The organism is Mycobacterium sp. GA-0227b (assembly GCF_001499855.1).
Classification (GTDB): Bacteria; Actinomycetota; Actinomycetes; order Mycobacteriales; family Mycobacteriaceae; genus Mycobacterium.
This window is the reverse complement of sequence record NZ_LQIK01000001.1, coordinates 1-57,109: the sequence shown is the minus strand read 5'-3', so window position 1 is coordinate 57,109 and position 57,109 is coordinate 1. Positions and strand designations below refer to the sequence as shown.

Sequence of the window (57,109 nt, the reverse complement as noted above, 5' to 3'; positions counted from 1 at the left end):
GACACCGAAATCACCAATTCGACCGCGAAGGGTGCGCATGTTCATCGTCGTTCTCGGCGCGGTGCTCGCGGTCATGCACCTCTATTTGTGGAAGAGGTTGATCAAGGACACCACCAGGCCGGGCCGGGCGCGTCGCGCGCTGACCGCCATCCTGCTCGCGCTGGCGGGTGTGCTGCTCGCCGCGCTGGTGCTGCCCCGGGTGATCGGCCCGGCCGAGTCGGGTTGGTTCGCCTGGCCCGGCTACCTGTGGTTCGGAGTGGCCGCGTACCTGTTGCTGGTCCTGTTGGTATTCGAACCCGTGCGCCTGGTGCTGCGCCGATGGGTGCGCGCCGAGACGGCGCCGACCGACCCAGAAAACCCGACGGCGCCAGCAGATCTGACTCGACGCCTGTTCCTCGCCCGGGCGGGCGCCGTCACCGCCGGCGCAGCATCTGTGGGCCTCGTCGGTTTCGGGGCGGCCACGGCGACCGGTCCACCCGACCTGCTGCGCGTACCGGTGCGGCTGCGCAACCTCGATCCGGCGTTTCACGACTTTCGCATCGCGGTGGTGAGCGACATCCATCTCGGACCGCTGGCCGGGCGGAGACACACCGAGCGGATCGTCGAGATGATCAACGGCACCTCGCCGGATCTCGTCGCGATCGTCGGCGACGTGGTGGACGGCACCGTCGGCGAACTCGGTTCGGCCGCAGCCCCGTTGGGGGACCTGGCGTCCCGGGAAGGCACGTTCTTCGTCACCGGCAACCACGAATACTTCGTCGACGACACGCTCGAGTGGCTTCGAGAGCTGGAGCGGTTGGGCATCCGGCCGCTACGCAACGAGAACACGCTGATCCGCCGCGGGGGTGCGGTATTCAACCTGGCCGGCGTCAACGACCTGGCCGGGGCATCGCGATCCGACGGTCCGGACTTCGACCGAGCATTGTCTGGACGGAGTCCGGCGGGCCCGACGGTGCTGCTCGCGCACCAGCCCGTGCTGGTCGACGAGGCCGCCGAGCGCGGAGTGGACCTGCAGCTGTCCGGGCACACCCACGGCGGGCAGATGTGGCCGTTCCACTACGTCGTCGGCAGCGTGCAACCGTCCCTCGCGGGGCTTTCGGCCGTCGACGGCACCCAGTTGTACGTCACGCGGGGGGTCGGGTTCTGGGGCCCGCCGGTACGCATCGGTGCGCCACCGGACATCACGGTCCTCTCACTCCAACGCGAGGCGTAACCGGCTCTGGTACGGACGTACCAGGACCGAGGCAGCGGTACCTAGACTGCGCTCATGGGTGAACGGACCGTGACCCACGATGGACTGTTGCGGATCGAGGACTGCCTGGACGCCGACGGCCACGTCGCGGTGCCCGCCGGCGTGAACCTGATCTCGCTCATCGACCGCAACATCGCCAACGTCGGCGATGCGCCGGCCTACCGCTACCTGGACTACACCGGCAACACCGACGGCCGGGTCACAGAACTCACCTGGAGGCAACTCGGCGCGCGCCTACGGGCGGTCGCCGCGCACCTGCAACGGGTCGCGCAGCGAGGAGACCGGGTGGCCATCCTGGCGCCGCAGGGCCTCGACTACGTCACCGGGTTCTTCGCCGCGATCAAGGCGGGCGCCATCGCGGTCCCGTTGTTCGCACCCGAATTACAGGGCCACGCCCAACGACTCGGCACCGCGCTACGCGACTCCGAGCCTTCGGTGGTGGTGACCACCGCGGCCGCGGCCGCGAACGTGCACGACTTTCTCGCCGGCCTCGACGGCGTGCCCGCTCCACGGGTGGTACTGCTCGACGACATCACCGACTCCGGTGACGATTTCGAACCGGTGCCGCTGCGTCTCGACGACATCTCGCATCTGCAGTACACCTCTGGTGCGACCCGGCCGCCGGTCGGTGTCGAGATCACGCACCGCGCGGTCGGTACCAACCTCATCCAGATGATCCTGTCCATCGACCTGCTCGACCGAAGAGTGCATGGCGTTAGCTGGTTACCCCTGTTTCACGACATGGGCTTGTCGATGATCGGGTTCCCGGCGGTGTACGGCGGGCATTCGACGCTGATGTCGCCCACCGCGTTCATCCGCCGTCCACAGCGGTGGATCAAGGCGCTGTCGGACGGTGCGCGTGAGGGCCGGGTGGTCACGGCGGCACCGAACTTCGCCTACGAGTACGCGGCGCAGCGGGGTCTGCCCGCACCCGGCGACCACCTCGACCTGAGCAAGGCGGTGCTGATCGTCGGCTCCGAACCCGTCAGCATCGAGGCGATCGAAACGTTCAACGCCGCGTTCACACCATACGGATTGCCGCTCAATGCGTTTCGACCGTCATACGGTATCGCGGAGGCAACGCTTTTCGTCTCGACCATCGCACCGGACGCCCACGCCGGCGCAGTGTATTTCGACCGCGAGCAACTCGCCGAGGGCCACGCCGTGCCCGTCGCGGCAGGTTGTCCCGGCGCGGTGGCGCACGTGTCCTGCGGACAGGTGGCGCGCAGCCAGTGGGCCGTCGTCGCCGACCCCGACACCGGCGCGGAATTGCCGGACGGCCGGATCGGCGAGATCTGGCTGCACGGCGACAATCTCGGGAAAGGCTATTGGGGCCGGCCCGACGAGACACGTCGCGCCTTCGGGGCCCGGCTCACGTCCCGATTGCCATCCGGCAGTCACGCCGAAGGCGTTGCACTGCAGGCAAACTGGTTGCGCACCGGCGATCTGGGCGTTCACCGAGAAGGCGAGCTGTACGTCACCGGCCGGCGCGCCGACATGATCGTCATCGACGGCAAACAGCACTACCCGCAGGACGTCGAGGCCACCGCCGAAGACGCCTCGGCGATGGCGCGACCGGGGCACGTCACCGCGTTCACGGTGCCGGGACCCGATGGCGAGGGCGCCCTCGTGATCGTCGCCGAACGCGCGAGCGGCACGGCACGACTCGATCCGGCGCCGGCGATCGAGGCGATTGGCAACGCTGTCGTGCTGCGACACGGCATCGCGGCCGCCGATATCCGTTTCGTCGCGGCAGGGGCCATTCCGCGCACGACGAGCGGCAAGCTCGCCCGCGGCGCCTGTCGTGCCGAATACATCGGCGGAAAGCTGCGCCGTTAGTCTCGACGACCGCTAGCGCACGCCGAGTTTCTCCCGGACCGTGTCTGTCAGGAAGCGGACGGTCGACACCGGCCGGAACGCCCGGGCCGCCGCGGTGAGCGCTGCTTGAGCGTCCGCGCTGAGTTCGATGTCGGCGGCGGCCACGTTGAACTCGAGTTGTTCGACGCTCGATGCGCCCGGTATGGCGACGACGTTGGGCAGGCCGATCAGCCACGCCAGCGCCACCTGCGCGGGTTTGGCGCCGACGTCGGCGGCGATATCGCGCAGCGTCTGCAGCAGTGGTTCGGCGCGGCGCAGGTTCTCCGTGCCGAACAGCGGGTTCATTGCCCGGGCGCCGCCGCTGGGCCGGTGCTCGGGTCCGTACTTGCCGCCGAGCAACCCCTGAGCGAGCGGGCTGTAGGCGATCACGATGCGGTTCTCCCGTTCGGCGAACGGCACGAGATGCTCGAGCGCCTGCGGATGAGCCAGCGAGAAGTGCACCTGATTGCTGATCACCGGCCGGCCCAGCGCCTCGTCGGCCTTGCGCCAGCGGTCCAGCGAATAGTTGGACACGCCGGCCGCGCCGATCACGCCGCTGTCGAGCAGGTCGCGCATACCGGGCATGATCACCGAATCGGGCACCACCGGGTTCGGCTGGTGAATCTGATACAGCGGGATCTTCTGCAGCCCCAACCGCTGCGCGCTGGCCTGTGCACGCTGTTTGACCACTGCCGGGAACGGTGCGACCGGGAACACCTTGCTGGCCACCGCCACGTCAGCGCGGGCGTCACCGAGCGCCTCGCCCAGGATGCGCTCGCTCTTACCGAACCCGTAAATTTCGGCGGTGTCGAAGAGCGTGACGCCCAGGGCGAGCGAGCGCTGCACGATCTCGTGGGCGGCCCCGGCCGCATACGTGTCGCCATAACCCCATTCGCGGGAGCCGAACTGCCAGGTGCCAAGCCCAATACGGCTGACCCGGCCCACTCCGTCGACGTCCAAGTACTTCACCGTGCCCACGGTACTGACACACCGGACGGGTTTTGCAGCCCGAGGGCCGGGGTATGTGAGGCGGGCTGCAGAAAGTCGGCGTTTACACCAGCCTCGAAAGGCGTATCGCATGCTCGAGTTCATCTGTCCCACTTGCGGGCATTTCAGCCTTGACGAAGTCGCTTGCGACTCCTGCAGCGGTCGAGCTGGCGATGCCGACCTGGCGATGGCCGGATGACGATGTCGCTGCCCCGCTCGCTTCACCCATTCGACCTGGTCATGGCGTCGACAAGGCTGTACTCGTCGCTGCCGGTGGTGGGCAAGCACCTCGAGCCGTTCGCCGGCCTGACCGCGATGGCGATGTACGGCCACCACTACGCGCCCGCCGCGGTGCGCGGCATGGTCACCCGCCGCTTCGGTGCGGCTCCGGAGGCCGCACCGGCAGACGCCGCCGACGCATCGATCGCGTCGCAGCGCGGCACCCGAGTACCGCCGTACCTGCGCTTCCGTGCGCAGCGGCAGAAGTGCCTCTACCGCAGATCGGTGCGCTACGGCGATCACCCTGCACAGCTTCTCGACGTCTGGCGGCTGCCCGACCTGCCGCCCGACGCCCCGGTGCTGCTGTTCGTGCCCGGCGGCGCCTGGGTGCAGGGCTCCCGCGTCATGCAGGGCCACACAATGCTGCATCACCTGGTCAAGCAGGGCTGGGTGTGCCTGACGATGGACTACCGGGTGTCACCGCTGCACCGCTGGCCGCGCCAGATCGCCGACGTCAACGCAGCGATCGCGTGGGCGCGCGCCAACGTCGACAAGTACGGCGGAGATCGCAACTTCGTCGCGGTGGCGGGCTGCTCGGCGGGTGGGCACCTCGCGTCGCTCGCCGCCCTCACACCGGGCGACCCGGCGTTCCGCGGTGAGCTCACCACGGACGCCGACACCTCCGTCGACGCGGTCGTCGGTATCTACGGTCGCTACGACTGGCAGGACCGCTCGACCCCGGCGCGCAGAAACTTCCAGAACTTCCTGGAGCGAGTTGTCGTGGGACGCAGGCAGTCTCGCCATCCCGACATCTTCACCGCCGCTTCTCCATTGGCGCGCATTCACAAGGACGCGCCGCCGTTCTTGCTCGTTCACGGTGAACAGGACACCATCATCCCGGTGGGTGAGGCGCGAGAGTTCGGTGAGAGATTACGTGCGGTATCGCGTAATACGGTGGAGTACAGCGAGATACCGCGCGCCGGACATGCCTTCGACCTCGTCGATTCGTCGCACGCGCGGCGGCTCGCCGTCGAGGTGAGCAACTTCCTCACCGATGTCCGCGACCGGCAGCTTCAAGGCGAGGCCGCCGCCGCTGTCTAAACACCACGCACGTCATCGCTGTGTGGGGGCCGTCATCTGCGGGTATCCCGAACGCACCACGATGGAGGAGGCCACCATGGCGAAGGATCACGGTTCCAGCGTCAAGAACGACAAACAGTACGAGGGCCTGCGCAAGAAGGGCATGAGCAAGTCGCGCGCTGCGGCGATCGCGAACACGCCCAACGCGTCGAAGAAGGGCGGCAAGAACTCCGGCGGCGGCAAGAAGTCCGGCGGGTCCAAGAAGAGCTGACGATGACTTTCGGCCGCTGAGTCGGTCATAACCTGCGAGTGCACCATCTCCCGCAGGAGGATTGACGATGACGAACCCCGTCACGACTCAACCGGCCGCCCTACCGCCCGTCGTCGATGTGGCGACGTGGCGCGCCGCGCTCGACGACCTGCGAAGGCGTGAGAAGGCCGCGACGCGCGAACTGGACGCCATCGCCGCCCAGCGTCGGCGGCTGCCCATGGTCCGGATGCCCGACTACACGCTGATCGGCGAGCACGGTCCCGTCAGGCTTGCCGACGTGTTCGAGGGGCGCTCGCAGCTGATCGTCTACAACCACATGTGGACCGACGGCGCGGAGTGGCAGTGCGGCGGCTGCACCGGTTTCACCTCCCAGTTCACCCGGCTGGAGTTCCTCGACAATTACGACGCCCGGTTCGTGATCGTCACCAACGGCCCTATCGAGGAGGCGCTGGCCTACCGCACCAAGGTCGGCAACAAGATGACCTGGTACTCGTCGTCGGAGAGTTCGTTCGGCGCCGACGTCGATGCCGCGCCCGGCGAAGGGTTCGCGGTAAACGTGTTTCTGCGAGACGGTGACACCGTGTACCGGACATGGCACACCAATGGCCGCGGCACCGAACAACTCAGCCATTCGTTCGCGCTCATCGACGTGCTGCCCTGGGGTCGCCAGGAGGAGTGGCAGGATTCGCCCGAGGGCTGGCCGCAGCGCCCGACGTACTCGGGCTGGCTCGACTCGCCCGACATCGCGCGCGCGTACGGCACCGGCGCCGAGTAGCTAATGGGTGTCGAAGCTACCGCCGAGATTGCGGTCAGGGTTGTGCTCGCTGCCTCCGATTCAAGCGCACATCCGCAACCCTGAGTGCAATCTCGCGCGTAGGTCCACGGACCGGCACCCCTTGCACCGGCAGTGGCATCCTGGCTCCATGGAGTCGGTATGGGCCTGATCTTCCGCCTGGTCGAGCTGTTGATCGTGCTCGTCCCGCTCGCCGGCGTGCTGTACGGCGGATGGCGGGCGGTGGCGGCGGCCCGCGCACGCCACGGCGAGCCGCCCCGACCATCCGCCGCCGAACCGCCGCGGCGCGCGAACACCGCCGCCCCTTGGCAAGCGATCGCCCGCGCGGTCAAGGAGCACGACCGCACCGACACCCGCTGGCTGGAGTACGAGTTGGATCTGGCCAAGCTGCTCGACTTCCCGCTGATGACCGACATGCGCGACCCGCTGACCGAGCGGTTTCACCGCACCAAGCTGCGCGCCGACCTGCTGCGGCCGGCAAAGGCCGAGGACCTCGCCGTCGACGGCGAGGCCGCGCGCGAGTACGTCGACGCGGTGACCGACTACGTCACCGCCTTCGACGCCGCGGAGAACGAGGCGGTCCGGCGTCGGCGCAGCGATTTCTCGGCACAGGAGCAGCTGCGGCTCGCCCGCGCGCAGAACATGCTGCGCGTCGCCACCGACACTGCGGCCACCCCGCAGGAGCGTGAACGCGGCTACGAGCTGGCGCGTCGCGAACTCGACGGGTTGATCGTGCTGCCCGAGCGTGCCCGCGCCGCCATCGAGCGGGGTATCGCCGGCGAACTCGACGGCTGAGCGCGCCGTTACGCGCCGCGCCGCAGAAACTCGGCAAGCACCGCGGCCATGTCCGGAATCGCTTGTCGGGCAATCACTTCGTAGCCGTGCGTGCTGAGCGTCGGCAGGCACAACAGGCCCGCGCGCGGCGTCAGCCCGCTGGCCTTCGCGTGCGACGCGTCGGATTCGAACGCGCCCAGCACCGCCGGCTGAGGGGACATCCCGAGGCCGGAGGCGATTTCGAGCAACGTGTCGGCCACCACCTTGTCGTAGACGCTCTCGGCGTCCCTATACGCGATGATCGGGCCGCCGCTGCAGGTGGTGCCGTACTCGGCCTCCGTCGGACCCACCTCCAACGCCAGGGTCAGATCGCCGGGCAGCGAATGGCTGGCGTACGAGCCGCCGATACCGCCGACCTCCTCGCTCGTGGTGAACACGAGATAGGTGTCCCGCGCGGGGCGTTGCCCGCGTTTCCCCAACCGGTGGGGCACATCGAGCAGTGCGGTCACCGCGGCGCGGTCGTCCATGAAATAGCAGCCGAGGTAATCGGAGCCGACGTCGATCAGCGTGCGCTTGCTTCGGTGCACGCACGCCCGGGTGCCGGGTCTGATGCCCGCGTCGGCGAGATCGTCGGGACTGTGCCCGGTGAACACGTACACGTGCATCCAGTCCAGCGCCTTGTCGCCCTGATCCGGCTTGGTCTCCCAGATCCGCTCGCTCTCCTTGGTGGTGTGCTCCGAACCGAGCGTCAACACGCCGCAGACGGTCTCCTTGTCGCCGAGCAGCGCGACCGGCCCGAGACCGAAGTTGCCCGGATACATCGTGCCCAGCGGCGTCATGTGCAGGATGCCGTCCGAGTCGATGCGCTTGACGAGCATCGACAACTCATCCATGTGCGCCATCACACGAACGGCGGGCGCCTCGCTGTCGGCGCCGCGGATCAGGCCAACCAGGTTGCCCGCCTCATCGACCCATACCTCGTCGACGTGTGGGCCCAACTCGCGGTGGCAGATCTCCCGCACGGCGTCTTCCTGGCCGCACGGCCCGTACGCGTGGAGCAATTCTTGAAGCAGGTCGCGGTGCAGCGCATCGTCGGTGGCCATAGATCTTGATATTGCCCGTGACGCCGTCGGCCTAATCTTCGCGGCGACGCGACGGCCGCTAGGCGACCGGCGGATGCGGATACCTTGTCATCACCGGCACGCACAGCCCGGTGCTTCGCGGGTCAGGTCCCACAGAAGGTTCGGTACTTCCCGAAGTCCTCCGGCGCCGGCTCGGCGTAACGTTCGAGCCCCGGGCGCTCGTCGTAAGGCGCGGTCACGGCGTCCAGCAACCGGTGCAGCGGCTCGAGGTTGCCGCCGGTGGCCGCCGTCAGCGCCTCCTCGACGAGATGATTGCGCGGAATGTAAACCGGGTTGGCGCGGTCCATCACCGCGGGGTCGGGCTTCAACGCCTGCCACCGCGCCAGCCAGTCGTCGAACGCGGCGAGGTCGAGGAACAGGCCGCGGGCGGGTTCGTGGTCGCCGCGGGCGGCCTGACCGAGATGGCGGAAGAACGACGTGAAGTCGACGTGGCTCTGGTGCAGTTGCGCGATCAGGTCGTTCATCAGCGGCACCGCGATCTCGTCCGGGGTGGTGTCCGCGAGGCCGAGCTTGGCGCACATGCCCGCCGAAAGCGCCTCCTGGAACCGGGGCGTGAAGCCGGTGAGACCGCCTTCGGCGATCGCGATCGCCTGCTGTTGATCGTCGGCGAACAGAGGCAGCAGCGCCTCGGCGAACCGGGCCAGGTTCCACACCGCGATGGCCGGCTGGTTGCCGTAGGCATAGCGACCCCACGAGTCGATCGAGCTGAACACCGTTTCGGGGTCGTAGGCCTCCATGAACGCACACGGCCCGTAGTCGATGGTCTCGCCCGAGATCGTCATGTTGTCGGTGTTCATCACGCCGTGCACGAAACCGACGAGCATCCACTTCGCGAGCAGCGCCGCCTGCACCGCCACCACCGATTCGAACAGCGCGACATAACGGTTGCCCGCGTCCGCGGCCGCCGGGTGGTGCCGTTCGATCGCGTGGTCGGCGAGGCGCCGCAACAGGTCGGTGTCGCCGGTGTTCGCGGCGTACTGGAACGTGCCGACGCGCAGATGGCTGCGGGCGACGCGAGCCAGCACCGCGCCCGGCAGGAGCGTCTCGCGCTGCACTTGGCGGCCGGTCGCGACGACGGCCAGCGAGCGCGTGGTCGGTATCCCCATCGCGTGCATCGCCTCGCTGACGATGTACTCGCGCAGCATCGGGCCCACCGCCGCCAGCCCGTCGCCGCCGCGGGCGAACGGCGTCGCGCCGGATCCCTTCAGGTGCAGGTCGCGCAGCTCTCCGGAGGTCGTCGTGAGCTCGCCGAGCAACAGGGCCCGTCCGTCGCCCAACCGCGGGACGTAACCGCCGAACTGATGCCCGGCGTATGCCTGCGCGACCGGCGTGGCGCCGCTCGGCACCAGCGTGCCGACCAGCAGCCGCAGCCCGTCGGGCCCGCGCAACCACTCAGCGTCGATTCCCAGTTCGGCGGCCAACGACTCGTTGAGCACAAGCAGCCGCGGGTCGGGCGCCGCCTCGGCCTGCCAGCGGACCGCCAACTCCGGCAGCTGGCTGGCGTAGTGGTCGGCGAAAGCGAAGGCTGGCGGTGCGATGCTCACCCCTTCCACAGTACGAGCGGATCCGCCGGGTCTTCATTTGTGAATCCGGCGACGGTTTGAGGCGCGTTTGCGTCGTCAGATTCACAAACGCGCGGGGCTGTATGGTGATGCTCCCGGGGCAGCAGCGCGAATTCGCGACCAGTGGTCATCGTGGACCTGCCGCGCCGCGGGAAGTAATTGTCTGATGAGGAGCAGTTCGGTGACGCTGAACACCATCGCGCTCGAGCTCGTGCCGCCGAACGTCGAGCGGGGCCGCGAGCAGGCGCTGGCGGATGCGCACAAGGTGCTGCGATGCTCCGCCGAGACGGGTCTCGAGGGTCGCATCAGGCACGTGATGATCCCCGGCATGATCGAAGAGGACGCCGACCGGCCCATCGAGATGAAGCCGAAACTCGACGTGCTCGACTTCTGGTCGATGATCACGCCCGAGCTTGCCGGGGTGAACGGCTTGTGCACTCAGGTCACCGCGTTCATGGACGAACCGACGCTGCGGCGCCGCCTGACGGAGCTGTCGCGTGCCGGATTCGACGGCATCGCGTTCGTCGGGGTGCCGCGCACGATGAACGACGGCGAGGGCTCTGGCGTCGCACCGGTGGATGCGCTGTCGATCTACGACGATCTCGTGCCGAACCGCGGGGCGATCCTCATTCCGACCCGCGACGGGGAGCAGGGCCGGTTCACCTTCAAGTGTGAGCGGGGCGCTACCTACGGCATGACCCAGTTGCTCTACTCGGACGCGATCGTGGGCTTCCTGCGCGACTTCGCCGAGAACACCGATCACCGGCCGGAGATCCTGCTGTCGTTCGGCTTCGTGCCGAAGATGGAGAGCAAAGTCGGGTTGATCGACTGGCTGATCCAGGATCCGGGTAACGCCGCGGTCGCCGAGGAGCAGGAGTTCGTCAAGCGCCTGGCCGCCACGGAGCCGGGGGAAAAGCGCAAGCTGATGCTCGACCTGTACAAGCGCGTCATCGACGGCGTCGCGGACCTCGGCTTTCCGCTGAGCATCCACCTCGAGGCGACGTACGGCGTGTCCACGCCCGCGTTCGAGACCTTCGCCGAGATGCTCGAGTACTGGGCACCCGACAAGGCTTGACGGTTAAGTCCCGCGGCAGCGGGAAGGCCAGATGAGGTGGTGGGCAGTCTCGTAGCGCGCGCCCGGGGCTTCGCGCAGGTGAGCCTGGACCGCGAAACGGCACTCGCGTTGGTGAAGTCCGTTATCGCGTGCACCATCGCCTGGCTGCTGGCCGCCGAGGTGTTCGACGCCTCACACGCCACCTTCGCTGCGTTCTCCGCGCTGTTGCTGGTCGACATCACGATCGCCGACTCGGTCGCGAAGGCTTTTCGGTACACGGCGGCCATGCTCGCCGGCATCGGCCTGGCCGGAGCGGGGGTGTGGGTGTGGGGAGTCGCGGTGTGGCTGTTTCCGGTGATGCTCATCGTCGCGCTGGTCATCGGGCGTTGGCGCCGGTTGGGTAGCCAGGGGATAAACGTCACGGTCGCGGCGATCTTCGCGTATGGCGCCTTCGCGCAGCCGTCCGGCAACGCCTCGACCGGCAGCCCTCTGCCGTCCATCGCGGGCATGGTGCTGCTGGGCGCCGCGGTGGCGCTCGTGGTGACGCTGGTCATCGCTCCGCCGTTGCGCTATCGCAGCGCCCGGTACGCCGTCGAATCGGTCAGCGGATCGATGGTCGAACTGATGTCGGACATGGCCGAGGAGCTGGTGGACGGCGACGTCAGCATCGAGGCGGCGCGCGATTGGCGTTGGCGCGCCGACGCCCTGCCGAATAAGGCGGCGCAGGCGCGCCACACCCTCGACCACGCCGTGCGCACCACAAAGCTGAATTTGCGGCGACTCCTGGTCCGCTCCGACACCGGGGTCGCGGGTCACCGGGTGACGATCCACGCGCTCGAGCGGATCAGCGAAGAGCTGCGATGGGTGACGACCGGTTTGGCCCGCGCCGTCGAGCGCGACGAGTCGGGCATGCAACACGATGAGTTCCTGCGCGACTACGGCACCCTGCTCGCGGCCGTGCGCGACGCCGTGGCGGCCGCAGGAGCGATGCACACCGTCGCGGACTTCGGCGACGAACCTCTGGCCGAGGAGGCCCGCAGGTGCACATCGGCGTTCGACGAACTGACGGTGCATGTCCGAAACCGCGAGCTCGACCGGCCGACGCAGTGGGCCATCTACGGTGGCCTCTACACCGACGCCCAGCGCCTCTGCGAGGAAGTTGACTCCGCGCGCGACGCCTATTCTGACCCGAGTGTCCGGACTGTCAGCCGCTGAGTTGCGAGCGCGGCTCGACGCACTGACGATCCGCGACGCGGCCCGCATCGGCCGCCGCCTGAAGAACCTCCGCGACAAGCGACCGGAGAACCTGCGCCGGATCGCCGAACAGATCGCCGCCGCGGAGGCGCTGGTGGCCACCCGGATGGCCGCGATGCCCGAAATCACCTATCCCGACCTGCCGGTCAGCGACCGCCGCGACGACATCGCCGAGGCGATCAACGCGCATCAGGTGGTGGTCGTCGCCGGCGAAACCGGTTCGGGCAAGACGACGCAGCTGCCGAAGATCTGCCTCGAACTCGGCCGCGGTGTGCGCGGCACCATCGGGCACACGCAGCCGCGGCGCCTGGCCGCCCGGACCGTCGCTGCGCGCATCGCCGACGAACTCGGCAGTCCGCTCGGTGATGCGATCGGCTACACGGTGCGCTTCACCGACCAGGCGAGCGACCGCACGCTGGTGAAGTTGATGACCGACGGCATCCTGCTGGCCGAGATCCAACGCGACCGCCGCCTGCTGCGCTATGACACGCTGATCCTCGACGAGGCCCACGAGCGCAGCCTCAACATCGACTTCTTGCTCGGATACCTGCGCGAACTGCTGCCTAGGCGGCCGGACCTCAAGGTGATCGTCACTTCGGCGACGATCGAGCCGCAACGCTTCGCCGCCCATTTCGCGGGTGCGCCGATCGTCGAGGTGTCGGGACGCACCTATCCCGTTGAGATTCGTTACCGGCCTTTGGAAGTCGCCGTCGCACCGGTCGACGACCCGGACGCGGCGGACCCCGACGATCCCGACCACGAGGTGGTGCGCACCGAGATGCGCGACCAGACCGAAGCGATCGTCGACGCCATCGGTGAGCTGGCGAGTGAGCCGCCGGGCGACGTGCTGGTCTTCCTGTCCGGTGAGCGCGAGATCCGCGACACCAGTCAGGTCCTGAGCGGCATCGTCGATGACAACACCGAAGTGCTGCCGCTGTACGCCCGGCTGCCAACGGCCGAGCAGCAGAAGGTGTTTCAGCCCAGCCGCGCCTTGCGTCGCATCGTGCTGGCCACCAATGTCGCCGAGACGTCGTTGACGGTGCCCGGCATCCGGTACGTCGTCGACCCGGGCACCGCCCGCATCTCCCGCTACAGCCGCAGGACCAAAGTTCAGCGGCTGCCGATCGAGCCGATCTCACAGGCCTCCGCCGCGCAGCGGGCCGGCCGCTCGGGCCGCACGGCACCCGGTGTGTGCATCCGCCTCTACTCCGAGGAAGACTTCGCATCGCGGCCGCGCTACACCGACCCGGAGATCCTGCGCACCAACCTGGCCGCGGTGATTCTGCAGATGGCGGCATTGAATCTCGGTGATATCGAGACGTTTCCGTTTCTCGACCCGCCGGATCGGCGCAGCGTCCGCGACGGTGTGCAGCTGCTGCAGGAACTCGGCGCGTTCGACGCCGACGGTGCGATCACCGACATCGGCCGGCGGCTCGCGCAGTTGCCGATCGACCCGCGGCTGGGCCGGATGATCCTGCAGGCCGACACCGAAGGCTGCGTGCGGGAGATCCTGGTGTTGGCCGCGGCGCTGTCGATCCCCGATCCGCGGGAACGGCCCGCCGACCGCGAGGAGGCCGCCAGGCAAAAGCACGCTCGGTTCGCCGACGAGCACTCGGATTTCGTCTCTTACCTCAACCTGTGGCGCTATCTGCGCGAGCAGCGACAGGAATTGTCCGGCAATGCGTTTCGTCGCATGTGCCGCGAGGAGTTCCTGCACTACCTGCGGATCCGCGAGTGGCAGGACCTCACCGGGCAGCTGCGCAGCATCGCCAGGGACTTGGGTATCACGGAGTCCGATGACCGGGAGCCTGCCGATCCGGCGCGGGTGCACGCCGCGCTGCTCGCCGGCCTGCTGTCGCACATCGGGCTGCGCGACGGCGACGGCCGCGAATACCAGGGCGCGCGCAACGCGAAGTTCGTTCTCGCGCCGGGTTCCGCGCTGACGAAACGCCCGCCGCGCTGGATCGTCGTCGCCGACCTCGTCGAAACCAGCAGGCTCTACGGGCGAATCGGCGCGCGTATCCAACCCGAAGTCACCGAAAGGGTTGGCGCGCATCTCGTTCAGCGCACCTACAGCGAGCCGCACTGGGACGCCCAGCGCGGCGCCGTGATGGCCTATGAGCGGGTGACGCTCTACGGGCTGCCGCTGGTGCCGCGCCGCCGCGTGAACTACTCGCAGATCGAACCCGACCTCGCCCGCGAGTTGTTCATTCGGCATGCCCTCGTCGAGGGCGACTGGCAGACCCGCCACCACTTCTTCCGTGACAACGCCCGGCTGCGGGCGGAACTGGAGGAGCTCGAGGAGAAGGCGCGCCGACGCGACCTGCTCGTCGGCGATGACGAGGTCTTCGCGTTCTACGACGCCCGCATTCCGGCGGATGTGGTGTCGGCGCGGCACTTTGACGCGTGGTGGAAGAAGCAGCGCCACGTGACGCCGGAGCTGCTGACCTTCGCCCGCGACGATCTCCTGCGAACTGACGACGCGGTCGACGGCCAGCCGGATGCTTGGCAGGCCGGCGCGCTGTCGCTGCCGTTGAGCTACCGATTCGAACCGGGCGCCGCGGACGATGGTGTCACGGTGCACGTGCCGGTCGAGGTGCTGGCCCGGCTCGGCGGCGACGAGTTCGCCTGGCAGGTGCCCGCGCTGCGCGAGGAACTGGTCACCGCGCTGATCCGGTCGCTGCCGAAAAACCTGCGCCGCAACTTCGTTCCCGCTCCGGACACGGCGCGCGCGGTGTTGGCCGGAATCACACCCGGCGGCGAACCGCTCCTCGAGGCCGTGCAGCGCGAACTGCACCGGCGCACCGGCGTTCTGGTGCCGATCGACGCGTTCGACCTCGACAAGCTGCCGTCGCACCTGCGCGTCACCTTCGCCGTCGAGAACGCCGACGGCACCGAACTGGCACGTGGCAAGGACCTCGAAGCCCTCCAGCAGCGGCTCGCGGCCCCGGTGCGACGCGCGGTTGCCGACGCGGTCGCCGGCGACCTGGACCGGATCGGTCTGCGTTCGTGGCCCGAAGACCTGGATGTGTTGCCGCGCAGCGTCGAACGGGTCGTCGGCGGCCACACCGTGCGGGGATATCCGGCACTCGTCGACGCCGGCGCCGCGGTCGACGTCCACGTGTTCCCGACAGCTGCCGAACAACAGGCGTCGATGGGGCCGGGTACCCGCAGACTGCTGCGCATCGCCGTGTCTTCTCCGGTGAAAGCCGTCGAACGCCAGCTACAGCCGCGGACCCGGCTGGTTCTCGGCGCCAACCCGGCTGGCTCACTGCAGGCGTTGCTCGAAGACTGCGCCGACGCGGCGACCGACCTGCTGGCACCCACACCGGCGTGGACAGGCGACGAGTTCGCTGCGCTGCGCGACCGCGTCGCCTCCGACCTGGTGCGCACCACCGTCGAAATCGTCACGCGCGTCGAGCAGGTGCTCGCGGCGGCGCACGATGTGGAAGTGGCGCTGCCGGCGGCGCCGTCGGCCGCCCAGGCCGACGCGGTCGCTGACATCCGAGCGCAGCTCGACCGGTTGTTGCCCCGCGGCTTTGTCACGGCGACCGGGGCCGCGCATCTGGCCGACCTGCGCCGCTACCTGCTCGCGATCGGCAGGCGGCTGGATCGGCTGCCGCACGCGCCCGGCGCCGACCGTGACCGGATGCAGCGGGTGCACGCGGTGCAGGACGCCTACGACGAGCTGGTGCACGCATTGTCGCCCGCGCGCGCGGCCGCCGCCGACGTCCGCGACATCGGCCGGCAGATCGAGGAGTTGCGGGTCAGTTTGTGGGCGCAACAGCTCGGCACCCCGCGGCCGGTCAGCGAACAGCGCATCTACCGGGCGATCGACGCGGTCCGGCCCTGACGGCGCAACTGCGGACCGCCCTGACCCGGTAGCGCGTAGTTCGCCGCAACCGCGCGCGAAGCCGTTGCATCCGGTAGGCATAGGGCCTATGTATTCCTGGGTTGCCCGCCGTGTGGCGATCGCGATGTTCGCCGTCGTCCCCGTGGCGTGTGGCGGTTCGTCGCCGACCGCGCAGAGTGACCCGTCGACCGGTCCGGCACCGGTGATCAAACCCGTTGTGCTGGCCCAGATTCCCCACGACAGCACGGCGTGGACCCAGGGGCTCGAGCTCGACGGGTCGACGTTGTACGAGGGCACCGGCGTCGCCGGCAAATCGCAGCTCCGCGAACTCGACCCGAACACCGGCGAGCTGCGCCGAGCGGTGCCCGTCCCGAACAACTACTACGGCGAGGGCATCACGGTCGTCGACGACCGGATCTGGGAGTTGACCTGGGAGGACGGGGTTGCGGTCGAATGGGACAAGAGCTCCCTCACCCCGCTGCGGGAGGTTCCGGTCGACGGGGAAGGCTGGGGTTTGTGCCGAGACGGTGACCGGCTGGTCCGCAGTGACGGCACCGACCAGCTGCGGTTCCACGACCCGTCGACGTTCGCCGAGACCGGCTCCATCGCCGTCACCCGCGACGATCAGCCATTGCGGAACCTCAACGAGTTGGAGTGCGTCGACGGCCGGGTCTGGGCCAACGTCTGGCAGACCGACTTGATCGTGCGCATCGATCCGGCGACGGGCAGGGTCGACACCGTGGTCGATGCCGCCGGGCTGTGGCCCGAGCAGGACGCCGGCCGTGAAAAGGTGCTCAACGGCATCGCCCACGTCGACGGCGACGAATATCTGTTGACCGGCAAGTTCTGGCCGTCGATGTACCGGGTCCGGTTGCCCACGCCGTCGTAGAGGGTTTTCGCCTGACTCCGCCGACGGCGTGGGTGCGCTCGGACATCGGGGACCGCACATGGCGCCTGCGCGCGACGTCGCTGCGCTATCAGATCGAATTACACGGCGACGGCACACATCTGGAGCCGCACACGCTTCCCGTGCCGCTGCCCGCCGAGCGATGCAACGTCGACACCGACTTCGAGCATCTCGGCGGCCGGTTGCGCTGCGTGGTCAAAGATTTCGGGCGGGTGATCTTCGACGGAGAGTCCGAGATCGCCGGTCTGGAGGTCGGCAACCTGCCGACTGGCTAGGGTGACTGGGTGCGACACCTGAAGAACGGCGGTCGATGAGCCGCGCGCGGGTGGTCATCGCGGGCCTCGGTGACAGCGGTGTGCTGACCGCGATCAAGCTAGCGCGGCACGCCGACGTCGTCGGCATCTCCGCCAAGCCGGGTCTGCTCAGCGGCCAGGAACTCGGGATGCGGCTGAGCCGTCCGAACGACTGGGCCCGCTACAACTGGATCACCTTCGACCGATTCCGCGGCCTCGATCGTGTTCGGACACTTCACGGCACGCTGTCCGGAGTCGACCTGGCCGCGCGAAAGGTGTTCGTACAACAGGGCGACGGCAGCACGACCGCCGAACCTTATGACGCCCTGGTCATTTCGACCGGCGTCACCAACGGGTTCTGGCGCCAACCGCGCCTGCAGTCGGCCGACGAGATCGCCACCGACCTCCGCGAGGCGCATCAGCGCCTGGCCGCAGCCCGTTCGGTCGTCGTCATCGGCGGTGGCGCCGCCGCGGTGAGCAGCGCCGCCAACCTCGCGCGCACCTACCCCGGCAAGCGCATCGGGCTGTACTACCCCGGCGACCGTGCGCTGGTGCACCACCACGCCCGCGTCTGGGACCGGGTGAGCCGCCGGCTGAACGACTTCGGCGTCGGAGTGCACGCCGGTCACCGGGCAGTCGTACCGGACGGCTTCGAGTGCGACGATCTCACCACCGGGCCGGTGCAGTGGAGCACCGCCCAACCCGAAACCGCCGCGGATGCGGTGCTGTGGGCGATCGGCCGGGTTCGGCCCAACACGCAGTGGCTGCCGCCGGAGATGCTCGACGAGCACGGCTTCGTGCGAGTGTCACCCGAGCTTCGGGTTCCGGGGCAGCGCGGTGTGTACGCGATCGGTGACGTCGCCGCGACCGATCCGCTGCGCACGTCGGCCCGCAACCGCGCCGACGGGCTGCTGGCCCACAACATTCGCGCCGAGTTGGCCGGAAAGCCGTTGCGGTCCTATCGGCCGGCGAGCCGTCGCTGGGGGTCGGTGCTCGGACCGCAGCCCGACGGGCTCGAGGTGTTCACGCCCAATGGCCAGGCGTTCGGTTTTCCCGGCTGGTCGATCGATCGGGTGCTGATGCCCTGGATCGTATGGCGCGGCATCTACCGCGGCGTGCGTCGAAACTGAAGTCGCGTAGGGGCTCTGGCGCAGGGTCAGTTCGGCTGGAGCTCCGAGGTGATGCAGTCCAGCAGCGCGGTGTACCGGTTGGCCTCGCGATGCGGTCCCGGCTTGCCGCTGCTGATCAAACCCGCGGCGAGCCCGCGTTGCGGATCGGCCCACACGGCGATGTTCGTCAGGCCGGTGTGCCCGAACGCTGAGGGAGTATTGCGGCCGAATGGTCCGAACCGCTTGGACCCCAGCATGTAGCCGGTGCCCCAGCGCAGCGGCGCCAACCCGACCGCGACATCCGGCCGCAGCCGTCGGCATTCGGCGGTCGCAGCGCGCAGTGTCTCGGGTGCCAACACCCGCACACCGTCGAGTTCGCCGCCGCGACGCAACAATTCGGCGAAGCGCGACAGCTCGAAAGCGGTAGACACGGTGTTCGACGACGGCAGCACGCTGGTGAGGTACTGCGGGCTGTTCGAGAACGGAATGATCTTGTACAGCGACCCGCCGACCGCCAACCGGAATACGGTGGCGGCCGGCTGGGGGAGCTCTTTGCCGGTCGCGTGGCTCGGCGCAACCAGCGGAACATCCTGTGCCGCAACGCCATAATTGGTCCACCGGAATCCGAGTGGCTCGAGGATCTCAGACGCCAGGACATCGCGGATGTTGCGGCCTGCCGCGGCGCCGACGATCTCGCGGATCAGCGGACCCCACGTCAACCCGTGATAGATGTGGACGAGGCCGGGCCGATACAGCGGTTTGAGTTCGCCCAGCTTCTCGCGGGTGTACTCGCTGTCGTCCATGCGGCGCAGGTCCGGACGCGGTCCGGTGTGGATCGGAATCCCCGCGCTGTGGGTCAGCACATGCCGGATCGTGGTGCGGTGCTTGCCGTGGCTGGTGTAGCTGGGCAGGTACTCACAGACGCGGTCGTCGAGCGAGAAGCACCCGCGCTCGACGAGCATGTGCACCACCGTCGACGTGATCGCCTTGGCCGCCGAGTACGCGCAGAACGGTGTTTCGGTCGTGACGGGCACCTTCTCCGCATCGGGCGGATCGGCGGGACCGTTGCCCCAACCGTGCCCGATCGCCCGGTTCAGCACGACTCTGCCGTTGCGGCGTAGGCACAACTGGATCGCGGGCTGCATACCGGCTCGATACCAATGCCGGGCGGCGTCCCAGATGCGCTCGACCGAGGCGGGGTCGACTCCGGAATGGTCCTCTTCGCCGACCGCAGTCACGGCGTCGAGATCGGCGGGCACGCGGATCCGGCCCTCGGCGCGAAGATCAGCCACGCCGCCAGGCTAGCCGGGGCCGCCGTTCAGGATTCCCTTGCCGATGAACGCGCCGAGCTGTCCGAGCAGGTCGCTGGGCGCGGCCTGGGGCGGCGGGGCGGCGTTGGTCTGCTGCCACGGCTGGCAGTCGCTTGTGGTGAACGCGGTGTCGGTCGCCTCGATGCGAACCACCTGAGGCTTCTTGGTGAGCGCGTTGTCCGGCATCTCGTCGTTGTTGACGCGCTTCCAGTAGCAGGCGCCGTCGGCGATCGGACCTGCCGTCGAATAGGTACCCGGCAGGATGTCGGTGCCGACCTTGTAGGTGCCGTCGCGGTCGATGCGCGTCGCGGGCGCAGCCTGCGGGGCCGGTCCCGGCCCCGGTGCCGGTGCCGGCCCGGGCGCGGCAGATGGCCCCGGGGCGGCTGGATCCGGATGGTGAGGTTCGTCCGGCTGGGCCTGCGCGGCACCCGCCCCACCCAGGGCGAGGAGCACCGTCGCGGCGACGGTTGCGGGTCGCGTCAGCTTCATAGGGAGCCAGTCTAAGCGCAAGTTGCCGATGGCAATCAAAAACCCGCCGCCACAGCGGGAGCTGCGGCGGCGGGTCACTTCAGACGGATTCAACCGGTTGCAACCCGGAATCAGCCGGCCATGAACTCGTCATAGGCCGATGCCAAGTCCGGCGGCAGCGCCTGGATGTTGCACGTGCGCTGCACGTCGCCAATCGGCGCGAGGATGCCGCGCAGGTCGTAGTACTCCTGCGGGTTCGCGGTGAAGTAGCCGCGAAGAGTGGCCGACGCCTCAGCACGAGGCTGGCTGAACGCGGTGGTCACGGCCTGGTTGGCACCGGGATGGCTGTCCAGATAGGACCGGGCCGAGCCGGTCACCGAGCTGACGGTGCCGGACACGGCGCTGGCGCTGCAGTCCGGCGCGGCCGCCGCCGACGGTGCGGCGATGGTTGCTGCGGCCAGACCCCCTAGCAGGCTGGCAGCACAGGCGCCTGCGATTCGCCGACGCGCGGCGATTCCACGGATTTTCATAGCGTTTCTTTCCTTTGAATTGGGATGGTCGCGGATCCCCCGTCCGCGAAATCCAAGGTACCCAAGGCAAACGGATGCAAACGTGGCCGCAGGGCCCGAAAACGGCTCACCAGCAGGCGTTACATCGGATCGCCGTGATCTGTGCCGCAATTCCGGCCGAATTCGATAAGCGCGCGGGCAGATCGATGTACAGATCTTGAAAACTCTCAGAATTCGCCGACCGCCCTTAATTGATCGTGATGCAGATGGTGACCGAATTGTTATCGACCCAGCTGTTCGGATGGCCCCGACGGGCCGAACCTAAGGTGGTGTCCATGTCGACCCCGCCCGTGACGCCGACGTGCTACCGGCACCCCGACCGGGTGACGTATGTCCGCTGCGCCCGGTGTAACCGCTACATCTGCGCGGAATGCATGCGCGACGCGGCGGTCGGCCATCAGTGCGTGGACTGCGTGAACTCGGGCGCAAGCCAGGTCCGCCAAGTGCGCACCCAGTTCGGCGGGGTGCCGACGGCCAAACCGACGGTCACCTACGTGCTGATCGGCGTGAACGTGGTGATGTTCGCGCTCCAGATCCTGGTACCGGGCCTGCAACGCGAACTGGTGCTGCAGTCCTACGCCGTGGCCGACGGCGAGCTGTACCGCATGGTGACGTCGGCTTTCCTGCACTACGGTCCGGCGCACATCCTGTTCAACATGTGGGCCCTGTACGTGGTGGGCCCGCCGCTGGAGGCGGCGCTGGGCAGGCTGCGGTACTCGAGTCTCTACCTGCTCAGCGCGCTGGGCGGATCGGTGCTGGTGTACCTGCTGTCCTCGCCGGTCGCGCAGACCGCGGGGGCGTCGGGCGCGGTGTTCGGGTTGTTCGGCGCGGTCTTCGTGGTCGGCAAACGGCTGAACATGGACGTGCGGTGGGTGGTCGCGCTCATCGCGATCAACCTGGCGTTCACGTTCGTCATACCGCTGGTCAGCTCGCAGAACATCAGCTGGCAGGGCCACATCGGCGGGCTGGTCACCGGTGCCGTGATCGCGACGGCGTACGCCTACGCCCCGCGCGGCTCCCGCAACCTGGTTCAGGCCGGAGCCACCGCGGCCACACTCGTGGTGTTCGCGCTGCTGGTGTGGTGGCGTACGGCCGTTCTGCTGGCACCGTTCGGCATGGCCTGAGGATGATCCGATGGCCGACGACGCGCTCGACGAGCTGTACGCCGCGAAGCCCGAAGACTTCACCGCGCTGCGCACCAAGCTCGCCGGCGAGGCGAAGAAGCGGGGCGACACCGATGTGGCCAAACGGATCTCGGCCGCGCGCAAGCCGACGTCCGCGGCCTGGGTGGTCAACCGGCTGGCGCTGGGCGACGACGGCGTCAAGCGGCGCCTGAAGGATCTGGGCGAGCGGCTGCGCGACGCCCACGCCGCGATGGACGGCGAACGTATCCGCGAGCTGTCCGCCGAGCAGCGCCGGCTGGTCAACGACCTGACCCGCACCGCGTTCGAGGAGGCCGAGCTCAAGAGCGCGACCGGGGCGTTGCGTGACGACGTCACCGGCACGCTGCAGGCCGCGGTCGCCGACCCGGACGTCGCCGACCGGCTGGGTCGGTTGACCAAGGCCGAGGAGTGGTCCGGCTTCGGCGAGTTCGGCGACACCGCAATCGTTGTCAGCCCGACGACCAGACGTAAACCGGAGCGCAAACCCGAACCCGAACCGGCGGCGAAGGACGAGCCGCGCGACGACAAAGATGCGGCGGCCCGGCGGGAAAAGCAACAGGCGCGCGCCGCGCTGGCCGCCGCCGAACACGCCAAAGCCGAGGCCGACGATGCGCTGTCCGAGCTGCAATCGGATCTGGCGGCAGCGCGCCTGAGACACCAGGATGCGAAGCGGCGGTTGCAGGAAGCCGAACGCGCCCTGGCCGGCGCCGAGGACGCCTACGACAAGGCCAAGCAAGCCAGCCGCGACGCCGCCGCCGTCGTCAAGGAGGCCAAGACGCGGCTGCGGCGCGTTAAGTGACTGCGCGACAGCTGATCTCCATGCTGTCGCTCTCCCTCGCGGGGAACGGGACGCTGACGTAGCCGTTGCTCGGGTCGCGCACGTGCTCGAGGTACGGCGCGAGGTCGGCCATCGACGTGTTGTCGGCTATGACCAGTGCGCCCGGCGACAGGCGGGGCGCCAGCAGCTCGAGTACCGGTAGGTAGAGCTCCTTCCAGCCGTCGAGCAGGACGAAATCGACTGGGCCCTCCAGCGTCTGCAGGGTTTTGAGCGCATCACCGGCCAGCACCGTGATGACATCGTCGAGCCCGATGTCGGCGAAGGTCTTCGTCGCGGCGGCGACCTTGGCTTCGCTCAGCTCTGTGGTGACGACGCGACCGCTGCCGTTGTCCCGCACGGCGGCGGCCAAGTGAATGGCGGAGATCCCCAGGGACATCCCGAACTCGACGATGGTTGCGGGTCTGCTCGCCCGCACCAGCGCATAGAGCAGCCGACCCGCCTCCGGGGTGACCGGCATATAGAAGTCGCTGAGCGCATCGGCGCGCTCCTGCGGGCTCGCCTCCGACAGGCGGGAGAAGTCGGCGCCCCGGTCACGCAGCGCCGCCATCTGGTCGCCGGCTTCGGCGTACATCCGGTCGAGTGCCGAGGCGACTTCGGGGTTGTGCAGTGAGATGCCCATGACGTCCAACGTATCGGGCCGAACTGAAATGGCCGACACCCTTCCGTGCCAGGATGGCGACAGGGCCATGGGCGCTTCCGGCACGTCGACGCGACGCGTGATTGCGGTGATCACGCTCATGGTGCTTGCTGCATGGGCGCTGCGCGGCTACGTACCCGGCGTCGAGCGGACAGTCGACCGGACGGAACCACAGCGCAGCAATCCGGCCGCGCTGGCCGCCGTCGTCGTGTTGCTGTGTGTGGCGGTGGCGATCCTGGGTTTGGCGATCGTCGTGCGGATGCGCAACCCGCGACCACGCCGCGCGCCTGCGGGCGACCTGCCGCGCAGCGTGGGGACCTCCGAGCGGCCGACGTGGCGTTTCGCGGTCGTCGCGCTCGCGGCCGTGATCGTGTTGCTGCTGGTGGTCGTGCTGCTGTCACGGCTGCCCGATCCGGGGCCGATCGAACCGCCGCCGAGCAGTCCGCCGGAATCGGTTCCCGATGATCGGGTTCCTGCTGATCCGGCTGCTCCGCGCCCGCCGGGCGAGGACGACGCCGCCGGCCCGAATGTGATCAGCTACCTCATCCCGCCGATGCTGATCTTGATGGCGCTGATCGTCGTCAGCATGGCGGTCGCCTCCCGGCGGCGGACTCGCGCCCCTGTTCCGGCCGCCGTCCTCGACGCCGTCGACGAACCGGCGAGGCCGGCGACCGCGACGTCGCTTGCCAGGGCCGCCGAGATCGGGCTCGCCGAGATCGGCGATCTCAGCCGAGAACCACGAGAGGCGATCATCGCGTGCTATGCCGCCATGGAACGCGAGCTCACCCGCGTCCCCGGTGCGGTGCCCCAGGCCTGCGACACCCCCACCGAGGTACTTGCCCGGGCCGTAGCGAGCGGCGCGTTGCGCTCCGACAGCGCGACCGAACTGGTCGATCTGTTCGAGGAGGCCCGATTCTCGCCGCATGTGATGAGCGAGTCGCACCGCGACGCCGCCGTGCACGTCCTGAATCGGGTGCTGGCCGAACTGCCACAGCGGACCGCGGGGGCGGTCTCATGAGAAAGCTTGCGGCAGCGGCATTCCTGTTGGTGGCGGGGACCGAACTGATCGCGATCGCAACCCGCGACCGCCAACTGATCCTCATTGTCACGGGTGGCGCGCTGGCGTTGGCGCTGCTCGGCGTGCGGTGGCAGCTCGCGCGGGAGGACGAGACCAGTTATGAGGCAACGCCTTCCGACGACGCCGCGGAGTCGCTGCTTCGCTGGCGATCTCGCACCGAGACGCTGATCAGCCGCGCGGAGGCCACGCGCAAGGATTGGGACCGGCACCTGCGGCCGATGCTCGCCCGGCAGTTCGAGTTGGCGACGGGCCAACGCCGGAACCGGAACCGCACCGCCTATCACGCCACCGGTGAGATGCTGTTCGGCCCGGAACTGTGGGAGTGGGTCAACCCGGAGAACGTCGTGAAAAGCGTTGCGGACCAACCCGGTCCCGGCCGCGCGACGCTAGATGAGATCCTGCAACGGTTGGAGCGGGTATGACAGCAGGATTGCCTGCGGCGACTACCACCGCGAACTGCGAAACCGTGCTCGACGAGATCGGGCGGGTCGTGGTCGGCAAACGCGGGGCGCTGACCCTGATCCTCACCACCGTGCTCGCCGGCGGCCACGTGCTCATCGAGGACCTGCCGGGCCTCGGAAAGACGCTGATCGCCCGCTCGTTCGCGGCGGCGCTCGGCCTGGAGTTCAAGCGCGTTCAGTTCACCCCGGACCTGCTGCCGGCCGACCTGCTCGGCTCGACCGTGTACGACATGCAGTCGGGTCGCTTCGAATTCCGTCCCGGCCCGATCTTCACCAACCTCTTGCTCGCCGACGAGATCAACCGCACGCCTCCCAAGACACAGGCGGCATTGCTCGAGGCGATGGCCGAAAGCCAGGTGAGCATCGACGGCGCCACACACAAGCTTCCGTCGCCGTTCATCGTGCTGGCGACCGACAACCCGATCGAGTACGAGGGCACTTATCCACTGCCCGAGGCCCAACTGGACCGTTTCACGATCCGGCTCGAACTGCGGTATCTGTCCGAGCAGGAGGAGGCCTCGATGTTGCGCCGCCGCATCGACCGCGGATCGGCGGAGCCCACAGTTGGGCAGGTCGTCGACGCGCACGAACTCGTCGCGATGCGGGAATCGGTGGAACAGGTCAGCGTGCACGACGACGTGCTGCGCTACGTCGTGTCCTTGGCCGCCGCCACCCGCCAGCACCCGCAGATCGCGGTGGGCGCCAGCCCACGGGCCGAACTCGACCTCGTTGCGCTGGCCCGCGCCCGCGCGCTGCTGCTCGGCCGGGACTACGTCGTCCCCGAAGATGTGAAAACCCTTGCCATACCTGCGATTGCGCACCGCATCACGCTGCGCCCGGAGATGTGGGTGCGGCGGGTTCGGGGCAGCGACGTGGTCGACGAGCTGCTACGACGGCTGCCGGTGCCGCGGACTAACCCGTGATCGAAACCCGCTGCACCGAGGCCGAACTGGACTGGCGTGCATCGCCACTCGCGCGAGCGCTGTTGACCTGCGCGGTGCTGTCGATGGCCGCCGCGGTGATTGGCTCGCGCTGGGAACTCATCGTGTTCGCCGCGCCGCTGATCGGGGTGCTGTGTTCGGTGGGTTGGCAGCGGCCGGTGCCGAAGGTGCACGTGTACGCCGACCCCGGGATCCACCGATGCTTCGAAGGCGAGCCGGCGCGGATCACGCTGTGGGCCGAGGCCGAGAACGATGCGGCGGCGATGAAAGCCGCTGCGGTAGAAGGGATGACACTGGAGGTCGCCGAGCGGGAGAGCGTAAGCCGGCAGACCGTGGTGGCGGCCGCGCAACGGTGGGGCCGGTATCCGCTTCGCGCGCAGGTGACCGCCACTGCGCGCGGCGGTCTCGTCGAGGGCATCGCAGTGGTCGACGCCGCGGACGTCTACGTGTTTCCGATGGCCCCGCCGCAGTCGACGGGGATGCCGCGCACGGAACTGCTCGACCGCCTAGGGACCCACCTGACCCGGCACATCGGCCCCGGCGTGGAGTACGCCGACGTCCGGCGGTACGTGCCGGGCGATCAGCTCCGGACGGTCAATTGGGCGGTCAGCGCGCGCCGGGGCAGCCTGCACGTCACCGAGCGACTGACCGATCGCGCCGTCGACGTGGTCGTGCTCATCGACAACTATGCGCAACCGGCGGGCCCCGCGACCGAAGCCACCGAACGCACCGCACGCGGCGCCGTGCAGGTGGTGCAGAGCGCGTTGCGCAGTGGTGACCGGGCAGGCGTCGTCGCACTCGGGGACCGGCATCCGCGATGGCTGAGCGCCGACATCGGTCGCAGGCAGTTCTACCGGGTGCTCGACGCGATGCTCGGGGTCAGCGGTGGATACGACACCACTTCGGGCACGCTGGCGCCGCGCGCCGCGATCCCGCCGGGCGCCATCGTCGTCGCGTTCTCCACGCTGCTCGACACCGAGTTCGCGCTGGCGCTGATCGATCTCCGTAAGCGTGGCCACACCGTCATCGCGGTCGACGTGCTGCAGGGCGCTCCGTTCGAGGGTGAGTGCGACGGGCTGGTGGCCCGAATGTGGTCCCTGCAACGGTCGTTCATGTACCGAGACATGGGCACCGTCGGCGTCGACATCGTGGCATGGCGCGACGAGGACACCCTCGACCAATCCATGCAACTCGTGCCCCATCGACGGCGACCGGTGCGGGGGCGACGGTGAACCGCGCATTGTCGACGGCGTTCGGCTTGGTCATGGTGGCCGCGGCCACGTTGCAGTCCGAGGGTGCGGCGTTGGCCGCGTGTGGCGTGGCGGTAGTACTCATCTTGGCGGGCAACGTGTTTCGTGCAGCCGCGACATTGGCGGTGGTGTCCACCGCCGCGGCGATCGTCCTTGCTTCGGCGACTCCCGCTGTGGCGGCGTTGTGTGGACTGTCGGGGGCCGCGTATCTGGTGTTGCGGCACACCGCGGACGTCACCGCCCCGACAGTCATCGGTGCGCTCGGCTTCGCGGCCATCGGGCTGGCGGCGGTCGCGTTACCGCTGGAGCTGCCGTGGGTGCCGTTGCTGGCGCCGCTTGCAGTGCTGACGGCCGTGGTGTTGGCGACGCGGCCGTTCTGGGTGGGGGAGCGGCGACGGTAGAGGCGCGCTTGACGTCGACCTCATACCAAGAGACGGTGGGCCGTTGACGCGCTGCCCGATATCGTCTTAGGACGCTTATCAAACGATAAGCGAAATGCTCAGCGGGACGCTTACTTTCAGGAGGCCGGGATGCCAAGCGAGGTGCGCAAGGCGATCACCGGCGCCTCGATCAGCAACGCGGTCGAGTGGTTCGACTTCGCGATCTACGGCTTCCTGGCGACGTTCATCGCCGCCAACTTCTTCCCGGCGGGCAACGAGACGGCAGCGCTGCTCAACACCTTCGCGATCTTCGCGGCGGCCTTCTTCATGCGGCCGCTGGGCGGGTTCGTCTTCGGCCCGCTCGGCGACAAGCTGGGCAGGCAGCGGGTACTGGCACTGGTGATCCTGCTGATGAGCGGCGCAACGGTACTGATCGGCCTGCTGCCGACATACGCCTCGATCGGTGTGGCCGCTCCGCTGCTGCTGCTGTTCCTGCGCTGCCTGCAGGGATTCTCGGCTGGTGGCGAATATGGCGGCGGCGCAGTCTATCTCGCTGAGTTCGCGTCCGACCGGCGTCGCGGGCTGACGATCACGTTCATGGCATGGTCCGGTGTCCTGGGCTTTCTTCTCGGCTCGGTGACCGTGACGCTGCTGCAGGCGCTGCTGCCGCCCGCGGCGATGGAGAGCTATGGCTGGCGCATTCCTTTCCTGATCGCCGGGCCGCTGGGCCTCGTCGGCCTCTACATCCGGCTTCGCCTCGACGACACGCCGCAGTTCGCCGAGCTCAGCAGAAGCGACCGGGTCGCCAAGTCGCCGCTGCGCGAAGCGGTGAGGACGTCGTGGCGGCTCATCCTGCAGGTGATCGGCCTGTTCATCGTCTTCAACATCGGCTACTACGTGGTGTTCACGTTCCTGCCGACCTATTTCATCAAGACACTCGGGTTCAGCAAGACCGACGCCTTCGTCTCGATCACCCTGGCCAGCCTCGTCGCGCTGATACTCATTCTTCCGCTGGCCGCGCTGTCCGACCGGATCGGCCGCCGGCCGATGCTGATCGCCGGCTCGGTGGCGTTCGCGGTGCTCGGCTATCCGTTCTTCCTGCTGTTGAATTCCGGATCGATGGTCGCCGCGATCGCCGCGCACTGCGGGCTCGCGGTCATCGAGTCGATCTACGTCTCGGCCGCGGTGTCGGCGGGCGTCGAACTGTTCGCCACCACCGTGCGCTACAGCGGGTTCTCGATCGGCTACAACATCTGCGTCGCCGGATTCGGCGGTACGACGCCCTACGTCGTCACCTGGCTCGCCTCCGAGACCGGCAGCGACCTGGCGCCCGCGTGGTACCTGATCGTCGCCGCCGTCGTCTCGCTCGCGGCGATCCTCACTCTGCGCGAGTCCGCGGGCCGACCGCTCGTCCAAACCAGCGACCAGCAGGTCCCCGCGGCTAAGGTGGGCCTATGAAGCTTCACGTGATGCCCTACGTCACGGTCGAGATCGACGATCGGCTGCGCCGCCGTGTGCGCTCCGCCGGCGAACGACTGCGCGTCAACGTGCGGGCCTATCTGCTGAGCGCGGCCGACGACGTGGACACGGCCAGCGACAAGGTACGCGGCCTGTGCGACCGGGCGGTCCATCGCGTCGACTCGGTCGTCGCGAACGTCAACGACAGGATCGCGCCCGACAGTACGGCCCCGACCCTGCGGGTCGTCGCGGGCGGTCGCGAGGCCAGCTAACCCGCGCGGGTCGCGCGTCCGCCGACCAGGAAGCCGCCGACGAGCACCACCAAACCGATGACGGCCACGGGAATCGACCACATGCGGCGGTCGGAGACCGCCGAGTTGCACTGCGCGACGTAGTCGGGCGGATCCTCCGTCAGCTCGTCGATTACCGGCAGGTTCTTCAGCTGGTTCGGGTCGTTGGTGTTGGCCTCGCGGGCCGCGGAGTCGTCCGCGGCGACGGCGTTGCCACATCCGATCTCCTGGTTGTCGGGTCCCGAGATCGATACGGGCATCAGCAGCCCGACGACCCCGATGACGAGTACGACTGCGCCGACCAGCAGGATCAAACGTCGCAAGTTCATGATCGGTTTGATGCCCCGATAGTTGGGGCACCAAACCTCGCGGGCGGTCGCCAGTTCGGCGGACCGGCCGGCCGTATGTTGTGCTTGTCCGATGTGCTCGCTGTGGCCGGAAAGGGGCGGAACGCTTTGGTAGGCCAGCTTTGGTAGGCCCGTCGTGGTAGGCCAGGGCCTGGTCGTCGTGCTCGCCCTGCTCGCCGCGGTCTTTTTGGCGATCGGCATCGTGGTTCGACAGCGCGCGACCATGGACGTCCCCGAGGAGCACGGTGTCAGCACCGTGATGGTGATGACGCTGCTACGTAGACGGCTGTGGTGGGCGGGCACGGCCGCGGCCGTTGCGGGCTACGTCTTTCAGGCTCTCGCCTTGGCCAACGGATCGTTGCTGCTGGTGCAACCGATCCTGGTGTCCGCTCTGCTGTTCGCGCTGCCGATGAGTGCACGGCTGGCCAACCGCCGGGTCACCCGCGGAGAGTGGATGTGGGCTTTGGTGCTCACCACGGCACTGGCCGTTTTCGTGTTGCTGGCCAAGACGCGGCCCGGCGACTACGAGGCGTCTGCCCCGCTGTCGGCGCTCGTCGCCGTCGTCTGTACCGGGGCGGTGATGGTGTGTGTCACCGTCGCGGTCCGCAACGGCGGATGGAAGCGGGCGGTGCTGCTGGCGGTCGCGGTGGGTGTGTTGTTCGGCGTCGTCGCGGTGCTGACCAAGATCGTCATGCACCTGCTCACGCATGAGGGCGTGCGCGCCGTCCTCACCGCACCGGGACTGTATCTGCTTCTCGTGCTGGGCGTCGTCGCGGTGTTCCTGCAGCAGTCCGCATTTCACGCCGGCTCCTTGCAGACCTCCGTGCCCACCATGTTGGTGCTCGAACCCGTGATCGCCGTCGTGCTGGGCGCGGTGGTGCTCGGCGAGGATCTGACCGTCGACGGCGGAAAGGCCATCGCGATCACGATCGCAATCGCCGCGATGACGGCGGCGACGATCGCGCTCGGCCGCGACGAGGGCGCGCTGGAAGAGGAACTCGAAGCGGCCGCGAAGCGCGGGTCTTAGCCGTCAGGCGAACCGATCAGTCGACGACGGTGACCGTGGCGACCTTGTCGAGGCCGGAAATGGTGAGCAGGGTGGTGATCGGTCCTTTCGCGGGCACGATCAAATCCAGCTTGGCGCTCGCCGCGACGGAGAACAGCGCGCGCAACGCGGCGCTGTCGCAGTACGTCACCCGCGTGAGATCGACCGTCACCGCTGAGCTGTCCGTCGCAGCGCGCGACAAGACCGCGCTGAACTCATCGACGTTCGCCAAGTCGATCTCGCCGACCGCGGTGACGACCGGACGCGCTTCGGCGCTTCCGGCGGTGAACCGGAACTGGTCTTGCCCCATGGCTTTCAGAGTCTCACCGACAGTCGGGCACACCCATCGACGGCAACGTGAGCGGTTCCAGTCACAGCACCTCCGTGTCCTAGAGGCGCCGCCGCCTCCGTGCATACCAAATAGTCCGCACCGCTGCCTTTCCTCGACAGACGTCCTTGCCGATAGATGTAATACCACGCGGACGGCGTCGACGCCGCGTAGAACTTCGTCAAAGTTGAATCTCCGGTAATTGAAACGTCATAGCCACGGTCGTCCCCGCCGGAGTGCCGTCCAGGTCGACGTGATCGCTGACCGCGCGCATCAACAACAGGCCGCGGCCCCGGGTGCCGGGATCGGCGGGTGGCGCCTTCCACGACCCGAAGTCGGTGACCCGCACATGCACGGCGTCGTCGTGAATCTCGGCTTCCACGCGCATGCGCCCGGGCGCACGTCCGCGGTAGGCGTGCTCGACGCTGTTGGAGCACGCCTCGTTGACGACGAGGACGAGGTCGGCCGCCGCCGCGTCGGAGATACCGTTCGACCTGAGCCACGCCGCCAGTCGATGCCGCACCTCCGTCAGCTTCGGGGCGGTCGCGGTGTCGTCGATGACAAGCGCGGCGCGGGTGGACCGATAGAGCACGATCGCCACGTCGTCGTCGTAGCCGCCCTCGGGTGACATTCTGGCCAGCACCGCGTCGGCGACTTCTTCGATCGGCAGATCCGCGGTGTCGGCCACCACGGTGGCCACCTGCTCGATCTGGGCGTCGATCGGTCGGCTGCGGCGTTCGACCAGACCGTCGGTGTAGAGCATCAGCGTCGAGAGCGGGGCCAACAGGTGCGTTGCCTGCGGGCGCGGTTGGGTGTGCTTGACCGCCAACGGAACCGAGCACGCCGCGTCCAGCAACTGCGGTGGCGCCGCTTCGGACACCAGCACCGGCGGCACATGTCCGGCGCTGCTGTACTGCACCGTCGCGGATTCGGTGTCGATGATCGCGACGAACACGGTGGTGCAGAAGGCATCCGGGATGAACTCGGCGACCGAGTCGAGGTGTTCGAGCACGGTCGAGGGCTGCGCGCCGGTCAGCAGCAACGCGCGTGTCGACGCGCGCAACTGGCCCATCACCGCGGCCGCCGCCAGGCCGCGGCCCACACAGTCTCCGACGACCAGCCCGATCCGGCGTTCACCGACGGGAAGCACTTCGTAGAAGTCCCCGCCGATCTCCAGCGGATGCACCGCCGGCTCGTAGCGGACGGCGAACCCTGCCGGCAGATCGGTCGGTGCCAGCAGCGACCGCTGCAGCGTCAGCGACGTCTCCCGGGCGCTTTCGAACTGCCGGACGTGTTGCATGGCCAGGCTGAGGTGGCCGACCAGTGCCCCGATCAAGCGCCGGTCCTCCGCGCTGACGACCCGCGGCTCCCGGTGCTCGAGGCACAACACGACGTCGCGCGCGCCGGAGAGGACGGCGACGAAACCGCGGGTGGTGCCGGCGCTGGGCGCCGCGCCGACCGGTGTCACGGTCAGCGGTATCCACATGCGGGCGTCCTCGAATGTGCGGCGCCAGTCCTCGTCCAGGTCCTCCCAGCCGGCCAACCCCGGTTCGCCCGCGACCCGTACCGTCGGCTGCTCGCCCTCGGTCTTCGGCCATATGACCGCCATCAGCCGCTGCGCATCCAGCGGTACGCGGCACTGGGCCAACGTGATCGCCAGCACCTCATCGACGTTCCTCGCGACGCTGACGGCGGTGGCCAGGCGCGCTACCGCACGGTCGCGCTCCGCGGCGGCGCGCGGCCCGGTGACGTCGCGGATGGTGCCCACGTACAAGCCTCGGCGGGAGTGATGATCCGGGACGGCGTTGATGCTGACCGCCACCCAACGCAGGCGCCCGTCGCGGTGCCGGATCCTGATCTCGGCGGTGATCCTGCCGTTGCGGAGGAGCGCCTTGTTCCGGTGATGCGCCGCTGCGTCGTCGATCACCCACGGATGGGGCATCGGATAGGGCAAGCCTTCCTGGCCGTACCCGGTGATCTCGGCGAAGGCGTCGTTGATCTCGACAACGCACCCGTGGTCGTCGGCGACGAAGAAGCCTTCCTGCAGCGAATTGACCAGTGCGCCGCGGAACTCATCGCGATCGGCCAGATCGTCGGCGCGCGCCCGCTCCCGCTCATAGCGGTGGTACAAGTCTCCGGGGTCGGTCATGTTCGACGCAGTCGGCCCTCCCAGCTCGCGCGCACCGGAATCCCCGAGCACCTCAGGTCTGTCGATTCGACAGTAGCCTGCGCATCGCGGCCCGATCAGCTGAAGCTTTGATATCCGCCCGCACGCCACGGGTTAAGCTCGGCCCATTGCCGTCGCGGTGGCGGCGCTGACCGGAGGACGGCCTTGTCACGTAATGACCCGATTTCCACCTCGATCTCGCACGAGGGCGGCATCGCTGTGCTGGAGGTCGGCGGCGACGTCGACCTCGCCACCGTCCCCGTGTTCCAGGCGGCGATCACCGAGGCACTCACACAGGAGCCGTCGGCGCTGGTGGTGGATCTGTCGGCGGTGGACTTCCTCGCATCCGCGGGGCTGCAGGCGCTGGTCGCGACACACGAGAGTGTCAGCAAGGCCGCCCGCTTCGCGGTGGTGGCGGACGGCCCGGCGACCAGTCGGCCGATCCAGCTGACCGGACTCGATCAGGTGTTCTCGCTGTATTCGACGTTGGACGAGGCACTCACCGCGCTGAAGTCCGGTTGAGTCAGGCCGAGGCCTTGACCTTCGCAGCGGCGTGCTCGGGCATCGGTTCGTAGCGGGCGAACGAGCGGGTGAAGGTACCGGCGCCGTGCGCCAGCGAACGCAGATCGACGGCATAGCGGGTCAGTTCGACCTCAGGGATCTCGGCCTTCACCAACGTGCGGTCCTCGCCGACCTTGTCGGTGCCCAGTACACGGCCCCGCCGCCCGGCCAGATCGCCCATGATCGCGCCGACGAAGTCGTCCGGAACCAGGATCGACACCTCGTCGACGGGTTCGAGCAGGTTCACCTTCGTGGCCGCGGCCGCCTCACGCAGCGCCAGCCCGCCGGCCATCTGGAAGGCGAAGTCCGACGAGTCCACGCTGTGCGCCTTACCGTCGAACAGCGTGACGCGGATGTCGACGACCGGATAGCCCGGCCCGACCCCCTTCTCCATCTGCGCCCGCACGCCCTTCTCGACGCTCGGAATGAACTGGCGGGGCACCGCGCCGCCGACCACCTTGTCGACGAATTCGAAACCCGAGCCCTCGGGTAGAGGTTCGACTTCGATGTCGCACACGGCGTACTGACCGTGTCCGCCTGACTGTTTGACGTGCCTGCCGTGACCTTTGGCCTTGCCCGCGAAGGTTTCTCGCAACGGCACACGCAACTCGACGGTGTCGACGGCGACACCGTAGCGCCGGGACAACGCGTCGAGCACGACGCTGGCGTGCGCCTCGCCCATGGTCCACAGCACGATCTGGTGCGTCTCGGGATTCTGTTCGATGCGCAGGGTGGGATCTTCGGCGGCCAACCGCTGCAACCCCACGGAGAGCTTGTCTTCGTCGGTCTTCGCCCGGGGCTGCACTGCGATGGGCAACAGTGGTTCCGGCATCGTCCATGGCCGCAACACCAGCGGATCGGACTTGTCCGACAGCGTGTCCCCGGTCTCGGCGCGGCTGAGGCGCCCGATCGCGCAGATGTCACCGGCGATCACCGACGGTGCGGGCCGCTGCTGCTTGCCGAGCGGGAAGGACAGCGTGCCGATGCGCTCGTCCTCGTCGTGGTCCTCATGCCCGGCCAGCGAGCCGGCCGGCGAACCGGTGAGGGAGCCGTTGCCGCCGAAGAACGACGAGAAGTGGCCGGACACATGCACGGTCGCGTCGGGGGAGATGGTCCCGGAGAACACCCGGACCAGGCTGACCCGCCCGACGTAGGGATCGGAGGTGGTCTTGACGACCTCGGCCAGCAGTGGGCCGGCCGCGTCGCACGGCAGCCGGTCGCGTCCCTTGCCCTGCGGGGTGAAGACCTCCGGCAGCTGATGCTCGGGCGGCGAGGGGAATCCCGCGGTGATGATCTCGAGGAGTTCGGCGGTGCCCACCCCGGTGCTGCTGCACACCGGGATGACCGGGAAGAACGACGCCCTCGCGACGGCCTTCTCCAAGTCGTCGATGAGCACCGACTGATCGATCTGCTCACCGCCGAGGTAGCGCTCCATCAGCGTCTCGTCCTCGGACTCCTCGATGATCCCCTCGATCAGCGCGCCGCGGTGCTCCTCGATCGCCTCGGCGTAAGCGTCGTCGGGATCGTGCGTCGCGGTGCGTTTGCCGTCGGCGTACTCGTAGTGCGTCTGGGACAGCAGCCCGATCAGCCCGGTGCACGGTGAATCCGCTCCGTTGGCGCCGGGCTTCGCCTGCGTGGCCGGCAGGTACAGCGGAAGCACTTTGTCGCCGAACGCCTGCTGCGCGGCGGCCAACGCGTTGTCGTAGTTCGCGCGGGCGTGGTCGAGTTTGGTGATCACCACCGCGCGTGGCATGCCGACCTGGCTGCACTCCATCCACAGCGACCTGGTGGGTCCGTCGATGCCTTCGTTGGCGGCGATGACGAACAGCGCGCAGTCGGCGGCCCGCAGCCCCGCGCGCAGTTCGCCGACGAAGTCTGCGTAGCCGGGCGTGTCGATGAGATTGACCTTGATGCCGTCGTGTCGCAGCGACGCGAGCGCGAGGCCCACCGAACGCTGCTGGGAGATCTCGGCCTCGTCGTTGTCGCAGACGGTGCTGCCGTCCTGCACGGAGCCGGCTCTGGTCAGCACACCCGAGGCCACCAGAAGCGCCTCGACAAGTGTGGTTTTGCCGCCACCCGATGGGCCCACCAGCACCACGTTTCGGATGGCGGCCGGACTGTCCGCGGTTGGAGCGGCTCCGGCGCCCTGGGCATGTGTCGTCTTGTCGGCCATGACGTTCCCTTCCCACCGCCCGTCCGATGGCGGCCGCCCAGCCGCCGCAGTGTGTGTTAGACCACAATTCCTCTAACCGTCAGCGAGCACAAGGGCTGCGCGAAGCTGTTCAGGCCTGCCATGACGACAATCGCTCGATGTCGACGGTCACCACGGGCCCGGCCAGCTCGAGCCGCTGGTATTGCGGGTACTTGCGGCGCAGCAGCGCGTAACCGGCCGCCATTTCCTCGCCGCTGTAATGAATTTCGGCGCGGCCGTCGGCGCGCACCCACCACAGCTTGGCCCAATCGTCGTCGTAGTGATGGGCCAGCATGCTCACCTGCGGGTTGGCTTCGATGTTGACCAGCCTGCGCAGCCGGTGTGTCGACTTCCGCTTGGCGTCCACCGCGGTGTAGACGACGTTGCGGTGCACCGCGAACACCACCGGAACGACGTGCGGCGTCGACTCCGGCCCCACCGTGGCCAGCATCGCCACCGGCGACTCGGCGAAGACGGCCTCGGCATCGAATTCGGCCATACGTTCAGCGTATTCCGGATCCCTCCGGCGGTGGCATCACCGCTGAGCCTGCCCCGGTCGCCGCGGTGCGACGCTGATCGGCGATCGCGTCACCGGCGTGCGCGTCACGCCGAACTCCGCGTCGCGGGTGGCCCTCGTCTGCGGCGGGGGCGGCCGGTTGGTCGCGGCAGGCGGCGGGGCGGCGGGTGCCGCCGACCTCACGACCGGCGGTGGTGCTGCAGGTGGCGGCGGTGACTTCCTGGGCGCCGATGCGGTGCGCGCCGGGGCGGCCGTGGTCTGCGCGGTCGGGGTGACCGTGGTGGCCTCCTCGCCGGCGGGCTCGCCGGGTCCGCGGAACATGAGCAGGACACCGGAGACGACGAGCGCGACGGCCGCGACCGACGCGGCGACCAGCACGGTCAGCATGGGCTTGGTTCGATACCAGGGCGGCGGGGCGGGTTCGAAGTACCAGGTGCGCTCGTCGAAGGCGTCGAACGCCATGTTCGGTTCCGGCAGTTCATCGTCGCGGGCCTCATCGGCGTCCGCGACATCGACGATGTCGGACAGGTAGTCGAAGTCCCCCGAGGCTTCGCGTTCCGCCACACAGGAATGTTAACGCCGACAGACCTGCACAAATGTCCGGTCGGACAAACTGAACAGAAGCAAGTTTCCCGTCCTCTGTACGGCCGCGATAGGGTTCGAGCGCCCCGCACAGATTGATTCACCGCGGCGATCGGATGCGGTAACCGCTGCGCCACTGCGCCGTTTCGCCAGACCATCGGAAGGTTCGGCAATGAACTTCACAGGCCTGGTGGCCGCATCAGCCGCATCCGTTCTCCTGCTGGTCGGTTCGACCGCGTGCGCGCCGCCGCAGAAGAGCGGAGACGGCGCACAGACGGAGTCCGGCGTGAAGGCCGCCGAGGCCACCTCCGCCGAGGATTTCGGTGGAATCGACGGGCTCGTGGCGGCAGCCAAGAAGGAAGGCGAGCTCAATGTCATTGCGCTGCCACCGGATTGGGCGAACTACGGCGCGATCATCAAGGCGTTCTCGGACAAGTACGGCATCAAGGTGAACTCCGCGCAGCCCGACGCGTCGAGCCAGGATGAGATCAACGCGGCCACCCAGCAGAAGGGTAAGAGCACCGCGCCCGACGTTTTCGACCTCGGCCAGTCCGTTGCGTTGGCCAACACCGCGATGTTCGCGCCGTACAAGGTGGCCAACTTCGACGACATCCCCGCGGCGTTCAAGGACCCGAACGGCACCTGGGTCAACGATTACGGCGGTTACATGTCGATCGGATACGACTCGGCCAAAGTCCCGCCGGTGACGGCTGTCGATGATCTCCTCAAACCGGAGTACCGCGGCAAGGTCGCGCTCAACGGCGATCCCACCCAGGCCGGTGCCGCGTTCTCCGGTGTGCTGATGGTCGCGCTCTCCCAAGGCGGTTCGGTCGACGACATCGTTCCGGGCGTCGAGTTCTTCCGAAAGCTCGCCGACGCGGGCAACTTCCTGCCCGTCGACCCGACGCCGGCAACCATCGAGTCCGGGCAGACGCCGGTGGTCATCGATTGGAATTTCACCAACGCCGCCGAAACCAAGAGGTTGCCGTCGTGGCAGGTGCTGGTGCCGTCGGACCACGCGGTGGCCGGTTACTACTACCAGGCGATCAACAAGGACGCGCCGCATCCGGCCGCCGCGCGGTTGTGGCAGGAATTCCTCTACAGCGACGAGGGACAGAACCTGTTCGCGCTCGGCGGCGTGCGACCGGTGCGTGCCGACATCATGGCCGCCGACGGCAAATTGGACGCCGCGGCGACCGTCCCGGTCATCGACGGGCCCGTCACCGTGCCGTCCCCGCAGCAGACCAAGGCGGCCACCAAGTACCTGTCCGAGCACTGGGCCGCCGCGATCGGCTGAGGAGCGACGCTGAAGAAACTGCGGGATGCCGTGCCCCTGCTGCCGTTTCTGGCCGTGGTGGCGACGTTCCTGGTCGTCCCGACCGTCACGGTGATCGTCAACGCGTTCAGAGAAGATGGGGCCGACAGCGTGTTCACGCTGGCCCGCATCAACGCGTTGTTCTCCGGCCCGGCGCTCTCGGCGCTGACCAAGAGCCTGGTGTTGTCGGGCAGCACCGCGCTCATCGGCGCGTTGCTGGGTGCCGTCCTCTCGTGGTTGATCGTGTCGAGCCCGGCCAATTCGATGGTGCGCCGCGCGGTGACCGCACTGTGCAGCGTGCTCGCGCAGTTCGGCGGTGTGGCACTGGCTTTCGCGTTTCTCGCGACGATCGGGCTGAACGGAGTCCTGACGCTGTGGATCGAGCAGGTGCTCGGATGGAATCTCGCGGCGTCGGGCTGGCTCTACGATCTCCCTGGACTGACCGTCGTCTACGCCTACTTTCAGATCCCGCTGATGGTGATCGTGTTCGCGCCGGCGCTGGAGGGTCTGCGCGAGCAGTGGCGGGAAGCGGCGGTGAGCCTGGGGGCGTCGCGCGGCCAGTACTTCCGCGAAGTGGTCGTGCCGCTGTTGGCGCCGGCGTTCCTGGGTTCCGCGCTGCTGTTGTTCGCCAACGCTTTTGCGGCGTACGCGACGGCCGCGGCGTTGGTCAGCCAGGGCAGTCCGATCGTGCCGCTGCTGATCCGGTCGGCGCTCACCAGCGAGGTGGTGTTGGGTCAGTCCGGCTTCGCCTACGCCCTGGCGCTGGAGATGATCGTCGTCGTCGCCGTGGTGATGGTGATCTACCACAGGTTGGTGCGACGCACCGCGCGGTGGCTCCGATGAGCTTCGGTGCCAAGCTGTTTCGAGGCGCGCTGTGGGTGTTGTTCGGATTGTTCTTCCTGTTCCCGCTGTATGCGATGGCCGACTTCTCCACGCGCAACCTGATTGCCGGCGGACGAACTCTTCGGGCGTGGGCCAACCTGGTGGCCGACGACGCGCTGTATCAGGCCATCGTGGTCTCGCTGCTGCTTGCGGTGTTTACCGTGTTTGCGGTGTTGGTGATCCTGCTGCCCACGATGATCTGGGTGCGCCTTCGCGCACAGTGGGCCACCGGTGTGGTGGAGTTTCTGTGCCTGCTGCCGTTGACGATTCCGGCGTTGGTCATCGTCGTCGGCCTGCGCAACGTGTACCTGTGGGTCACGTACCTGTTCGGGGAATCCGCGTTGACGCTGACATTCGTATACCTCGTGTTGGTGTTCCCGTTCGCCTACCGTGCGCTGGACGCGGCGCTGTCGTCGATCGATCTGCCGACGCTCACCGAGGCCGCGCGCTCGCTCGGCGCCGGATGGACGACGACGATTCTGCATGTCGTGGTGCCCAACATCTGGTCGGGCATCCTGTCCGCGGCGTTCATCTCGATCGCCGTCGTGCTCGGCGAGTACACGATCGCCTCGCTCAGCGGGTACCAGACGTTGCCGGTGCAGATCGTGGCGATCGGCAAGTCCGACGGCCCGACCTCGGTGGCGGCGTCGTTGGCCGTGCTGCTACTCGGTTTCGGTCTCCTGCTTGCACTTTCGCTTGTCACCCGCGGGCGCCGTGGCGTGCGAGGAGTCGCGCCATGACCGCCGGAGTCGCCGTCGAACTCAACGACCTTACGCGTGTGTACGGGTCGGTGAAGGCGCTCGACGGGCTGACCCTGCACATCGAACCGGGCGAGCTGGTCGCGTTGCTCGGACCGTCCGGCTGCGGCAAGACCACCGCGCTGCGCATCCTCGCCGGCCTGGATCGAGCCACCTCGGGGACGGTGTCGGTCGACGGGCGGGATCTGAGCGGGATTCCGGCGAACAAGCGCGACATGGGCATGGTGTTTCAGGCCTACAGCCTCTTCCCGCACCTCACGGTGCTCGACAACATCGCGTTCGGGTTGAAGATGCGTCGAAAGTCGAAGCGCGAGCGGCTATCTCGGGCGGCCGACATGATCGACTTGGTCGGGCTGTCCGCACACACCCACAAGTTCGCAAGCGAGTTGTCGGGTGGACAGCAACAGCGCGTCGCGCTGGCCCGCGCCCTGGCCGTCCAGCCGCGCGTGCTGCTGCTCGACGAACCGCTTTCGGCGTTGGACGCCAAGGTCCGCTCACAGTTGCGTGACGAGATCCGCCGCGTGCAGTCCGAAGTCGGCACGACGACGCTGTTCGTCACCCACGACCAGGAGGAGGCGCTCGCCGTCGCCGACCGTGTCGCGGTCATGAGCCACGGCAAGCTCGAACAAGTGGCGGCGCCCGCGGACCTCTACGCCAACCCGGCGACGCCGTTCGTCGCGGACTTCGTCGGGCTGAACAACAAAGTGCCGGCGATGATCTCCGGCGGTCGCGCGCATCTGCTCGGCACGTCGGTGCCGACGCTGCCTGGGTCGGTGGCTTCCGGCTCGGGCCTGGCGATGGTGCGGCCGGAATCGGTCATGGTGACCGCGGACCCGGCCGGCACGTCGACGGTCAGCTCGGTGGTGTTCCTCGGTCCGTCGTCCCGCGTCCATCTGACGCTGCCCGACGGCGTGCCGGTCAGCGCGCAGATGGCCAGTTCGGCCGCCCGCGCCTTCGCGCCGGGGGACGCCGTGACGGTCGGTGTCCAGGCCGACGGCGTCCTGGTGGTCCCTGCCTGAGCGCGAACGTGGCGCAGTCGGGCTAGACGTCCTTGACCGGCTCGATGCCCAGGTCGCGGTATGTCACCAGCGCGGCGAACGGCACATTGCGAGCGGCGAAGCGCTTGGCCGCGATGTCCCCGCGGTCCACCATCGGGATCACCCCGGTGACGACCGCCCCCGCCGCGGTCACGCGGTCGAACGCGATCTCCGTCGAGCCACCGGTGCTGATCACGTCGTCGACGAGCAGCACCCGGGTGCCCGCCTGCAGCCGCGTGCCCTCGATCCACTGCTCGCGGCCCCGCTGCTTCTGTTCCTTGCGGACCGAGAACCAGGCCTTGCCGGTCACCATCGCGACGCCGTGCGCCAACGGGTCCGCCCCCATGGTGAGGCCGCCGACCGCGTCGAACTCGATGCCGCGGCTGTCGGCCAACTCCGCGACCGCCCGGCTGACGATCGCCAACCGCTCGCCGGTGTCGATCGCGTATTTGCCGTCGATGTAGTCGTGGGACAGCTGGCCGCTGGCCAATTTGAACGGCTCCTCGCGACGTTCGTGACCGCGGGTGGCGATCAGGTCGAACGCCGCTTGCCAGGAGGCCGGTCGCCCGGCGGCTGCAGACATACCCGCAATCGTATTTCAGTCCCGACGCGCCAGCCGCGTCAGCTCCACGGCGGCCGAACGCAATTCGCCGATGGAATCGATCGGCGCGCGGTAGCCGATCCGGGTGTAGGCCATGCCGCGGTCGGTGGTGATCCGTAGGTCCAGGCCGTACCGGTCGACGCTCGTGCAGGTCGCCGCCGTGGTGTCCGGGTAGCCGCCGAGGACTTTGGCCATCGCGACCAGCGCGTCGGCGTGGTCGGCGTTGAGGTGTTCGATAGCGCCGGCCGCCAGCGGCTGCACCGGATCGGGCTGCGCCGCGGCGTAGGCCTCACCCGTCGCCGAGTCCATGCGGCCGTACCCACCGACCCAGCGCACGCGGTGCACCCGCAGCACCCACAGCGTGAAGTCGCTGTAGTCGATGTAGTACTTCGCGGCCGCGACGGCCGACAGGTGCGCCTCCCGCGCGGCGGCCAACTCGTCGCCGACGGGTCGCTCCGCCACGCCCGCGAGCGTGATCCGACCGCTGGCCAGCGGGTCGGTTTCCGAATCCGGCGCGACGATCGCGATGCTGGCCCGCGGATCCTTCAGGAGGTTGCGGCCGTGCTCGGCGAGGTTGGACACGCACAGCACCGGGGCGCCGTCGAGCAGGCCGTACGTCACGAACGACGCCCACGGGTCGCCGTCGGAGGTCAGCGTCGCGAGTGTTCCGGTGTTGGTGGACGCGGCGATCGTGCGGGCTTCCTCGGCCGCCGACGGCCGGGACGCGTTGACCACCTCCGTCAGCGGCGGAGGAGTCGACGGTGCGTCGCCGGGGTCGCCGTGATCACGTGTTGCCACGCCGGAACGATACCGAAGCGATCGCCCGTAGCCGCCTCGAGCCTCAGCCGCCGAGCGCTGCGATCAGGTCTTTGATCCGGGTGGTTTCTTCCTCGGTGGCGGGTTCCTCCGCCTCCACGGCTTCGATCAGATCCCTGCGCAGTCCGACGCCGTTGGCCGCCTCCTTGCTCGACAGCTTCGCGTGCACCCGCGCGACATAGAGTCGCTGGCCGAGCGTGGCGTTCGGTCCCGTCGCGGCGTTCTCCATCAACTCGTCGTAGCGCTTGCGGACCCCGCTGAGCGCGACGATGACCGACGGTGTCGGGCGGCTGCGACCCGCCGCCTCCGTCAGCGAGCCTTGCAACTTGCGCAGGCCCGCGAGGATGACGCCGGCCCGCTCCGAGAACTCCGGGTCGCTGTGGCCGGGAAGCGCTTCGATGGCGGCGTCGTACATGTGCATCGCCGCATCGGCCATCCCGACAATTACCGGAGCTTCACCGTCGTTCGGCGTCGAATCAGCCACAGCACCCACTTCGTTCGGAGATCAAGATCACAAGACGTCGAAAACCGTAGCTTGTCTCCTTCGCCGATTCAACCGTTCCGAATGGGTTCGACGCCGCCGACCCTGAACGAATCCGCAGGCACCCCGGCGCACGGATCTACGGCGATTCGATTCTTCGCGACGTGGGTAGGTTGGAGACCGTATGGATCAACGCAGCGGTGTCAGAGCATCCGACGCATCCGCCGACCACGACCCGGCGGAGGGTAGTCACGTCGAGGACGGTGTCGTCGAGCACCCCACCGCCGAAGACTTCGGCCACGCCCGGGTGCTGCCCGAGGACCGCACGTGGTTCAAGCGTGCCGTTTTCTACGAGGTGCTGGTGCGCGCGTTCTACGACTCGAACTCCGACGGCATCGGCGATCTGTGCGGGCTGACCGAACAACTCGACTACGTGAAGTGGCTTGGGGTGGACTGTCTTTGGCTGCCCCCGTTCTACGATTCGCCGCTACGCGACGGCGGCTACGACATCCGCGACTTCTACAAGGTGCTGCCGGAGTTCGGCACCGTCGACGACTTCGTCGATCTGCTCGACGCAGCGCACCGCCGGGGTATCCGGGTCATCACCGATCTCGTCATGAACCACACGTCCGACTCGCACGCATGGTTTCAGGAGTCACGCAGGGACCCGGACGGGCCGTACGGCGACTTCTATGTGTGGAGCGACACCAGCGACAAGTACAAGGACGCCCGGATCATCTTCGTCGACACCGAGGAGTCGAACTGGACCTTCGACCCGGTGCGGCGCCAGTTCTACTGGCACCGGTTCTTCAGCCATCAGCCCGACCTCAACTACGACAACCCCGCCGTCCAGGAGGCGATGCTCGACGTCCTGCGGTTCTGGCTCGACATCGGCATCGACGGCTTCCGGTTGGATGCGGTGCCGTACCTGTTCGAGCGAGAGGGCACCAACTGCGAGAACCTGCCCGAGACGCACGCGTTCCTCAAGCACTGCCGCAAGGTGATCGACGACGAGTACCCGGGCCGCGTGCTGTTGGCCGAGGCGAATCAGTGGCCGGCCGACGTGGTCGAGTACTTCGGCGACCCCGACACCGGCGGCGACGAATGCCACATGGCGTTCCACTTCCCGTTGATGCCGCGCATCTTCATGGCGGTCCGGCGCGAATCGCGGTTCCCGATCTCCGAAATTCTGGCGCAGACGCCCGACATCCCGGAGATGGCGCAGTGGGGCATCTTCCTTCGCAACCACGACGAGTTGACGTTGGAGATGGTCACCGACGAAGAGCGCGACTACATGTACGCCGAGTACGCCAAGGATCCGCGGATGAAGGCCAACGTCGGGATCCGGCGACGGCTGGCGCCGCTACTGGACAACGACCGCAATCAGATGGAGTTGTTCACCGCGCTGCTGTTGTCGCTGCCCGGTTCGCCGGTGCTGTACTACGGCGACGAGATCGGCATGGGCGACATCATCTGGCTCGGCGACCGCGATGCCGTGCGCACCCCGATGCAGTGGACGCCCGACCGCAACGCCGGCTTCTCCACCGCGACGCCCGGCCGGGTCTATCTGCCGCCGAACCAGGATGCGATCTACGGCTATCAAGCGGTCAACGTCGAAGCCCAGCGCGACATCTCGAACTCGCTGTTGAACTGGACCCGCACCATGCTCACCGTGCGCAGCCGCCACGACGCGTTCGCGATCGGCAGCTTCCACGAGTTGGGGGGCTCGAACCCCTCCGTGCTCACCTATGTCCGCGAGATCGAGAAGGACAGCGGCGAAAAGGACATCGTGCTGTGCGTCAACAACCTGTCCCGTTTCCCGCAGCCCATCGAGATGAATCTGCAGCACTACAACGGGTACACGCCTATCGAGATGACCGGGTACGTTGAGTTCCCCCGCATCGGCCAGTTGCCCTACCTGCTGACCCTGCCCGGTCACGGGTTCTACTGGTTCTCGCTGAAGGCGCCCAGCCCGGAGCTTGGAGAACAGTGATGTCCCTGCCGTTCGACGAATGGCTGCCCCACCAGCGGTGGTATGCCGGGCGCAGCCGCGAGTTGGCGTCCGTTCGGGAGGCCGCGCGCGTTGCGTTGCGCGACGATCTGGACCTCATGCTGCTCGACGTGTCCTACACCGACGGCTCGAGTGAGCGATATCAAGTGGTGGTGCGCTGGAATACCGGACCTATCGAGGAGTACGCGGAGGTCGCGACGATCGGGACGGACGGCGACCGCACTGCCTACGACGCGCTCTACGAGCCCGACGCCGCGCTGTTCCTGCTGTCGCTCATCGACTCGTCGGCGACGGTGGGCTCCGGCGAGAACACAGTGCGCTTCGTCAAGGAGCCCGACGTCGAGTTACCGCTGGACGCCGCACCGCGGGTGTCGGCGGCCGAACAGAGCAACACCAGCGTGGTGTTCGAGGAGGAGGCGATCCTCAAGCTGTTCCGCCGCATCACGCCCGGGACGAACCCCGACATCGAGTTGAACCGCGTGCTGGCGCGCGCCGGCAACCCGCATGTGGCGCGGCTGCTCGGCTCTTTCGAGACGACTTGGCCAGTGGACGGGCACGGCGAGCCGTGCGCGCTGGGCATGGTCACGGAGTTCGCGGCGACCTCGGCCGAGGGCTGGGACATGGCGACCGCGAGCACCCGCGACCTGTTCGCCGAAGGTGACCTGTACGCCGACGAGGTGGGCGGCGACTTCGCCGGGGAGTCCTACCGGCTCGGCGAGGCGGTCGCGTCGGTGCATGCGACGCTGGCCGACGAACTGGGCACGGAGACCGCGCTGTTCCCGGCCGACACGGCGTTGGAGCGGTTGGCGTCGGCGGCCAAGTCGGTACCCGCCCTCGAGCAGTACGCGCCGCTGATCGAGGAGCGATACCGCAAGCTTTCCGAGGAGACCATCAGGGTTCAGCGCATCCACGGCGACCTGCATCTCGGTCAGGTGCTGCGCATCCCCGAGGGTTGGCTGCTGATCGACTTCGAAGGCGAGCCCGGCCAGCCGCTCGAGGAACGTCGTCGCCCCGACTCGCCGTTGCGCGATGTGGCCGGGCTGCTGCGGTCCTACGAGTACGCCGCCTACCAGCGGCTGATGGAACAGTCCACCGACGAGGACCACGACCGTCAGCTCGGGGCGCGGGCAAGGGAGTGGGTGGACCGCAACGCCGCATCGTTCTGCGACGGCTACGCCGAAGTGTCCGGCGCGGATCCGCGCGATTCCGGGCAGCTGCTGGCGGCCTACGAATTGGACAAGGCGGTCTACGAGGCCGCATACGAGGCGCGCTTCCGGCCGAGTTGGTTGCCGATCCCGCTGAAGTCGATCGCCCGGATCGTCGGCTGACGCGCCGGCGCCGGCCCGGCGTTTAGCGTCAAGGCAGGCGGGCAACCGAACTAATGTGAACGCGAATCCGGACCCAGGTACTTCACCCAACGACGGTGGCGGCGTCGGCGACACGCTGCGCCCGACGGAGGCGTTCGACTCCGATGACGTGCGCAACGACGACGGCGATGAAACCGTCGATCCGCCAGATCATTGGCGCGAGGCGGACAAGGTCAATGCCGACGGCGAGATCGACGAGACTCTCGACGAGAAACTCGCCGCCGAGGAGCCCGATGTGGCCGAGCGGCCGACCGACGAGGGCGTGCAGATGGACCGCGTCAATCCGGACGACCACGGCACCGACGAGGGCCAGATCAGTGGGACGCCCGAGGACGGCGATTCGTTCTTCCCCGTCGTCGAATAGCCCTCTAGGCCATCGGCGCCTGCAGCACCACCACTGAACGGGCTTCGACGGTGATGGCGGAGCCGGCGTTGAGCGGCTTTGGCTCCGACTCGTCGGCCGGATCCTTGCCGGTGTTGATCACCGGAATCCACGCCGGCCCGAACTGTTCACCGGGCAGCGTGAAGTCGATGGCCTCGTGGTGGGCGTTGAAGCACAGCACGAACGAGTCGTCGACCACCCGCTGACCGCGGACGTCGCGGTCGGGGATCCCGTTGCCGTTGAGGTAGACCGCGATCGTCTTGGCGAAACCGCTCTCCCAGTCCTCGTCGCTCATCTCGGAACCGTCAGGTGCGAACCAGGCGATGTCGGGCAGCCGCTCACCCCCGCGCTGCCGCACGGGGCGGCCGGAGAAGAACCGGCGCCGACGGAATATCGGGTGACCCGAGCGCAGGGCCGACACCGTGCGGGTGAAGTCCATCAGGTCGGCGTCGGCGGTGGCCCAGTCGATCCAGGACAGCTCGTTGTCCTGGCAGTAGACGTTGTTGTTGCCCTGCTGCGTGCGGCCGAGTTCGTCGCCGTGCGCAATCATCGGCACGCCCTGCGACAGCAGCAGCGTGGTGAGGAAATTGCGTTGTTGCCGGGCTCGCAGGGCGTTGACCTCCGGATCGTCGGTGGGCCCTTCGACGCCGCAGTTCCAGGACCGGTTGTGGCTCTCGCCGTCGCGGTTGTCCTCGCCGTTGGCGTCGTTGTGTTTCTCGTTGTAGGACACCAGATCCCGCAGTGTGAAGCCGTCGTGGGCGACGACGAAGTTGATGGATGCGACTGGACGTCGGCCGGTCTGCTCGTAGAGGTCCGACGAACCGGTGAGCCGGGAGGCGAACTCGTCGATGGTCGCCGACTCGCCGCGCCAGTAGTCGCGAACGGTGTCGCGGTACTTGCCGTTCCACTCCGTCCACTGCGGCGGGAAGCCGCCGACCTGATAGCCGCCGGGGCCGACGTCCCACGGCTCGGCGATCAGCTTGACCTGGCTGACCGTCGGATCCTGTTGCACGAGTTCGAAAAACGTCGCCAGCCGGTCGACGTCGTAGAACTCCCGGGCCAGCGTCGAGGCGAGGTCGAACCGGAACCCGTCGACGTGCATCTCGGTGACCCAGTACCGCAGTGAATCCATGATCAGCTGCAGCGCATGCGGGTGGCCGACGTTCAGGCTGTTGCCCGTGCCGGTGTAATCCATGTAGTAGCGCTTGTCGTCGTCGACGAGCCGGTAGTACGCGGAGTTGTCGATACCGCGGAACGACAGGGTCGGCCCCAGATGATTGCCCTCGGCGGTGTGGTTGTAGACCACGTCGAGGATCACCTCGATGTCGGCTTCGTGCAGCGCGCGCACCATCGCCTTGAACTCCTGCACCTGACCACCCGGGTTGGGGTTGGAGCTGTACTTGGAATCCGGTGCGAGGAAAGCGATGGTGTTGTAGCCCCAGTAGTTGGACAGGCCCTTGTCGACCAGGGTGGAGTCGTTGGCGAAGTGGTGCACCGGCATCAACTCGATCGCGGTCACGCCCAGCGACTTGAGGTGCTCGATGATGACCGGATGGCCCACCGCGGCGTAGGTGCCGCGGATCTGTTCGGGGATGTCGGGATGCGTTTGCGTCAGGCCCTTTACGTGCGCCTCGTAGATGATCGAATCGGCGTACTCGTGGCCCGGCGGCCGGTCCACGCCCCAGTCGAAGTACGGGTTGATCACGACGCACTTCGGCATGTTGGGCGCCGAGTCGTCGTCGTTGCGGCTGTCGGGGTCACCGAAGTTGTAGCTGAACAGCGACTGGCCCCAGTCGAATTGGCCGTCGATGGCCTTCGCATACGGGTCGATCAGCAGCTTGTTCGGATTGCACCTATGCCCCGCGGCCGGCTCATACGCGCCGTGTACCCGGTATCCGTAGCGCTGGCCGGGCTCGATGTTCGGGATGAAGCCATGCCACACGAACGCGTCGACCTCGGGCAGCGTGACCCGGGTCTCGGTGCCGTCAGCGTCGAACAGACACAGCTCGACCTTTTCGGCGGCTTCGCTGAACACCGCGAAGTTGGTGCCGAAGCCGTCATAGGTGGCGCCCAGCGGGTAGGCCTTGCCCGGCCAGATCTCCACGGGGGCGGCTTGGGCGGTGGCGGCTTGGGTCAATGCACACTCCAGACGACGAACGAACAGACCAACGGAACCATACGGGTGTGCCCGGTGAGGCAACATCACAACCAAATCGCATCGAAGTTCGCCAGCGCAGGAGAACATGTGTCCAGCCGTCCCGACCTGCCCACTTATCGGACGTTGGTGACCGACGTCGATGATGGTGTGGCAACTGTCACGCTCAACCGGCCGCGGCAGCGCAATGCGGTCGGCGACGGCATGCGCGAAGAACTGGCCGACGCCTACCGAAGGTTGGACCGTGACGATCGGGTCCGCGTCGTCGTGCTCACCGGGACGCCGCCCGCTTTCTGCGCTGGCGCCGACCTCGGGTCCGGCGAGGACACCTTCGCCGCGCCAGGTGCGGGCTTCAGCGCCGCGGGCGTCGACGTGCCCGCTTGGGCGCTGGCTAAACCCGTCATCGCGGCTGTCAACGGGCACGCCATCGGGCTCGGACTCACCCTGGCCTTGCAGTGCGATATCCGCATTTTCGCGGCCGATGCGCGCTACGGCGTGGTGCAGGTGCGGCGCGGCGTCGTCGGAGACGCCTGTTCACATTGGGTGCTGCCGCGGTTGATCGGCATTGCGCGGGCCGCCGAAATCCTGTTGACCGGTGCGGTTTTCGACGGCCACCGAGCTGTCGAGCTGGGGGTGGCCAACAGGGTGCTGCCGGCCGAGGAGGTGTTGCCTGCGGCATTGGAGGTCGCGCACGACATCGCGACGAACAGCGCGCCGATGTCGGTGGCGGCCAGCAAGCGGCTGCTGTGGGACTCGTTCGACCTCGACCGCGCTGCGGTGGGCGTGCGCGAGACGGCCATCCACGTCGCGCTCATGGGCCATGACGACGCGAGGGAAGGTGTGCGTGCCTACCTGCAGCGGCGGGCGCCGTCGTGGACGGGCAGGCCGGTCGATCCGACGGCCGGCTAGGCGATTTCGACGCCCGCCTTGCGTAGGTCGGCGACGGCCTGCTCGGTCGACTCTGGCGCGACACCGGCCGTCAGGTCGAGCAGCACCCGGGTGGCGAAGCCGTTGGCCGCGGCGTCGGCGGCGGTCGCCTTGACGCAGTGGTCGGTCGCGATGCCGACCACGTCCACCTCGTCGACCCCGCGCTGGCGCAGCCAGTCGGCCAGCGAGGTGCCGTCGTCGTCGGTGCCTTCGAACCCGCTGTAGGCTGCCGAATACTCGCCCTTGGTGAAGACCGCCTCGACCGCGTCGAATTGGAAGTGCGGGTGGAAGTCGGCGCCGGCAGTGCCGACCACGCAATGCCGCGGCCAGGACGTGACGAAATCCGGGCTTTCGGAGAAATGGTCGCCGGGATCGACGTGAAAGTCCTTGGTGGCCACAACATGTGCGTAGTCGCTCTCGCCGGCGAGCAACTCGCTGATGGCCCCTGCGACGTCGCTGCCGCCGGTGACGGCCAGCGAGCCGCCCTCGCAGAAGTCGTTCTGGACGTCGACGATGATGAGCGCCTTCATCCTTCCGACGCTACCCGCCGAACAGCAGGTACAGCCCGGTGAACGTGTAGCCCACCATGACCAGCATCATCGCGAGTTGTCCGGTGAGTTGATAGCCGGACGGCAGGATCCGCAGCGCGCGGTCGTGCGCCGCGACCACGCCGGCGATGTGACCGGCGACGACGAACCCGACCTTGAGGCTCGAGAGAACCGTCGGATGTTGGGACAGGAAGTAGCTGACCTCGGCGTTGCCTATACCGAGGAGGTTCCAGCCGCGGCCCAGCGGATCGGCCAACAGGATGATGGTCTGCTGTCCACGCTCGATCAGATACGTCAGATAGTGGGCGAACACATATCCGATGACGATCGGGATCAGCGAATGCGCCATCAGGCCGGGCAGTCGGCGGCGACGGTCGCGGTCGACACCGCCGGTGGCGATCGACGCGAGCCAGAACGTGCAGGCGACGATCGCGGCGAACGAGAGCAGGCCGGCGGTTCTGATGAGGGTTGCCGTGAACTCTGACGAGGAGTTGTCGTCGACGAAGTTTCGCCACGCCGGCATCGCCGAGAAGCTGTCGAACGCAGTCGATCCCAGGAGCACGGCGACGGCCGCAACGGTGCCCGGGCGCACCGGCAGCGACGGAAGGTGGTCGAACGGGTTGCCGATCGCGATCCGGCCGGTGTCGGGGTCGCGACGAAAGGGCGACAGCCGTGACGCCACCACGCTGTACACTTCGAACGGGTCGGCCCGCGCGCACCACCGCTCACCGAAGCAGAGCGCACCGGCGAGAGTGACGCCGAGGTAGATCAGCAGCCAGATCCGAATGGCGGTAAGCGAACCCGGTTCGGGGCTGGCCAGTTCCAGCCAGACGAACGCGAACAGGCCGAAGACCGCCGGCCAGTACCCCAGCCACGCGGGGTAGGCCAGGCCCAGCGAACGACTGCCCAACAGCCGAAGCACCGCCCGCACCGGCGATATCGCCCGCCACACGGGCCCGATGACCAGCGACACCGCCACCAGACCCACCCACAACAAGACGTAGAACACGCCGGGTAGCGGGTTCCTCTCGTCCTGGGGACCCGCGACCGCGGCGATGCCCACCCACACCGCGAACGCCAAGCCTGCGAGCGCGACAATCCACCGGGTCACCGGCGCGTCCACCACCGTCGACACCCAACGGGGAAGGGGTCGAACGGAATTCGTCGGATCGAACCGCGGCTTCCGCCAAGCGAGCGCGACCACCGCGAACGTGAACGTCAACGCCCACGCCCCACCGATCAGCGCATAGGTGAAAGGGATCGGCAGATCGGTCGAACCGCCGAGACCGTGGGCCAGTACGGAAACCGACGGCCCCGGCATCACTGCTGAACTTGGACGGTGGCGACGACGCGGTTCAGCTCATGCAGTTCGATCTCGACGTTGCCCGGCACCTCCACGGTGAACTGGAACTGTTGGCCGGGCTTGGGCGCCACCTCGAACGTGTGCTCAGGCACCGAGTGCACGTGAAGCTCGTCGGCCGCGTCGCTGTTGACCCGCAGCACAATCGGCTCGTTCACCTTGCCCTGCGCCTGCGCGTTGGTGGGGGTGACGTTGCCGCCCTCAATCGTGATGTCGATGGTGAGCCGATCCGGTGGTCGCTGCTGATCGGGCATGTCCGACGGGCTCACCGTCGGCTGCGCCGGACTGCCCGCTTCGGTCTCGGTGCTCTGCGAGCCGCCGCATCCGGCGGCCAGGAGCGTCACAGCGGTCACGATGCCTATTGCGGATCGTCGGCGCAGTGTCGGTGTCACGGTGTCCCTTCGTCGGTCGGTCGGGTTTCGCGTTTGCGCCGGTTCTTCACCGCGATGTACACCACCACCCCGGCGACCACGATCGCCGGGGCGAAAGCGGGCACCGCAAGCCACACCGGATGGTCGGCCAGAATCACAACATCTGTGCCGTCCGGGTCGCCGATCATGCTTGGGCGGTCGGCTGTAGTTCTGCTTCGCTGCCGGACGGTTCGCTGTTGTTGATCCGGCCGCCACCCCAGGTGACGCCCGCGACCATTGCGAGGCTGCAGACCAGCACAATCAGGCAGCCGATCAGCCACAGCGACTGGGGGATGTCCGGGCTGCGCTCACGCTGCAGGATCGTGATCTCGGCGACGAAGGGACGTGTCATCGACGCCTCGGCGGGCACCTCTTCGGCGCCGATCCCCGGATCGCCCGCCAGGTAGATCGGCACCGCGGCCAGCGTGCGCCCGTCGTGCACGCGCAGCAACGTCTTCCACGTACCGGACACCGGCATCGGTTCGGTGGAGCGATAGTGCCCCGGCCCCACCTGTTCGAGGTGGTCGATGAAGATGCCGCGGTCGTTGGGCAATTCGCCCTGCCACCCGAGCACGGAAACCCAGTTAGGATCGTCACTCACCAGGTTTGCGGGCGTGATCTGCACGTCCGCGGTCACGTATCGTTCCCCTTCGGCGTTCGGGACCTCGGTGAGAGTGATTGCCGCCGAGGCACTTTCGGGGACGTCATAGCGAAGTCCGTTGGCCGTTGCGCCGCCGATCGCCAACACCGTCAGCACGACGAGGCCGACCCCGACGGCGCGGCGGGGTAGCCGCTGCGAGGTCAACACCATGCCGACCATCGCGCCGCAGGCGCCGACGAGCACCGCGACCGGCACCGCCATGGCCAATGCTTCCGGCCAGATGCTGGTGGGCCACGGCAAGTGATAGACGGCGTTGATCCAAAGCGATTCCAGCCACAGTCCCACGGTGCCAATACCCAGGCCGGCGACCAGACCGAACACCAGAGGCCGCTTCAACAGAGGGGTCAGTGCCAGGAGTTCGACGACCACTGCCGCCCCGAGATAGAGCGGGAACCAGTTGATCGGCGCATCGAGGATGGGACCGACCGCAAGCGCGACCAGGCCGCGCAACCCGATCGCGATGATCGCAGCGATCAGGGCCGCGCCTCGGCCCATGTAGATGCGGGCGGCCACCAGTGCCAGCGCCGCGGCGGCGGCGATCAGCATGGGCTGGAACACCTGCCGGAACTGCGGCACGCCGAAGTCGAATTCGATCTGGTAGACGGACGCGCCGATGAGCACGCCGGCGAACGCCAGGTACTGCACGAACTTGAGGCCGATGCCGTCGGGTGGGGTGTCCTCCGTCCGGACGCGCTGGCCTTCCTTCTCCAGGTACAGCGCGGCCAACGTGGAAAAGCCCGCGCCGCCGATCATCATCAGGTGCGTGGGTCCCCACAGCGTGACGTCCTGGCCGAAGATGCGGTGCCAGATGTCGTCGAGCGGGAAACCCATCAGCGCGTAGAGCCCGCAACCGGCCATCACGATCCCGCCGACCGGGGCGTACCAGTCGTCGGTGATGCGCACGGCGGACGGGCCGGGCCGGTCATACGGCAGCACCATCGCGGTGCAGCCCGCGACGAAGATGCCGAACAGGCCGATCAGGATGAAGTAGTGCGCCGGATTGGCCAGCGCCCCGTCGTCACGGCCGTTGCCGATGTGCAGGCTGACGTCCCAGATGAAGCCGAACAGGGCGCAGATGATCGACGCGATGAACAACGCGATCGGCAGGGCCACCCACGACGGGCGCTTGAACCGCCGTCCGGACCAGTCGCCGAGGCGAGCCAACCAGGTGATCTTGTGGTTGCGGTGCATCCAGCCGATCCACAACAGCAATGCCGCGACCACCGCGCCGGCGACCGAGAGGCCGATCACTTCGTTGAGCGCGGCACCACCGCCCTCGTCCTGCGCGATAAACGAAATTTCCGCACTTCCCGTCATCTGCCCACCTGCTGACTGTCGGAGGAAACTTCTTACTCGTCGGTAATGTTGCCAGAAGCCACCGACCCGAAACCAGAGGTATCAGGTGGCGACGACGCGGATTGTCTCAAGCGAGGTGTCTGCCGCATCGGGAATGTTCATGCCCGCTTTCAACCCGGTTCGTAGGTAGTCGAGGACCGCGTCGTTCAGCAGTTCGCCGGGGACGACCGCCGGGATACCCGGCGGATACGGGGTGATCTGCTCCGCGCAGACGCGCCCGCTCGCCTTCTCGATCGGCACCTCCTCGACCGGCCCGAAGAACGCGTCACGAGGCAGTTCGACGGTTTCCAATTCGATCTCCTCGGGCGACGGCAGGTGCATCGGCGGGGGCGGATCGAAGTGGTTGGCCTGCTTGCGCCACGCCCACAGCGCGTCGAGCAACCGTTCCGCGCTGGCCTTGTTGTCGGCGAACGACATGGTCGCCAGGATGCGCCGGTGGTCGCTCATGCCGACGTCGAGTTGCTTGTGTTCACGCAGCCAGTCGTGCGCCTGGTAGCCGGACGTGCCGGTGGCGGAGACGTCGATCAGGATCTGCATGCGATCGAGGGCGTGGGACGCTTCTTTGCCGAGCAGTTCGTCCTCCATCACCGCGACGTCGGGGATGAGCTCGATGTCCTGGCGTAGCTGACGCGCGAGTCCCAGTGCGTCGCCGAGCAATTCGCGGCCGCATTCGACCATCTGCCGGCGCCAGCCGTCCATCGCGGCATAGATCAACACGTTCGGGCTGGTAGTCATCAGTAGGTCCGCGCACGCCGAGAGGCGGTCCTGGTCGACGAGGTCGCCCTGCAGATGAAAGACCGAGCCCTGCTCGAAACCGGCGCCCATCTTGTGCACGCTCACCACGCAGACGTCGGCCCCGGCGTCCATCGCCCAGGTCGGCAGGTCTTCATGGAACGGCAGGTGTGCACCCCAGGCCTCGTCGACGATCAGCGGCTTGCCGCGTTCGTGGCAGACCTCGGCGATTTCGGACAGGTTTGTGCAGGTGCCATACGCGCTGGGGCTGACGACGAGGGCTCCGGCTGCGTCGGGATGACGGTCCCAGGCGTCGCGGAAGTCCTGCGCCGACGGTGGATGGCTGAAGTGGCGCTGGGCGTCCCAGCGCGGGGTGACCCATTGCGGCTGGACGCCGGAGAAGATGAGGCCGGCGACGATGGATTTGTGGCTGTCGCGTGGGACGAGCAGCCCGCCGTCCCCGCCGGCGACGGCCATCATCGCGGCCTTCACGGAGAGTGAACTACCGCAGGTGGAGAACCAGGCGACCTCGGCGCCGACTGCTTCGGCCATCAGGTCTTCGGCGTGCTGGAGGTATTTGTTGCTGCTGCGACGGTCGTCGAGTCCGCCGTTGGCGAGCAGGTCGTCGGCGAAGGCTTCACGGCCGAGCACCTCGAGAACGCGGGCGTCGGTGCCGCGCCCCTGCCGGTGACCCGGCGGGGTGAAGCCGTAGCGGTTGCGTTTTCGGTAGTCGACCAGCGCGTCGAGCAGCGGTGCTTCTGATTGATCCATGTGGCTCACGGCTTGAGGATCACCTTGACCATGCCGTCCTCCTTCTTCTGGAAGCTTGCATAAGCCTCGGGTGCGGCGTCCAGCGGAAGCCGGTGGGTGGCGAACTGCTCGAGGCGTAGCGGGTCCTCGGCGGTCAGCAGCGGCATGATGTCGGGCACCCACTTCTTGACGTTGGCCTGGCCCATCCGCAGCTGAATCTGCTTGTCGAACAACGTCATCATGTTGATGGGATCGGCGGCGCCGCCGTAGACCCCGGACAGAGAGATGGTGCCGCCGCGGCGGACCAGGGAGATGGCGGAGTTCAACGCGGCGAGCCGGTCGACGCCGGCATTCTTCATCACCACGCGGCCAATCGGCGAGGGCAGGAACCCGCTGGCGGTCTGCATGGTTTCGGCGACGGGCGAACCGTGCGCTTCCATTCCGACGGCGTCGATGACGGAGTCGGCGCCGCGGCCGTCGGTCTGGCTCTTGACGACCTCTTCGGCGTTGTCGGTGCGCAGGTCGATGATTTCGTCGCAGTAGGCGCGGGCGCGTGAGATTCGTTCGTCGACCAGATCGACGCCGATCACCTTGCAGCCCTTGCGATGCGCCGCGATACGGCAGGCCATCGAGCCGATCGGTCCCAGGCCGAGGACGACGAGGGTGCCGCCGTCGGGCACCGCGGCGTACTCGACGGCCTGCCATGCGGTGGGCAGCACATCGGAGAGGTAGACGTAGCGGTCGTCGGGCCCGTCCTCGGGCACCTTGATGTGGGTGTACTGAGCCTGCGGGACGCGCAGATACTCCGCCTGTCCGCCGGCGACTTCGCCGTAGAGCTTGGAGTAGCCGAACAGTGCGGCGCCGGTGCCTTGATCGCGGTTCTGCGTGGTCTCGCATTGACTCTGCAGGCCGTGGTCGCACATGAAGCAGTGCCCACAGGAGATGTTGAACGGGATCACGACGCGGTCGCCGGGTTGCAGACCGTTGACCCCACGGCCGACCTCTTCCACGATGCCCATCGCTTCGTGGCCGAGGATGTCGCCGGGAGTCATGAAGGCGCCGAGCACTTCGTAGAGGTGCAGGTCCGAGCCGCAGATGTTGGTGCTGGTGACCCGGATGATCGCGTCGGTCGGTTCCTTGATCGCGGGATCGGGCACGTCGTCGACGGACACCTTCCGCCGACCGTGCCACGTCACTGCTCGCATGGGGGCCTCCTGATTGTCTGGAGGAGGCGTGCCCGCTGGGGTGGCTGTCTAATCCTGCGGGTCAGGAGGTGTCAGACGGCGGCTGGCTGACGCTTCGAACGATGCCCGCGGACGCCGCGCGATCGAGCGAACGGCGGTCCAGCGCGCGGCGGTCTGGCCAACGGCGATCTAGCGGGCTGTCGGGTGCGCAGCGACTTACATGCTGCGGTGATCTGGCCATGCGCTGACTCAGGCCGAACTCTGTTGAGCCTCAACTGGTTTATCGTTGACGCGGCGTTACGGACGGCCGTGGTGGCGGGTTCAGTTGGGTGGTGGTGGGGGTTGGGGTTCGAAGGGGTTGTACCACCACCAGTCGGGGCGTTCACCG

The 57,109-nt window shown here is 67.9% G+C and carries 55 protein-coding genes; 31 read left to right on the top strand and 24 right to left on the bottom strand.

Annotation, left to right across the window (positions count from 1 at the left end; all coding sequences use genetic code 11):
• Positions 1-37: 37 nt before the first annotated feature.
• Both AU185_RS00270 and AU185_RS00265 read left to right on the top strand, forming a co-directional pair.
• Entirely contained in the window at positions 38-1,213 is a 1,176-nt protein-coding gene (locus AU185_RS00270; RefSeq protein WP_059100334.1) for a metallophosphoesterase, read from the top strand.
• Between the two features lie 54 nt (positions 1,214-1,267).
• Complete coding sequence (locus AU185_RS00265) at positions 1,268-3,091, top strand: fatty acyl-AMP ligase (protein ID WP_059100333.1); 1,824 nt, start codon at positions 1,268-1,270, stop codon at positions 3,089-3,091.
• A gap of 12 nt (positions 3,092-3,103) precedes the next feature.
• Here AU185_RS00265 and AU185_RS00260 read toward each other — a convergent pair whose 3' ends face one another.
• Complete coding sequence (locus AU185_RS00260) at positions 3,104-4,078, bottom strand: aldo/keto reductase (RefSeq protein WP_059100747.1); 975 nt, start codon at positions 4,076-4,078, stop codon at positions 3,104-3,106.
• Between the two features lie 219 nt (positions 4,079-4,297).
• Here AU185_RS00260 and AU185_RS00255 point away from each other — a divergent pair, with 219 nt between their 5' ends.
• From AU185_RS00255 to AU185_RS00240, 4 genes are all read left to right on the top strand, one after another.
• Entirely contained in the window at positions 4,298-5,416 is a 1,119-nt protein-coding gene (locus AU185_RS00255) for an alpha/beta hydrolase (RefSeq protein WP_059100746.1), read from the top strand.
• Between the two features lie 22 nt (positions 5,417-5,438).
• Complete coding sequence (locus AU185_RS00250) at positions 5,439-5,666, top strand: DUF7218 family protein (RefSeq protein ID WP_059100332.1); 228 nt, start codon at positions 5,439-5,441, stop codon at positions 5,664-5,666.
• 67 nt (positions 5,667-5,733) lie between these two features.
• Entirely contained in the window at positions 5,734-6,441 is a 708-nt protein-coding gene (locus AU185_RS00245) for a DUF899 domain-containing protein (RefSeq protein WP_059100331.1), read from the top strand.
• Between the two features lie 159 nt (positions 6,442-6,600).
• Entirely contained in the window at positions 6,601-7,254 is a 654-nt protein-coding gene (locus AU185_RS00240; protein ID WP_059100330.1) for a hypothetical protein, read from the top strand.
• 8 nt (positions 7,255-7,262) lie between these two features.
• Here the strand turns inward: AU185_RS00240 and AU185_RS00235 are convergent, their stop codons facing one another.
• Both AU185_RS00235 and AU185_RS00230 read right to left on the bottom strand, forming a co-directional pair.
• Complete coding sequence (locus tag AU185_RS00235; RefSeq protein ID WP_059100329.1) at positions 7,263-8,336, bottom strand: M42 family metallopeptidase; 1,074 nt, start codon at positions 8,334-8,336, stop codon at positions 7,263-7,265.
• A gap of 122 nt (positions 8,337-8,458) precedes the next feature.
• On the bottom strand, positions 8,459-9,919 hold the full coding sequence (locus AU185_RS00230) for a protein adenylyltransferase SelO (protein ID WP_059100328.1): 1,461 nt from the start codon (positions 9,917-9,919) through the stop codon (positions 8,459-8,461).
• 199 nt (positions 9,920-10,118) lie between these two features.
• Between AU185_RS00230 and AU185_RS00225 the strand changes: the two genes are divergently transcribed.
• From AU185_RS00225 to AU185_RS00200, 6 genes are all read left to right on the top strand, one after another.
• Complete coding sequence (locus AU185_RS00225) at positions 10,119-11,012, top strand: mycobacterial-type methylenetetrahydrofolate reductase (RefSeq protein ID WP_059100327.1); 894 nt, start codon at positions 10,119-10,121, stop codon at positions 11,010-11,012.
• Between the two features lie 39 nt (positions 11,013-11,051).
• Positions 11,052-12,206 carry an FUSC family protein gene (locus tag AU185_RS25415; protein WP_197413444.1) on the top strand — a complete coding sequence of 385 codons (1,155 nt, stop codon included), beginning with the start codon at positions 11,052-11,054 and terminating at the stop codon, positions 12,204-12,206.
• Positions 12,184-16,098 (top strand): ATP-dependent RNA helicase HrpA, encoded by a 3,915-nt coding sequence (gene hrpA / locus AU185_RS00215; protein ID WP_059100325.1) that lies wholly within the window; start codon positions 12,184-12,186, stop codon positions 16,096-16,098. The genes AU185_RS25415 and hrpA overlap by 23 nt, the downstream gene beginning before the upstream one ends.
• Before the next feature lie 88 nt (positions 16,099-16,186).
• Positions 16,187-16,987: a glutaminyl-peptide cyclotransferase gene (locus tag AU185_RS00210; RefSeq protein ID WP_059100324.1), complete on the top strand. Its 801-nt coding sequence runs from the start codon at positions 16,187-16,189 to the stop codon at positions 16,985-16,987.
• Between the two features lie 32 nt (positions 16,988-17,019).
• Complete coding sequence (locus tag AU185_RS00205; RefSeq protein WP_059100323.1) at positions 17,020-17,280, top strand: hypothetical protein; 261 nt, start codon at positions 17,020-17,022, stop codon at positions 17,278-17,280.
• 35 nt (positions 17,281-17,315) lie between these two features.
• Entirely contained in the window at positions 17,316-18,428 is a 1,113-nt protein-coding gene (locus AU185_RS00200) for an FAD-dependent oxidoreductase (RefSeq protein ID WP_059100322.1), read from the top strand.
• Between the two features lie 26 nt (positions 18,429-18,454).
• Here the strand turns inward: AU185_RS00200 and lipE are convergent, their stop codons facing one another.
• From lipE to AU185_RS00185, 3 genes are all read right to left on the bottom strand, one after another.
• A complete protein-coding gene (lipE, locus tag AU185_RS00195; protein WP_059100321.1) occupies positions 18,455-19,699 on the bottom strand; it encodes a lipase LipE in 1,245 nt (414 codons plus the stop codon).
• Positions 19,700-19,708: 9 nt separating this feature from the next.
• Positions 19,709-20,206 carry an Rv1352/Rv1906c domain-containing protein gene (locus AU185_RS00190; protein ID WP_059100320.1) on the bottom strand — a complete coding sequence of 166 codons (498 nt, stop codon included), beginning with the start codon at positions 20,204-20,206 and terminating at the stop codon, positions 19,709-19,711.
• A gap of 110 nt (positions 20,207-20,316) precedes the next feature.
• Positions 20,317-20,715, bottom strand: coding sequence for a heme-binding protein (locus AU185_RS00185; protein WP_059100319.1), 399 nt, complete (start codon positions 20,713-20,715; stop codon positions 20,317-20,319).
• Between the two features lie 314 nt (positions 20,716-21,029).
• Between AU185_RS00185 and AU185_RS00180 the strand changes: the two genes are divergently transcribed.
• Together AU185_RS00180 and AU185_RS00175 are read left to right on the top strand one after the other, a co-directional pair.
• Complete coding sequence (locus AU185_RS00180; RefSeq protein ID WP_059100745.1) at positions 21,030-21,878, top strand: rhomboid family intramembrane serine protease; 849 nt, start codon at positions 21,030-21,032, stop codon at positions 21,876-21,878.
• 10 nt (positions 21,879-21,888) lie between these two features.
• Positions 21,889-22,716 carry a hypothetical protein gene (locus AU185_RS00175; RefSeq protein WP_059100318.1) on the top strand — a complete coding sequence of 276 codons (828 nt, stop codon included), beginning with the start codon at positions 21,889-21,891 and terminating at the stop codon, positions 22,714-22,716.
• On the opposite strand, the gene AU185_RS00170 is transcribed toward AU185_RS00175, so the two are convergent.
• The gene (locus tag AU185_RS00170; protein ID WP_059100317.1) at positions 22,709-23,374 is read right to left on the bottom strand and encodes an O-methyltransferase; all 666 of its coding nucleotides are present in this window, start codon (positions 23,372-23,374) and stop codon (positions 22,709-22,711) included. The genes AU185_RS00175 and AU185_RS00170 overlap by 8 nt on opposite strands.
• On the opposite strand from AU185_RS00170, the gene AU185_RS00165 reads away from it, so the two are divergent.
• From AU185_RS00165 to AU185_RS00135, 7 genes are all read left to right on the top strand, one after another.
• Positions 23,373-24,410, top strand: a complete 1,038-nt coding sequence (locus AU185_RS00165; RefSeq protein WP_231740356.1) for a DUF4129 domain-containing protein — start codon at positions 23,373-23,375, stop codon at positions 24,408-24,410. The two genes, AU185_RS00170 and AU185_RS00165, sit on opposite strands and share 2 nt — an antisense overlap.
• Positions 24,407-24,892 (top strand): hypothetical protein, encoded by a 486-nt coding sequence (locus AU185_RS00160; RefSeq protein ID WP_059100315.1) that lies wholly within the window; start codon positions 24,407-24,409, stop codon positions 24,890-24,892. The genes AU185_RS00165 and AU185_RS00160 overlap by 4 nt, the downstream gene beginning before the upstream one ends.
• Positions 24,889-25,854 carry an AAA family ATPase gene (locus tag AU185_RS00155; RefSeq protein ID WP_059100314.1) on the top strand — a complete coding sequence of 322 codons (966 nt, stop codon included), beginning with the start codon at positions 24,889-24,891 and terminating at the stop codon, positions 25,852-25,854. The genes AU185_RS00160 and AU185_RS00155 overlap by 4 nt, the downstream gene beginning before the upstream one ends.
• On the top strand, positions 25,851-27,104 hold the full coding sequence (locus AU185_RS00150) for a DUF58 domain-containing protein (protein WP_059100313.1): 1,254 nt from the start codon (positions 25,851-25,853) through the stop codon (positions 27,102-27,104). Before AU185_RS00155 ends, AU185_RS00150 begins: the two co-directional genes overlap by 4 nt.
• Positions 27,101-27,523, top strand: a complete 423-nt coding sequence (locus tag AU185_RS00145) for a hypothetical protein (protein ID WP_156425337.1) — start codon at positions 27,101-27,103, stop codon at positions 27,521-27,523. Before AU185_RS00150 ends, AU185_RS00145 begins: the two co-directional genes overlap by 4 nt.
• Before the next feature lie 129 nt (positions 27,524-27,652).
• Complete coding sequence (locus AU185_RS00140; protein ID WP_059100312.1) at positions 27,653-28,960, top strand: MFS transporter; 1,308 nt, start codon at positions 27,653-27,655, stop codon at positions 28,958-28,960.
• Entirely contained in the window at positions 28,957-29,232 is a 276-nt protein-coding gene (locus tag AU185_RS00135; RefSeq protein ID WP_059100311.1) for a hypothetical protein, read from the top strand. Before AU185_RS00140 ends, AU185_RS00135 begins: the two co-directional genes overlap by 4 nt.
• Here the strand turns inward: AU185_RS00135 and AU185_RS00130 are convergent.
• Complete coding sequence (locus AU185_RS00130) at positions 29,229-29,579, bottom strand: hypothetical protein (RefSeq protein WP_059100310.1); 351 nt, start codon at positions 29,577-29,579, stop codon at positions 29,229-29,231. The genes AU185_RS00135 and AU185_RS00130 overlap by 4 nt on opposite strands.
• A gap of 154 nt (positions 29,580-29,733) precedes the next feature.
• Here AU185_RS00130 and AU185_RS00125 point away from each other — a divergent pair, with 154 nt between their 5' ends.
• On the top strand, positions 29,734-30,624 hold the full coding sequence (locus AU185_RS00125) for a DMT family transporter (RefSeq protein WP_197413443.1): 891 nt from the start codon (positions 29,734-29,736) through the stop codon (positions 30,622-30,624).
• A 16-nt stretch (positions 30,625-30,640) separates the two neighbouring features.
• On the opposite strand, the gene AU185_RS00120 is transcribed toward AU185_RS00125, so the two are convergent.
• Complete coding sequence (locus tag AU185_RS00120; protein ID WP_059100309.1) at positions 30,641-30,952, bottom strand: STAS domain-containing protein; 312 nt, start codon at positions 30,950-30,952, stop codon at positions 30,641-30,643.
• Positions 30,953-31,151: 199 nt separating this feature from the next.
• The gene (locus AU185_RS00115) at positions 31,152-33,119 is read right to left on the bottom strand and encodes a SpoIIE family protein phosphatase (protein WP_082683700.1); all 1,968 of its coding nucleotides are present in this window, start codon (positions 33,117-33,119) and stop codon (positions 31,152-31,154) included.
• Positions 33,120-33,302: 183 nt separating this feature from the next.
• Here AU185_RS00115 and AU185_RS00110 point away from each other — a divergent pair, with 183 nt between their 5' ends.
• Positions 33,303-33,659, top strand: a complete 357-nt coding sequence (locus AU185_RS00110) for an STAS domain-containing protein (RefSeq protein WP_059100307.1) — start codon at positions 33,303-33,305, stop codon at positions 33,657-33,659.
• Between the two features lies 1 nt (position 33,660).
• Here AU185_RS00110 and AU185_RS00105 read toward each other — a convergent pair whose 3' ends face one another.
• From AU185_RS00105 to AU185_RS00095, 3 genes are all read right to left on the bottom strand, one after another.
• Positions 33,661-35,871 carry an elongation factor G-like protein EF-G2 gene (locus AU185_RS00105; protein WP_059100306.1) on the bottom strand — a complete coding sequence of 737 codons (2,211 nt, stop codon included), beginning with the start codon at positions 35,869-35,871 and terminating at the stop codon, positions 33,661-33,663.
• Between the two features lie 109 nt (positions 35,872-35,980).
• Positions 35,981-36,388: a TIGR03668 family PPOX class F420-dependent oxidoreductase gene (locus AU185_RS00100; RefSeq protein WP_059100305.1), complete on the bottom strand. Its 408-nt coding sequence runs from the start codon at positions 36,386-36,388 to the stop codon at positions 35,981-35,983.
• Positions 36,389-36,424: 36 nt separating this feature from the next.
• Positions 36,425-36,970 carry a hypothetical protein gene (locus AU185_RS00095; RefSeq protein WP_059100304.1) on the bottom strand — a complete coding sequence of 182 codons (546 nt, stop codon included), beginning with the start codon at positions 36,968-36,970 and terminating at the stop codon, positions 36,425-36,427.
• Between the two features lie 190 nt (positions 36,971-37,160).
• Here AU185_RS00095 and AU185_RS00090 point away from each other — a divergent pair, with 190 nt between their 5' ends.
• The 4 genes from AU185_RS00090 to AU185_RS00075 are packed head-to-tail and all read left to right on the top strand — an operon-like array spanning position 37,161 to position 40,962.
• Positions 37,161-38,285, top strand: coding sequence for an ABC transporter substrate-binding protein (locus AU185_RS00090; protein ID WP_059100303.1), 1,125 nt, complete (start codon positions 37,161-37,163; stop codon positions 38,283-38,285).
• A gap of 30 nt (positions 38,286-38,315) precedes the next feature.
• The gene (locus AU185_RS00085; RefSeq protein ID WP_231740355.1) at positions 38,316-39,146 is read left to right on the top strand and encodes an ABC transporter permease; all 831 of its coding nucleotides are present in this window, start codon (positions 38,316-38,318) and stop codon (positions 39,144-39,146) included.
• A complete protein-coding gene (locus AU185_RS00080) occupies positions 39,143-39,925 on the top strand; it encodes an ABC transporter permease (RefSeq protein ID WP_059100301.1) in 783 nt (260 codons plus the stop codon). Before AU185_RS00085 ends, AU185_RS00080 begins: the two co-directional genes overlap by 4 nt.
• Positions 39,922-40,962: an ABC transporter ATP-binding protein gene (locus AU185_RS00075; protein WP_059100300.1), complete on the top strand. Its 1,041-nt coding sequence runs from the start codon at positions 39,922-39,924 to the stop codon at positions 40,960-40,962. The genes AU185_RS00080 and AU185_RS00075 overlap by 4 nt, the downstream gene beginning before the upstream one ends.
• A gap of 22 nt (positions 40,963-40,984) precedes the next feature.
• Here AU185_RS00075 and pyrE read toward each other — a convergent pair whose 3' ends face one another.
• The 3 genes from pyrE to AU185_RS00060 are packed head-to-tail and all read right to left on the bottom strand — an operon-like array spanning position 40,985 to position 42,812.
• Positions 40,985-41,563 (bottom strand): orotate phosphoribosyltransferase, encoded by a 579-nt coding sequence (gene pyrE / locus AU185_RS00070; RefSeq protein WP_059100299.1) that lies wholly within the window; start codon positions 41,561-41,563, stop codon positions 40,985-40,987.
• A 15-nt stretch (positions 41,564-41,578) separates the two neighbouring features.
• Complete coding sequence (locus tag AU185_RS00065) at positions 41,579-42,379, bottom strand: HugZ family pyridoxamine 5'-phosphate oxidase (RefSeq protein WP_059100298.1); 801 nt, start codon at positions 42,377-42,379, stop codon at positions 41,579-41,581.
• A 43-nt stretch (positions 42,380-42,422) separates the two neighbouring features.
• Positions 42,423-42,812, bottom strand: coding sequence for a hypothetical protein (locus AU185_RS00060; protein WP_059100742.1), 390 nt, complete (start codon positions 42,810-42,812; stop codon positions 42,423-42,425).
• A gap of 250 nt (positions 42,813-43,062) precedes the next feature.
• Between AU185_RS00060 and treS the strand changes: the two genes are divergently transcribed.
• From treS to AU185_RS00045, 3 genes are read left to right on the top strand one after another with little or no spacing between them, the layout of a single operon-like run.
• Positions 43,063-44,871, top strand: coding sequence for a maltose alpha-D-glucosyltransferase (gene treS / locus AU185_RS00055; RefSeq protein ID WP_059100297.1), 1,809 nt, complete (start codon positions 43,063-43,065; stop codon positions 44,869-44,871).
• On the top strand, positions 44,871-46,217 hold the full coding sequence (locus AU185_RS00050) for a maltokinase N-terminal cap-like domain-containing protein (protein WP_059100296.1): 1,347 nt from the start codon (positions 44,871-44,873) through the stop codon (positions 46,215-46,217). The genes treS and AU185_RS00050 overlap by 1 nt, the downstream gene beginning before the upstream one ends.
• Before the next feature lie 55 nt (positions 46,218-46,272).
• Positions 46,273-46,620 (top strand): hypothetical protein, encoded by a 348-nt coding sequence (locus AU185_RS00045; RefSeq protein ID WP_059100295.1) that lies wholly within the window; start codon positions 46,273-46,275, stop codon positions 46,618-46,620.
• A gap of 4 nt (positions 46,621-46,624) precedes the next feature.
• Here AU185_RS00045 and glgX read toward each other — a convergent pair whose 3' ends face one another.
• Positions 46,625-48,775 (bottom strand): glycogen debranching protein GlgX, encoded by a 2,151-nt coding sequence (glgX, locus tag AU185_RS00040; protein WP_231740354.1) that lies wholly within the window; start codon positions 48,773-48,775, stop codon positions 46,625-46,627.
• Between the two features lie 108 nt (positions 48,776-48,883).
• On the opposite strand from glgX, the gene AU185_RS00035 reads away from it, so the two are divergent.
• Positions 48,884-49,702, top strand: coding sequence for an enoyl-CoA hydratase/isomerase family protein (locus AU185_RS00035; protein WP_082683659.1), 819 nt, complete (start codon positions 48,884-48,886; stop codon positions 49,700-49,702).
• Here the strand turns inward: AU185_RS00035 and AU185_RS00030 are convergent.
• From AU185_RS00030 to AU185_RS00005, 7 genes are all read right to left on the bottom strand, one after another.
• Positions 49,699-50,250: an isochorismatase family protein gene (locus AU185_RS00030; RefSeq protein ID WP_059100293.1), complete on the bottom strand. Its 552-nt coding sequence runs from the start codon at positions 50,248-50,250 to the stop codon at positions 49,699-49,701. The two genes, AU185_RS00035 and AU185_RS00030, sit on opposite strands and share 4 nt — an antisense overlap.
• Before the next feature lie 10 nt (positions 50,251-50,260).
• Positions 50,261-51,589, bottom strand: coding sequence for a hypothetical protein (locus AU185_RS00025; protein WP_059100292.1), 1,329 nt, complete (start codon positions 51,587-51,589; stop codon positions 50,261-50,263).
• Positions 51,589-52,020 carry a hypothetical protein gene (locus AU185_RS00020; RefSeq protein ID WP_059100291.1) on the bottom strand — a complete coding sequence of 144 codons (432 nt, stop codon included), beginning with the start codon at positions 52,018-52,020 and terminating at the stop codon, positions 51,589-51,591. Before AU185_RS00020 ends, AU185_RS00025 begins: the two co-directional genes overlap by 1 nt.
• Positions 52,017-52,187 (bottom strand): hypothetical protein, encoded by a 171-nt coding sequence (locus tag AU185_RS25275; protein ID WP_172800131.1) that lies wholly within the window; start codon positions 52,185-52,187, stop codon positions 52,017-52,019. The genes AU185_RS00020 and AU185_RS25275 overlap by 4 nt, the downstream gene beginning before the upstream one ends.
• Complete coding sequence (locus AU185_RS00015) at positions 52,184-54,016, bottom strand: hypothetical protein (protein WP_059100290.1); 1,833 nt, start codon at positions 54,014-54,016, stop codon at positions 52,184-52,186. Before AU185_RS00015 ends, AU185_RS25275 begins: the two co-directional genes overlap by 4 nt.
• Positions 54,017-54,097: 81 nt before the next feature.
• Entirely contained in the window at positions 54,098-55,558 is a 1,461-nt protein-coding gene (locus AU185_RS00010; protein WP_059100289.1) for an aminotransferase class I/II-fold pyridoxal phosphate-dependent enzyme, read from the bottom strand.
• Between the two features lie 5 nt (positions 55,559-55,563).
• The gene (locus tag AU185_RS00005; RefSeq protein WP_059100288.1) at positions 55,564-56,742 is read right to left on the bottom strand and encodes a zinc-dependent alcohol dehydrogenase; all 1,179 of its coding nucleotides are present in this window, start codon (positions 56,740-56,742) and stop codon (positions 55,564-55,566) included.
• Between the last annotated feature and the right edge of the window lie 367 nt (positions 56,743-57,109).

Coding starts and splice junctions, on each gene's coding strand:
- AU185_RS00270 (WP_059100334.1), top strand. CDS start 38: ATGTTCATCGTCGTTCTCGGCGCGGTGCTCGCGGTCATGCACCTCTAT.
- AU185_RS00265 (WP_059100333.1), top strand. CDS start 1,268: ATGGGTGAACGGACCGTGACCCACGATGGACTGTTGCGGATCGAGGAC.
- AU185_RS00255 (WP_059100746.1), top strand. CDS start 4,298: ATGTCGCTGCCCCGCTCGCTTCACCCATTCGACCTGGTCATGGCGTCG.
- AU185_RS00245 (WP_059100331.1), top strand. CDS start 5,734: ATGACGAACCCCGTCACGACTCAACCGGCCGCCCTACCGCCCGTCGTC.
- AU185_RS00240 (WP_059100330.1), top strand. CDS start 6,601: ATGGGCCTGATCTTCCGCCTGGTCGAGCTGTTGATCGTGCTCGTCCCG.
- AU185_RS00235 (WP_059100329.1), bottom strand. CDS start 8,336: ATGGCCACCGACGATGCGCTGCACCGCGACCTGCTTCAAGAATTGCTC.
- AU185_RS00210 (WP_059100324.1), top strand. CDS start 16,187: ATGTATTCCTGGGTTGCCCGCCGTGTGGCGATCGCGATGTTCGCCGTC.
- AU185_RS00200 (WP_059100322.1), top strand. CDS start 17,316: ATGAGCCGCGCGCGGGTGGTCATCGCGGGCCTCGGTGACAGCGGTGTG.
- AU185_RS00190 (WP_059100320.1), bottom strand. CDS start 20,206: ATGAAGCTGACGCGACCCGCAACCGTCGCCGCGACGGTGCTCCTCGCC.
- AU185_RS00185 (WP_059100319.1), bottom strand. CDS start 20,715: ATGAAAATCCGTGGAATCGCCGCGCGTCGGCGAATCGCAGGCGCCTGT.
- AU185_RS00180 (WP_059100745.1), top strand. CDS start 21,030: ATGTCGACCCCGCCCGTGACGCCGACGTGCTACCGGCACCCCGACCGG.
- AU185_RS00175 (WP_059100318.1), top strand. CDS start 21,889: ATGGCCGACGACGCGCTCGACGAGCTGTACGCCGCGAAGCCCGAAGAC.
- AU185_RS00165 (WP_231740356.1), top strand. CDS start 23,373: ATGACGTCCAACGTATCGGGCCGAACTGAAATGGCCGACACCCTTCCG.
- AU185_RS00170 (WP_059100317.1), bottom strand. CDS start 23,374: ATGGGCATCTCACTGCACAACCCCGAAGTCGCCTCGGCACTCGACCGG.
- AU185_RS00160 (WP_059100315.1), top strand. CDS start 24,407: ATGAGAAAGCTTGCGGCAGCGGCATTCCTGTTGGTGGCGGGGACCGAA.
- AU185_RS00155 (WP_059100314.1), top strand. CDS start 24,889: ATGACAGCAGGATTGCCTGCGGCGACTACCACCGCGAACTGCGAAACC.
- AU185_RS00140 (WP_059100312.1), top strand. CDS start 27,653: ATGCCAAGCGAGGTGCGCAAGGCGATCACCGGCGCCTCGATCAGCAAC.
- AU185_RS00135 (WP_059100311.1), top strand. CDS start 28,957: ATGAAGCTTCACGTGATGCCCTACGTCACGGTCGAGATCGACGATCGG.
- AU185_RS00130 (WP_059100310.1), bottom strand. CDS start 29,579: ATGAACTTGCGACGTTTGATCCTGCTGGTCGGCGCAGTCGTACTCGTC.
- AU185_RS00120 (WP_059100309.1), bottom strand. CDS start 30,952: ATGGGGCAAGACCAGTTCCGGTTCACCGCCGGAAGCGCCGAAGCGCGT.
- AU185_RS00115 (WP_082683700.1), bottom strand. CDS start 33,119: ATGACCGACCCCGGAGACTTGTACCACCGCTATGAGCGGGAGCGGGCG.
- AU185_RS00105 (WP_059100306.1), bottom strand. CDS start 35,871: ATGGCCGACAAGACGACACATGCCCAGGGCGCCGGAGCCGCTCCAACC.
- AU185_RS00100 (WP_059100305.1), bottom strand. CDS start 36,388: ATGGCCGAATTCGATGCCGAGGCCGTCTTCGCCGAGTCGCCGGTGGCG.
- AU185_RS00090 (WP_059100303.1), top strand. CDS start 37,161: ATGAACTTCACAGGCCTGGTGGCCGCATCAGCCGCATCCGTTCTCCTG.
- AU185_RS00080 (WP_059100301.1), top strand. CDS start 39,143: ATGAGCTTCGGTGCCAAGCTGTTTCGAGGCGCGCTGTGGGTGTTGTTC.
- AU185_RS00075 (WP_059100300.1), top strand. CDS start 39,922: ATGACCGCCGGAGTCGCCGTCGAACTCAACGACCTTACGCGTGTGTAC.
- pyrE (WP_059100299.1), bottom strand. CDS start 41,563: ATGTCTGCAGCCGCCGGGCGACCGGCCTCCTGGCAAGCGGCGTTCGAC.
- AU185_RS00060 (WP_059100742.1), bottom strand. CDS start 42,812: ATGTACGACGCCGCCATCGAAGCGCTTCCCGGCCACAGCGACCCGGAG.
- treS (WP_059100297.1), top strand. CDS start 43,063: ATGGATCAACGCAGCGGTGTCAGAGCATCCGACGCATCCGCCGACCAC.
- AU185_RS00050 (WP_059100296.1), top strand. CDS start 44,871: ATGTCCCTGCCGTTCGACGAATGGCTGCCCCACCAGCGGTGGTATGCC.
- AU185_RS00030 (WP_059100293.1), bottom strand. CDS start 50,250: ATGAAGGCGCTCATCATCGTCGACGTCCAGAACGACTTCTGCGAGGGC.
- AU185_RS00025 (WP_059100292.1), bottom strand. CDS start 51,589: ATGCCGGGGCCGTCGGTTTCCGTACTGGCCCACGGTCTCGGCGGTTCG.
- AU185_RS25275 (WP_172800131.1), bottom strand. CDS start 52,187: ATGATCGGCGACCCGGACGGCACAGATGTTGTGATTCTGGCCGACCAT.
- AU185_RS00015 (WP_059100290.1), bottom strand. CDS start 54,016: ATGACGGGAAGTGCGGAAATTTCGTTTATCGCGCAGGACGAGGGCGGT.
- AU185_RS00010 (WP_059100289.1), bottom strand. CDS start 55,558: ATGGATCAATCAGAAGCACCGCTGCTCGACGCGCTGGTCGACTACCGA.
- AU185_RS00005 (WP_059100288.1), bottom strand. CDS start 56,742: ATGCGAGCAGTGACGTGGCACGGTCGGCGGAAGGTGTCCGTCGACGAC.